This window comes from Streptomyces sp. P17, from assembly GCF_032436805.1.
In the GTDB taxonomy this organism is placed as follows: Bacteria; Actinomycetota; Actinomycetes; order Streptomycetales; family Streptomycetaceae; genus Streptomyces.
Genome location: NZ_JAVRBF010000046.1, coordinates 1 through 57436, shown reverse-complemented (window position 1 = coordinate 57436; position 57436 = coordinate 1). Strand labels below are relative to the sequence as shown.

Here is a 57436-nt window from a genome sequence, read left to right as displayed (position 1 = left end):
GCCAGCCACCCCCTACTGCCACCCAGATATACCAACGTGGGGTCCGGCGTGAATAGATCTACCCCCATCGCGTTTCGGCGCGGGGAGTGGTGGCCGCGGTCGACGGTTCCGGCGGAGCACAGTTGCCGGGTAGCGGCCATGTAGAACTGACGACCTCGGCTATTGAGGGCTCTTGGCCACCGTGAGAGGTCGCCAGGGGCGTAGTGGCGCCAGGTCCCTCCGTGAGTGAGCTGGTTCAGCCTGTCATGGGTGAGCGGGACTTCGCCGCGGGCCAGAGCCCGCAGGTCCCGTTGGGGGTGTAAGGCTGCTTTGTCCAGGTCAGCCCTCCCCAGAGTCGGGGGGCGTCAGAAGTGAGCGACGCGCAGCAGCACAGCAAGTCCGCCTGAATTTCCGGCAGGCGCGTCAGTCACCGAACAGACTGTCCTGCACGTACTCGACGACCTTCCGCTCCGGGTAGAAGACAGCCAGCAGCATGAAGGTCTTGGGATGGGCCGCGATGTTGCCGACAAAGAAGTGGACGGCCCGGTTCGGGGCGCACATCCGGTCGTACCAAGTCTCGCGCAGTGCCTCACGGACCCCACGCTCGCCGTACTTGCGCAGGAACTTGCGGTACGACTGGCCGGCCTCCCAGTCCTTCAGCCCCATGTCGTGGGTCGGACAGTCGTCGTCGGCGCAGTGGAAGCTGTAGCGGAAGTCGAGCGGCACCCACTCCAGCGGATTCAGTTCCTGCTCGAACAGGTCGAGTTGGTCGGCCAGGGCGGCCTTGGAGACGGACCAGGGCTCGGCGGACTCCAGCCGGAAGCGGGTGATCTCGGCGGGCTGGAAGACGCCGAGCGACGTTCCTCGCTTGTCCTGATCCCGCTTGATGGCGCAGAGCGACGGGGCGATCAGCGGCTCCACATACCGGTATCGCTTCTTCCAGCCGCCGTCGGACGGTACCTCACCCACGATTTCCAACGTGTCGAGGTCGGGCCGGAGACTCTCCGGGCGGGAGTCCCGCTCCGGACGATGCGGTTCGACGTCGACTTCGATGATCGAGTACTTGGAGAACTGGGCTTCCTCGCTCAGAAGCCGGAAGGGCACCGGGAAGAGCCGTACGTGCTGCGGCTCGCCCTGGTCCAGGCGTATGCCGGCCACGCAGCTGGTCTCGCGGTACTTGTTGGACAGCTCTGGATACGTCTTGACCGTGATCATGATCCGTGCGCGTTGCCGTTTCCCGAATGCCGACGACGCCATGACATGCCCCCTCCATCGGTCTCCCCGATCCGATTGGAAGAGAGGCATGCACCGCTGGCAAGGGCGCGTGCGAAAGCCGGGGACGAAGTCAGGCCAGGGGATTCACCGGCACTGAGACCCGGCTGCGAACCGTTTCCAGGACGACCTGCCGGTGGCAGCGGCTCTCGTCCTTCTCGAAGCACAGCACCGCGACTCGCGACGACCGGGCGTGTTCCGCGAGGCGATCGAGATCGGACTGCGCCTCCTCGGACCGCAGCAGGCCGCGGAAGCGCGCTCGGCCCACTTCAACGCGGCCGTCCCAGAAGGGCTCCCGGTTGTCCTTGGGATTCCCCAGGCCACGCAGGTGCGTGTACTCGATGCCGGCTTCGGCTAGAGCCTCCCCGAGGCGGGTCTTGCTAAAGCCCTTCTTGCGGCTGATCGGGGTGAGCCGTACGTCCGCCACGACACTGATGCGGCTGTCGACGAGCGAGGCGACGAACGACTCGATGTCCCGCCCTTCGTATCCGGCTGACCAGAGACCGGGCGTGACGGGCGGGACCCGGGCCGTCCGGAACAGATCATCGAGGGAGACCGCAAGAGCCTCGGCCACCGCGCCGACGGTGAAAAAACCTGGCTGGATCGCTCCCTCGCTCTCCAGACGGCCCAGCGTCCCGACGGCGACGCCTGCCTCCTTGGCCAGCCGTTCCCGCGTCCACCCGCGGTCCTCCCGCAACGCCCGTACCCGCTGGGCGAGCGCACGGGCGTGGTCGTGGGGAGACGCTGAGCGATGATCTGCCATGCGCGGTGTTCCTAACGACCGTTGGGGCGGCCCGCCGCGGCGTTCCTGGTCAGCTACGAGCCCTGGATTCGCGAACGCGCAGGTCCGAGGGCGCGTAGGCGCCGCTCTTCCTGCGGCACTGGAGACTGCTCCTGGGAGAAGCCGACCAAGATCTTCTCCCAGATTTCTCCCAAGCGATCTCCAGGAACCAATCAGGGGCCTGACCCGCACTGCGGATCAGGCCCCTGACCTGGTACTTCACTGTCGGGGTGGCGGGATTTGAACCCACGACCTCTTCGTCCCGAACGAAGCGCGCTGCCAAGCTGCGCTACACCCCGATGTCGCCGCTCGTCGCGGTGACGTCGTTTACTTTAGCCCACCGGTGGCTGGAGACGAAATCCGGTTTTGGCGCGGTGGTGGGCCCGATGGCGGACCGGGTTGGGGCGGGCGTGGTCCAGGGCGACCAGGAGGATGGCCAGGGCGTAGATGGAGAGGCCGAGGAGGAGGGCGTTGCCCAGGACGCTCTTGTAGCCGTGCAGGTCCACGTCCAGGAACGGGTACAGGTAGCGGGCCGGCGTGCCGGCCGGCAGGAGTTCGGCTCGCACCAGGGAGAAGGCCAGGTACGCCAGCGGATACAACAGCCACGTCGCCGCCTGGCGTACGTGCAGGCTTCCCGGTGCCGTCAGCAGCAGCCAGTCCACGGCCGCCGCGATCGGGGTGATCGTGTGCAGGACGAGATTCGTGACCGCGTGCCAGCCCGTCGGCGCTGCCGTCTCTCCCGTCATCGAGAACGGGCTCGACGCGTTCGCCAGGAGCAGGTGGTACACCAGGCCCGTCGTCGCCACGTAGAGCAAGGTCGCACCCGTCAGGCTCGACGCCAGAGGGCGGCGGGCCGCCCATGCTCGGCGGGCCGACAGCAGCATGACCAGCGCCAGCAGGATGTTGCTCTGGATCGTGAAGTAGCTGAGCAGCCGCATGGGGCTGCTGAGTACGAGGTCGATCGTCACCGCCCCGGCCGCCGCCAGGGCGACCAGTAGGCGGAACGCGGCGGCCAGGCGGCGGCGTACGGGCTCCACCACGGCCGTGGCGGGGACGGGCGAGGGCAGCAGCGCGGGCACGCCCGGCACGGCGGGCAGATCCGGGATGTCCCTGGGTATGGGGGCGGTCATGCCCCTCACGCTAAACAGAGGGGGCAAAACGGACCATACGGGCGGTCCGTGCGGGTTACGCCCCTACCGCGGCGGCGCCACCGGTGTCAGCGACCTGGCCTCCGGCAGCCCACCGGCGTCAGCAGCCGGGCCTCCGGCCCTCCCCGTCCGCGCCCTCGAACGCCGGTGTCAGCGACCTGGCCTCCGGGGCCCAGCGGCGTCAGCAGCCGGGCCTCCGGCCCTCCCCGTCCGCGCCCTCGAACGCCGGCGTCAGCAAACCTGGCCTCCGGCAGCCCACCAGCGTCAGCAGCGCGGCCTCCGGCGCCCGCCGTCCGCGCCCTCGAACGCCGGCACACCCCTGCCCGGCCGCCCCCACCAACGTCAGCAACCCGGTCCCGACCCATACCCCCCGCCCCACACCGCCCGCCCCGCCACCCCCGGCACACCCCCTACCCCACCGCCCCCACCAACGTCAGCAACGTCACCTCCGGCGGGCACGCGAAGCGCAGCGGGGTGTAGCGGTTCGTCCCGCAGCCCGCCGAGACGTGGAGGTACGCCGTACGGCCGTCCGCCGTGTGCGTCGACAGCCCCTTCACCCGCTCCGTTTCCAGGTCGCAGTTGGTGACCAGCGCGCCGTAGAAGGGGATGCACAGCTGGCCCCCGTGCGTGTGGCCGGCCAGGACCAGGGGGTAGCCGTCCGCCGTGAAGTCGTCCAGGACGCGGAGATACGGCGCGTGCACCACGCCCATCGAGAAGTCCGCCGTACCCGACGGGCCGCCCGCGACCTCGGCGTACCGGTCCCGTTTGATGTGCGGGTCGTCGAGGCCCGTCAGCTCCACCGCCACCCCGTCGACCTTCAGCGTGCCGCGCGTGTTGGTGAGGTTCAGCCAGCCCGCCGAGTCGAAGCCGTCCCGCAGGTTCTCCCACGGGTTGTGGATCGCGCCGACGGCCGGCGGGTTGCCGTTGAGGCCGTGCTTGCCCTGCGCCTTCTCGATCAGGTAGCGGGCGGGGTTACGGAGCTTGGGGCCGTAGTAGTCGTTGGAGCCGAAAACGTACGCCCCGGGGAACTCCATCAGCGGGCCGAGCGCGTCCAGGACCTCCGGCACGCCCTCGGGGTCCGAGAGGTTGTCGCCCGTGTTGATCACGAAGTCGGGGCGCAGACCGGCCAGCGAGCGCAGCCAGCGCTGCTTCTTGCGCTGCCCGCTCACCATGTGGATGTCGGAGACCTGAAGCACGCGCAGCGGACGCATCCCCGCCGGCAGCACCGGGACCGTCACCCGTCGCAGGCGGAAGGAACGGGCCTCGAACCCGGCCGAATACAACACACCGGCGGCGCCAGCCGCCGCGATCCCCAGAGGTACTCCGTATCGCGCGCGCATGCCTCCATCGTGTCAGACCGCGCCCAACTCCCGTGCCCGGCCGCCTCTGAAGGGGCCCACGGGGAAATCAGTGGGCGTTCTCTCCCTCGTACCTGCGACAATCGACCGCATGACCACGCTCAAGTCGAAGCTGCAGGAAGACCTCAACGCCGCGATCAAGGAGCGCGACGAGCTGCGCTCCTCGACGCTCCGGCTGACGCTCGCCGCGATCACAAAAGAGGAGGTCGCGGGCAGGGAGAAGCGCGAGCTCTCCGATGACGAGGTGCAGAAGGTGATCACCCGCGAGGCCAAGAAGCGGCGTGAGGCCGCGGACGCCTTCGCCCAGGGTGGTCGTGCCGAGTCGGCCGAGCGGGAGAAGGCGGAGGGCGAGGTGCTCGCCGCGTACCTGCCCAAGCAGCTCAGCGACGAGGAGCTGGAGCGGATCGTCGCCCAGGCCGTCGAGGAGGCCAGGGCGGCCGGCGCGGAGGGCCCGCGGGCCATGGGCGCGGTCATGAAGATCGTGAACCCGAAGGTCGCGGGTCAGGCGGAGGGCGGCCGGGTCGCCGCCGCGGTGAAGAAGCTCCTCGCGGGCTGACCAGCCACTCACGACGTACGGCCCCTCTCCCTCCGTAGAGGGAAAGGGGCCGTAGTGCGTCCCAGCGGGCCTCAGTCCCGCCCGCCGTTCCCGTTCCCGTTGTTCGTCTGCCCCTGGAAGAAGTCCTCCGGGATGGAGAACGACGGCGTCGGTACGGTCGTACCGCCATCGGTTCCGGTGCTCGTACCGCCGTCGACCAGACCGCCGATCAGCCCACCGTTGTCGTTGCCGTTGTTGCCGTTCTCGTCGCCATTGCCGTTGTCGTTGTCACCGTCGCCGCGGTCCCGGTCGCCCTTGTCGCTGCTCGGGATGTCGACGAGGTTGAACTCGGGCGCCTCACGGCCCTCCAGTGCGCCGGTCATCATGTCGCGCCAGATCGGGCCGGGCACCTGGCCACCGAAGACCTTCTCGTACCAGACGCCGCCGATGGTGATGTCCTGCATCTTCCGCTTGTGCGCGGGGTCGCCGACCCACACGGCGCCGGCCATGTTCGGGGTGTAGCCAACGAACCAGGCGGCGTACCGCTCGTCCGTCGTACCGGTCTTACCGGCGCTGGCGCGGCCGGCACCGAGGCCCGCCTGCTGGCCCGTACCGTCCTCGACCACGCCCCGCAGCAGGGTGTTTATGGTGTCGGCGGTCTTCTCGGACATCGCTCGCGAGCAGGTCGACTTCGGGACCTCAAGCGACTTGGTCTTGCCGCCGACGCGCTGGGTGATGGACTCGATGGCGATCGGCGTGCAGTACATGCCGCGCGAGGCGAAGGTGGCGTAGCCGTTCGCCATGGTCAGCGGGGACATCTCCTGGGTGCCGAGGGCGATGGAGGGGGCCTGCTGCATCTTGCCGCCGTCCGCGCGCTCGACGCCCATCTTCTCGGCCATCTCCGTCACCGGGCAGATGCCGATGTCGCTGATCATCTCGACGTAGTAGGTGTTGACCGACTTCGCGGTCGCTTCCCGCATGTCGTACGGGCCGACCTCGGACTCGTTCTCATTGGTGAGCGAGACGCCCTGCTCGTTCCAGGTCTTGCCGTCGCAGGCCGCCACCGGGCTCGGATAGTCCATCTCGTACGGCGACCCGTACACCTTGTTCGCGGGCATGCCGCCCTCGATCGCCGCCGCGGCCACGATCGGCTTGAACGTCGAACCGGGCTGGTAGCCCGCGCCGCCGCCCATGGCCGCGTCGACGGAGAGGTTGATCTGCGTCTCGTTCTTGCCGAAGCCGTACGGGCGGGACTGGCCCATGGCGAGGATCTTGCCGGTGCCGGGCTCGACGATGGTCGCCGCGGTCGCCACGTCGTCGCTCTGGTTGACGTAGTCCTTGACCGACTGCTGGACCGACTCCTGGGCCTGCGGGTCGAGGGTGGTCCGAATGGTCAGACCGCCCTGGTTCCAGATCTTGGCCCGGGTCTCCTTGGACTTGCCGAAGACCGGGTCGCCCAGGAACGCCGCGCGGACGTAGTCGCAGAAGAAGCCCGCGCCCTTCACGGCGGTGATGCAGCCGTTCTTGGGCTTGCTGACCTTCAGGCCCAGCGGCTTCTTCGCGGCCTTGGCGGCCTCCGCCTGGGAGATGTCGCCGACGTCGGCCATGCGCTGCAGCACGGTGTTGCGCCGCTTGACAGCCTCGGCCTCGTCGTTGACCGGGTCGTAGCGCGAGGGCGACTGGACGATGCCGGCGAGCAGCGCGGCCTCCTGGACCTTGAGGTCCTTCGCCGGCTTGGAGAAGTAGCGCTGGGCGGCGGCCTCGACGCCGTAGGCCTGCTGGCCGAAGAACGTGATGTTCAGGTAGTTCTCGAGGATCTTCTTCTTGCCGAGCTCCTCCTCGACCTGGATCGCGTACTTCAGTTCGCGGATCTTGCGGCCGAGGGTCTGCTGGGTGGCCTGCGCGACCTTCGTCGGGTCGTCGCCGGCCTCCTCCACGAAGACGTTCTTCACATACTGCTGGGTGAGCGTGGAGGCGCCCTCGGCGACCCCGCCGCTCTGCGCGTTGCGGTTGAGGGCGCGCAGGACGCCCTTCAGGTCGATCGCGCCGTGCCGGTAGAAGCGGTCGTCCTCGATCGCGACGATCGCCTTCTGCATGTATGGCGAGATGTCCTTGAGGTCGACCACGGTGCGGTCGCGCGAGTAGACCGTGGCGATCGTGCCGCCCTTGGCGTCGAGGATCGTGGTGCGCTGACTCAGCGGCGGCGTCTTGAGGTTGGCGGGCAGCTCGTCGAAACTCTCGACCGAGCCCTTGGCCGCCAGCCCCAGTGCACCGATCGCGGGCAGCGCGATGCCTGCCAGGACGGCTCCCGCGAGCACACTGACACCGAGGAACTTGGCGGCCTGCTGCGTTGGCGACAGACCACCGCCCGAGCGCTTCTTTGGCATGAGGGCAGCCTACGTTCTCATTCGCCGGACACGCGTATATGCCTTGGCCTAAGCTGCTCTCAACTGTCACAGCAGTAGGGCCACGTATCAATACGTCCGGCGACCCCGAATCGTTCCGGTCGCCCATCACATTTTTGATGGGCGCGTGTCCGAATCCGCCTTGTGTGTCACCTGGCGCCCGTTGTGACTCAACTGAACTGCCCCGGTTTGCCGGGATGATCACGCATGTCACCAGCTCACTCCCCCGGGTGATCTGCCGCTTACGCATAGTCCGTTCGGGCCATTCAAGATTGGGCCCGCTGGGGGTGTTGCGCTGTGTCCACCTTCCGTAACGTCCTCAACTGGCGGCGGTGAATATGCCGCTGCCGCCGTGGGGGAGCCTCGATTCGGGAGAGGACGGCGCCGGTATGGGCTGGGTAACCGACTGGAGTGCGCAGGCGGCCTGCCGCACTACCGATCCGGATGAACTGTTCGTTCAGGGAGCAGCGCAGAACAGGGCCAAGGCGGTGTGCACCGGATGTCCGGTACGCACTGAATGTCTGGCTGATGCGCTCGACAACCGCGTCGAGTTCGGCGTATGGGGAGGCATGACGGAGCGGGAGCGCCGCGCACTGCTGCGCAGGCGGCCCACCGTCACCTCATGGCGCCGGCTGCTGGAGACGGCTCGTACGGAGTACGAGCGCGGGGCGGGAATCCTGCCCCTCGACGATGACGAGGTGTACGAGAACTACGCGGCGGTGAGCTGACGGCTCAGGTCGGTCAGGCCCCGGGGTTGGGCAGCTCCGGTCGGCCGGCCGCCAGCCGGTTTCCGATGTCCCGCAGCCCCGCGAGGTCATGCACATCACCGGGCAGCGCGGCCACTTCGGCCACCGCCACCTCGGGGTGGAGCGCGGTGAATCGGTCACGCGTGCGCTGCTCGCGGGAGAGCAGCTGCATACGGTCCGCGTGCAGCCTCAGCAGACCTGCGGTGAGCTGGTCGACGGGCTGCGCCAAGGCCGTGTCCTGGGTGGCGGGGGAGCCTTCCTCGGCGGCCTCGGATGCGGGAGATTCTGAACTGCCGTACGTGTCGGGAGAGTTACGAAGTCCAGCTTTCCCGCCCCCCTGATCGACAATGCGGGGCTCTTCAAGATTTTCCGTGACGGGGTCCTCCGCGAGATCGCCCGGGGGGTCCTCCGCGGGGTCCTCCGCGAGATCGGCTGCGGGGTCCTCCGCGAGATCAAGATTCTCCGCGGCGGCGAGCGCCCGCTCGGCCGACAGCCGGTCGGCGCCGCTGCCGTGGACACGGTTGAGCACCAGACCCGCGAGGGGCATGTCCTCGGCGGCCAGCCGCTCCACGAAGTACGCGGCCTCCCGCAGCGCGTCCCGCTCCGGCGCCGCGACCACCAGGAACGCCGTCCCGGGCGCCTGGAGCAGCTTGTACGTCGCGTCCGCGCGCGTACGGAAGCCACCGAACATCGAGTCCATCGCGGCCACGAACGTCTGCACGTCCTTCAGCAGTTGCCCGCCGAGCAGCTTGCCGAGGGCGCCGGTCATCATCGACATGCCGACGTTCAGGAACTTCATCCCCGCGCGTCCGCCCACCTTCGCGGGGGCGAGCAGGACCCGGATCAGCTTGCCGTCGAGGAACGACCCGAGGCGCTTGGGCGCGTCCAGGAAGTCCAGCGCGGAACGGGACGGCGGCGTGTCCACGACGATGAGATCCCACTCGTCCTTCGCCCGGAGCTGGCCGAGCTTCTCCATCGCCATGTACTCCTGCGTGCCCGCGAAGCCCGCCGAGAGCGACTGGTAGAACGGGTTGCCCAGGATCGCGGCCGCCCGCTCGGGGTCCGCGTGCGCCTCGACGATCTCGTCGAAGGTGCGCTTCATGTCGAGCATCATCGCGTGCAGTTCGCCGTCCCCCTCGACGCCCTTCACGCGGCGAGGGGTGTTGTCGAGCGAGTCGATGCCCATGGACTGCGCCAGCCTGCGCGCGGGGTCGATGGTGAGCACCACGACCTTCCGGCCGCGCTCGGCGGCCCGCAGCCCGAGCGCCGCCGCGGTGGTGGTCTTGCCGACGCCACCGGAGCCGCAGCACACGATGATGCGGGTCTTCGGATCGTCCAGCAGGGGATCGACGTCAAGAGAGCGCGCGGGGGAGAGGTGATGGTGGGCGTGGGCGGCGTCCGGACTCATGTCATCCCCTGCTCTCGCAGCTCGGTGGCCAGTTCGTACAGCCCTGCCAGGTCCATTCCCTCGGTGAGCAGTGGCAGTTCGTGCATCGGGAGGTCCAGTTCACTGAGGACGCCCCGCTGTTCGTGCTCCAGCGTGTACCGCTCGGCGTACTCCTCGGCCTGCCGCAGCAGTGGGTCCACCAGCCGCTCCGCGTGCCCGCCGCGCCGCGCCCCGCCGAGGCCGGCCGCCGACAGGGACTGCGCGATGGCCGTACGGGGTGTGCCGCGTACGAGTTCCAGGTCGGCCGCGTCCAACACCTGGGGCCGCACCATGTTCACGATGACCCGGCCCACCGGCAGCCGCGCCGCGCGCAGTTCGGCGATCCCGTCCGCGGTCTCCTGGACCGGCATCTCCTCCAGCAGCGTCACCAGGTGCACCGCGGTCTCGGAGGACTTCAGCACCCGCATCACGGCCTGAGCCTGATTGTGTATCGGGCCGATCTTGGCGAGCCCCGCGACCTCGTCGTTGACGTTCAGGAAGCGGGTGACGCGGCCGGTGGGCGGGGCGTCCATGACGACATGGTCGTACGCGAACCGGCCGCTCTTGTCCTTGCGCCGTACGGCCTCGCAGGCCTTGCCCGTCAGCAGGACGTCCCTGAGGCCCGGGGCGACGGTGGTGGCGAAGTCGATGGCGCCGAGTTTCTTGAGCGCTCTTCCGGCGCTGCCCATCTTGTAGAACATCTGGAGGTAGTCCAGAAGGGCCAGTTCGGGGTCGATGGCGAGGGCGTACACCTCCCCGCCGCCTGGAGCGACCGCGATCTTCCGCTCCTCATAGGGCAACGCCTCCGTCTCGAAGAGCTGTGCGATGCCCTGCCTGCCCTCCACCTCGACGAGAAGCGCCCGCTTCCCCTCGGTGGCGAGGGCGAGTGCTAGCGCGGCGGCGACCGTGGTCTTTCCGGTCCCGCCCTTGCCGCTGACGACCTGGAGCCTGCTCACGTCTTCGAGCCTAACCAGTCGGCCGCCGGATCACGCCGGAGGCTGTGGACAACGTGTGCGCGAGGGCTGGTACGGCAGCGGCTAAAGTCGGCCACATGACCAAGTGGGAATACGCAACCGTGCCGCTGCTCGTCCACGCCACGAAGCAGATCCTGGACACCTGGGGCGAGGACGGCTGGGAGCTCGTCCAGGTCGTGCCCGGGCCGAACAACCCCGAGCAGCTGGTGGCCTACCTGAAGCGGGAGAAGCAGGCGTGAACGCGGTGGAGGCCCGTCTGGCCGAGCTGGGCCTGACGCTGCCGGAGGTCGTGCCGCCGCTGGCCGCGTACCAGCCGGCCGTGCAGTCGGGCGTGTACGTCTACACCTCCGGCCAGCTCCCCATGGTGCAGGGCAAGCTCCCGGTCACCGGCAAGGTGGGCGCGGAGGTCACCCCGGAGGAGGCGAAGGAACTCGCCCGCATCTGCGCCCTGAACGCCCTCGCCGCGGTCAAGTCCGTCGCCGGTGACCTGGACCGCATCGCGCGTGTTGTGAAGGTCGTGGGTTTCGTGGCCTCGGCGTCGGACTTCACGGGCCAGCCGGGTGTGATCAACGGCGCCAGCGAGCTCCTCGGCGAGGTCCTCGGCGACAAGGGCGTCCACGCCCGGAGCGCGGTGGGCGTCGCGGTGCTGCCACTGGACGCACCGGTTGAGGTCGAGGTGCAGGTGGAGCTGGTCGGGGGCTGACCTCGTACGCCGTAGCAGAGGCGCCGCTGCGGGCAGTCGTGGCCGCCTCCTGTACGTGCCGCCGCTGCGGGCAGTCGTGCCGCTGGGGCGGCACGGGTGGGCGCTGGGGGTCCCCCCTCTGGGGGAGGCACCCCCGCCGGCGCGGGCGAGCGAAACCCTCCCACGTCGACCCCGGCGGGGGCACAGCCGCACTCACGCCAGGCCGGCTCCGGCGCAGGGCACAGCGACACGCCCCGCCGCCCCCGCCTCAGGCACCTCTCGAACATCCGCGCGCCCCGAGATAGCCTCCGGACATGGCGAACGGTCAGTGGTATCCCCCGGAGTGGCCCGACCGCATCCGTGCGCTCGCGGAAGGGGCCCTCACGCCGGTGTCCCCCAAGCGCGCGGCCACGGTCATGCTGCTGAAGGACACCGACACCGGCCCCGCCGTGCACATGCTCCGCAGACGCGCCTCCATGGCCTTCGCCGGCGGCGCGTACGCGTACCCCGGCGGTGGCGTGGACCCCCGCGACGACGACCACCACGTCCGCTGGGCGGGCCCCACGCGCGCGTGGTGGGCGCAGCGCCTCGGCGTCGACGAGAACGGCGCCCAGGCGATCGTCTGTGCGGCCGTGCGCGAGACGTACGAGGAGGCAGGCGTCCTGCTCGCGGGTCCGGCCCCCGACTCCGTCGTCGGCGACACCACAGGCGCCGACTGGGAGGCCGACCGCGCCGCTCTCGTCGCCCGTGACCTGTCCTTCGCCGAGTTCCTGGACCGCCGAGGCCTGGTCCTGCGCTCGGATCTGCTCGGCGCGTGGACCCGCTGGATCACCCCGGAGTTCGAGTCCCGCCGCTACGACACCTGGTTCTTCGTCGCCGCCCTCCCCGAGGGCCAGCGCACCCGCAACGCCTCCACGGAAGCCGACCGCACGGTGTGGATCCGGCCCCGGGAGGCCGCGCGGTCGTACGACAAGGGCGAGCTGCTGATGATGCCGCCCACCATCGCCACCCTGCGCCAGCTGGCCCCCTACGCCACGGCCGCCGAGGCGCTCGCCGCAGCCCCCGCGCGGGACATGACGCCCGTCCTCGCGCGGGCTCGCCTGGAGGAGGGCGAGATCGTGCTGTCCTGGCCGGGCCACGACGAGTTCACCAAGCACATCCCGACCGAACCGACCGGTGGAGCCCCCGCATGACGGACGCAAGCACCCTTCCCGGCCAGCCGCGGGGCGGGGTTCTCTCGGGCCCCGCCACCCCGCGATCGGTGAACGTCCTCGCGCCCAACGCCTCCGCGATGACCCTGGACGGCACGAACACCTGGATCCTGTCCGAGCCCGACTCCGAGCTCGCCGTCGTGGTCGACCCCGGCCCGCTCGACGAAGGCCATCTGCGGCACGTCGTCGACACCGCCGAGCAGGCCGGCAAGCGTGTCGCCCTCACCCTGCTGACGCACGGTCACCCCGACCACGCCGAGGGCGCCGCCCGCTTCGCCGCCCTGACCGGCACCAAGGTGCGGGCCCTGGACCCGGCGCTGCGGCTCGGCGACGAGGGTCTCGGCGCCGGGCAAGTGGTGCGTGTCGGCGGCCTGGAGCTCAGGGTCGTACCGACGCCCGGCCACACCGCCGACTCCCTGTGCTTCCATCTCCCGGCCGACCGGGCGGTCCTGACCGGCGACACCGTCCTGGGGCGCGGCACGACGGTCGTGGCGCACCCCGACGGCCGCCTCGGCGACTATCTGGACTCGCTCCGACGGCTGCGCTCGCTCACGGTCGACGACGGCGTCCACACGGTGCTCCCCGGCCACGGCCCGGTCCTGGAGGACGCCCAGGGCGCCGTCGAGTTCTACCTCGCCCACCGCGCCCATCGCCTCGCCCAGGTCGAGACGGCGGTCGAGGACGGCTACCGGACGCCCGCGGAGGTCGTAGCGCACGTCTACGCGGACGTGGACCGCTCCCTGTGGCCCGCGGCGGAGCTGTCGGTGCGGGCGCAGCTGGACTACCTGCGCGAGCACGGGCTGATCTAGGGGGTGTTTTGAAAGTCCCGCACAGCACCCACGGCGCCCGGCACGCACCTCGCCGCACCGGCCAAAGACCCAATTACGTCCAGTACGAGGGCCTTCGTCCGGCACGCCGAGGGCACGCACCGAACACCGCGGGCACCGCACAGGACTTTCAAAACACCCCCTAGTCGGGGCGCGGTGCTTTGACGCCGTGCACGCGCGCGTACTCGTCGGCGAGCCAGGGGCCCAGGTCGTCGACGTACGACCGCAGGACGGCCGGATCGCTGGTCGGCTCGTAGCCGAGGACCGCCGCCGCGCGCATCTGCTCCGCGCGCCCCGGGTAGTACAGGCCGAACGCCTCCGCCATCTCCGTCAGGTCGCTCGTCCAGCCGTTCCAGCGGGGCATGACGAGCGTGAATCCGGTGCGGACGAGATGGCGGGACATGAACCGTAGGAGGGGCCTGCGGGCCTCGTCCGAATCGGCGGCGGCGATCCGCTCGCGCCAGCGGGGCAGCAGGAGGGCGAGGTCGCCGTTGGTCTCCCGGGCGAGCAGGGAGTCGGGCCGGTAGCGCGGCAGGTACTCGGCGAGGTCCTCGCCGAGCAGCGGGGTGCACATGCAGGCCACGAACCAGCCCATGTCGTACCGCTCCGGTTCGCTCAGCACGCGCGCCTTGCTGTACAGCAGCGTGCCGACCCCGTCGATCCGCCGGAACTCCTTGTCGAGCGCCTCACCGAGCAGCCGGGCGTCCTCCCGGTCCCCGTCGGTGGGCTCGGCGCGCAGCACGACCAGGAGATCGAGATCGCTGCGCCCCACGCGCGCGGTGCCGCGCGGAATGGACCCGTAGAGGTACGCGCTGTGCATCCGCCCCCCGAACACATCGAGCAGCCGGTCACGCGCGGCGGCGACGACGGGACGGAAGTCGTGGGGCACCCGCGCGAGCGAGCCCTCGCGCTCGATGCAGCCCTGGGCGTCGAGGCCCTGACGGGGAAGAGTTCCGGCCATGGCTTCACTGTGCCCGGGGACCGGCCCCACGGCAGGTCATTTACGGTCCTCGGCGGGCCCGGCTGCGCCGAACGTGGGCCTCGCACGCGTCAGGGGCCCCACCGAACGGCGGGGCCCCTGACGTGGACTGTGCGGGCTAGCGCGAGCGCTTCGCGAGGCGCTCCACGTCCAGCAGGATCACCGCGCGGGCCTCCAGGCGGAGCCAGCCGCGCTGGGCGAAGTCGGCGAGAGCCTTGTTGACCGTCTCGCGGGACGCGCCGACCAGCTGGGCCAGCTCCTCCTGCGTGAGGTCGTGGACGACGTGGATGCCCTCCTCGGACTGCACGCCGAAGCGGCGGGAGAGGTCCAGCAGGGCTCGGGCGACACGTCCGGGGACGTCCGAGAAGACCAGGTCGGACATCGCGTCGTTGGTGCGCCGCAGCCGGCGGGCGACGGCGCGAAGCAGCGCGGTGGCCACCTCGGGGCGGGCGTTCAGCCAGGGCTGGAGGTCGCCGTGGCCCAGACCCAGCAGCTTGACCTCGGTCAGCGCGGTGGCGGTCGCCGTACGCGGGCCCGGGTCGAACAGCGACAGCTCGCCGATCAGCTCGCCGGGGCCCACCACGGCCAGCATGTTCTCGCGGCCGTCGGGGGAGGTGCGGTGGAGCTTGACCTTGCCCTCGGTGACGACGTAGAGCCGGTCACCGGGGTCCCCCTCGTGGAAGAGGGAGTCGCCGCGCGCGAGGGTCACCTCACTCATGGAGGCGCGGAGCTCCGCGGACTGCTCGTCATCGAGCGCCGCGAAGAGCGGGTTGCGCCGCAGAACGTCGTCCACGAGTTCTCTCCTTGTCGACCTGCTCAGGGGATCTTTCTCCCCCTTGGTACCAGGGGACCGTGCCCCCCATTTTGCCGGACCGTCCAAACAGTGTGATCTGTCACAAGGATGCCGCACAGGTGTCCCGAGGTAAGCGGCAGGGGTCCAATTGGGCGCCGATCTTCAGGGCTCGGGGCGGATGTCAGTGTCGGGCTTTAGGCTGGCCGGGTGTCCAAATCGCCGGTGAGAGCACAGGCCAAGGGGGCTGGGCGGGTGGTTGTACGTCGTGATTCCGCTGTGGGCGAACAGAACCCTGGTGGCGGAAAGAAACCGGCAAAAGCGGCAAAGAAGGCTGCCCCGGTGAAGAAGCCCGAGTCCCGTACAGCCCTCGTCCGCCGGGCCCGCCGCATCAACCGCGAGCTCGCCGAGGTCTATCCGTACGCCCACCCGGAACTGGACTTCGAGAACCCCTTCCAGCTCGTGGTCGCCACGGTCCTGTCCGCCCAGACCACCGACCTGCGCGTCAACCAGACGACTCCGGCCCTCTTCGCGAAGTACCCGACCCCCGAGGACCTGGCCGTCGCCAACCCCGAGGAAGTCGAGGAGATCCTGCGGCCGTGCGGGTTCTTCCGCGCGAAGACCAGGGCGGTCATAGGACTGTCCAGGGCCCTGTCCGAGGACTTCGGCGGCGAGGTGCCGGGGCGGCTCGAAGACCTCGTCAAGCTGCCCGGCGTCGGCCGCAAGACCGCCTTCGTGGTGCTCGGCAACGCCTTCGGACGGCCCGGCATCACCGTGGACACGCACTTCCAGCGGCTCGTACGGCGCTGGCAGTGGACCGAGCAGACCGACCCCGACAAGATCGAGGCGGAGATCGGGGCGCTGTTCCCCAAGAGCGACTGGACCGACCTCTCGCACCACGTGATCTGGCACGGCCGCCGCATCTGCCACGCCCGCAAACCGGCCTGCGGCGCCTGCCCCATCGCCCCGCTCTGCCCCGCGTACGGCGAGGGCGAGACGGACCCCGAGAAGGCCAGGAAGCTGCTCAAGTACGAGAAGGGCGGCTTCCCGGGACAGCGACTGAAGCCCCCGCAGGCGTACTTGGACGCCGGCGGCAAGCCGGCCCCGCCGCTGGGGGCCGTATGAAGCGGGGCCCGTCCGCAAGCTGCCCCAGGTCTCGATCTCAGGGCCACGCTCAGGAACGATCTCGACCTGGCCCGGCGTTGGATTCAACAGAACGAGGGGGGTGGCGATGACACGCGCGAGCGGTACGCAGGGCGGGCCCGTGACGGTCAGCCAGGAGGGCCTGCCCACCTGGCTGGACCCGGTGGTGCATGCCGTGGAGACCGTCGAGCCGATACAGCTGAGCCGCTTCCTGCCACCGGAGAACGGCGCCGGCAGGCAATCCGCGGTGCTCATCCTGTTCGGCGAGGGCGAGCGGGGCCCCGAGCTGCTCCTGATGGAGCGGGCGAGCTCGCTGCGCTCCCATGCGGGCCAGCCCTCCTTCCCTGGCGGTGCCCTCGACCCCGAGGACGGCGACCCGAAGGCCGACGGGCCGCTGCGGGCCGCTCTGCGCGAGGCCGAGGAGGAGACCGGGCTCGATCCGGCCGGCGTGCAGCTCTTCGGCGTTCTGCCCCGGCTGTACATCCCGGTCAGCGGCTTCGTCGTCACCCCGGTCCTGGGCTGGTGGCGCGAGCCGACCCCGGTCGGCGTCGTCGATCCGAACGAGACGGCCCGGGTCTTCACGGTCCCCGTGGCGGATCTCACGGACCCCGCCAACCGCGCCACCGCCGTCCACCCCAGCGGCCACCGAGGTCCGGCATTCCTGGTCGAATCGGCCCTGGTGTGGGGGTTCACCGCGGGGATCATCGACCGGCTGCTGCACTTCGCGGGCTGGGAGCTGCCCTGGGACCGGGAGAACCAGGTCCCGCTGGACTGGCGGTCATGACAGGGTGGGCGCCGTGTTCTGTAATCCGAGGGGCCGTGAAGTGACGAGGCGAGGCTTGAAGCGGTGAACGTGCTGGACATCCTGCTGCTGGTCGCCGCGGTGTGGTTCGCGATCGTCGGCTACCGCCAGGGCTTCGTCGTCGGCATCCTGTCGGTGATCGGCTTCCTCGGTGGCGGTCTCGTCGCCGTCTATCTGCTCCCGGTGATCTGGGACGCCCTGACGGACAACTCCGAGGTGAGCACGACCGCCGCCGTCGTCGCCGTGGTCGTCGTCATCGTCTGCGCCTCCGTCGGCCAGGCCCTGACCACCCACCTCGGCAACAAGCTGCGCCGCTACATCACCTGGTCCCCGGCCCGCGCCCTGGACGCCACCGGCGGCGCCCTGGTCAATGTCGTCGCGATGCTCCTGGTCGCCTGGCTGATCGGTTCGGCACTGGCCGGCACCACCCTGCCGACGCTCGGCAAGGAGGTCCGCAACTCCAAGGTGCTGCTCGGGGTGTCCCGCGCGCTGCCCGCGCAGGCCGACACCTGGTTCGCGGACTTCTCCTCGGTCCTCGCGCAGAACGGCTTCCCGCAGGTCTTCAGCCCGTTCTCCAACGAGCCCATCACCGATGTGCAGCCCCCCGACCCGGCCCTCGCGGGCAGTGAGGTCGCCACCCGCGCGAAGCGATCCATCGTCAAGGTCGTGGGCACCGCCGAGAGTTGCGGCAAGGTCCTGGAAGGCACCGGCTTCGTCTACGCCGACCGCCGCGTGATGACCAACGCCCATGTCGTGGGCGGAGTCGACGAACCCACCGTCCAGATAGGCGGAGAGGGCCGCAAGTACGACGCGCGGGTCGTCCTGTACGACTGGAAGCGCGACATCGCCGTGCTCGACGTACCGGATCTGGACGCGCCCGCACTGCAGTTCACCTCCACCGACGCCCGCAGCGGCGACGACGCGATCATCGCGGGCTTCCCGGAGAACGGCGCCTACGACGTCCGCGCGGCCCGTGTCCGCGGCCGTATCCCGGCCAACGGTCCGGACATCTACCGCCGCGGCACCGTGCACCGCGATGTGTACTCGCTGTACGCGACCGTCCGCCAGGGCAACTCCGGCGGCCCGCTGCTCACGGCCGACGGCAAGGTGTACGGCGTGGTCTTCGCCAAGTCCCTCGACAGCGCCGACACCGGTTACGCGCTCACCGCGGACGAGATCCAGGAGGACATCGCCGCGGGCCGTACCGCGAACCAGCAGGTGGACAGCGACAGCTGCGCGCTGTAGCCCCTGGCGGGGTCAGCCGCGAGGGTGGCGCAGGCGTACCGAGACCCAGCGGGCCCGGCGGCGCAGGATGCGCGGAATCCCCACCCTCAGGTCGGTGCCCGCCATCTGCGGTGCTGCACCGCCCCGGTGGGAGCTCAGGGCATTGCTGCCCGAGCGACGGTTGCGTGCTGCGTCACTGTAGTCGTGCGTCCAGCCCATACCCCGACGTGTGCCCCTGCCCCAAGGTCGATAACCGCCCCCAGCGCCCCCAATTGGCCTATGCGCCAGGCAATTGGCTGTTCGTAGTACAGGCGTTCAGGCCCGGATACCGGGCGCGTCCGAACGGTCACCGATCGGGTTCGGGATCCTTCAGCCAATTGATCAGTTCGGCGGAGAAGGCGACCGGGTCCTCCTCGTGCGGGAAGTGCCCCAAACCGTCGAACAGACGCCAGCGGTACGGGGCTTCGACGTACTCGCCCGAGCCGGCCGCGCTGCGGGTGCGCATCACCGGGTCGAGTGAACCGTGCAGATGGAGGGTCGGCACCCGGACCGGTCGCTTCATGCGCCGGTTGAACTGGATGCCGTCGGGACGGGCCATCGAGCGGACCATCCAGCGGTACGGCTCGATCGAGCAGTGCGCGGCGGAGGGGATGCACATCGCACGGCGGTACGTGTCCACCGCGTCGTCCTCCGGCAGCCGCGGCCCGGACCAGTCCCGGACGAGCCGGCCGACCAGCGCCCCGTCGTCGTCGGTGAGCTGACGCTCCGGGATCCAGGGGCGCTGGAACCCCCAGATGTAGGAACCGGCGGTCGTCTGCTTGACGTCGGAGAGCATCGCCGAGCGCCAGCGCCGCGGATGCGGCATGGAGGCGACGGCGAGCCGCCGCACCAGCTTGGGGCGCATCACGGCCGCCGTCCACGCCAGATAGCCGCCCAGGTCGTGGCCGACGAGGGCGGCATCCGGCTCGCCGAGGGAGCGGATCACGCCGGTGATGTCGAGCGCCAGGTTGGCGGGGTCGTAACCGCGCGGGGTGCGGTCGCTGCCGCCGACACCGCGCAGGTCCATGGCGACCGCCCGGAACCCGGCGTCGGCGAGCGCCGGCAGCTGGTGCCGCCAGGTCCACCAGAACTGCGGGAAGCCGTGCAGGAGCAGGACCAGCGGTCCGTCACCCATCTCGGCGATATGGAAGCGCGCACCATTGGCCGCGACGTCCCGATGGGTCCAGGGACCATCGAGGCGTACGACCGAGGCGTGTTGCGCCGCAGGGGTGGGGGCCGGGTCCGTCATGACGTCGAGCGTGCCACAGCCTCGATGGCGGCGGGCGACCGGTCCTCCAGGGCCGGCACCGGACGCGGGTGCGGCTTGGCCTTCTGCAGGACGCCCGCGCTCTCCTTCATCGACGCGGCGACCTTCTGCGGGCCCTTGCTCTTCGTGGCCTTCTTCGCGTAGACCCAGCCGATCAGCGCGAGGACGAGCGCGATGAGGACGTTCGCCGCGAAGGACAGCAGGAAGCAGATGGCGAGGTTCCAGTCGCTCCAGGTCCGAATCCCGTACGCCAGGGCGAAGTTGAGCATCGGCAGGGAGAACACCAGCACCGCGCCCGCGACCATGAACGCGCCGCCACTGGTCGCGCCGCGCTTCACGTCCTGCTTGAGCTGCGCCTTGGCCAGCGCGATCTCGTCGTGCACCAGCGCCGACATCTCGGTCGTCGCGGAGGCGAACAGCTGGCCGATGCTGCGTTCGGCGCCGACCGGGCTGCCGTCGGGTGCGCTCATCGCGTTCTCCCTCTTCCGACCTCTTCTGACCATGTGGGTGAGGTCTCGACTTTTGTACCGTCCCGTCAGATCATGCCCGACGGTCGTTCTCCTCGCCTGCCCCGCCCGTCACTTCGGCAAGCCGCGCGAGTTCGGCGGCCTTCTCTTCGGCGAGCCGGCGGTGCTCGGCGGCCTTGCGGTCGTAGATGGCCGCCATCCGCAGGTGGTACGCCGGGTCGTCCTCCTCGTAGATGTCCGGGATGCCGGAGAGGTCGTCGTCGCGCTCCTCGGCCTCGATCATCCGGCGGTACTGGCCGTTCCGTATCTTCAGCAGCACCGACGCCAGGGCCGCCGCGATGAGGGAGGCCATCAGGACGGCCGCCTTGACCTCGTCCGTCAGGGCGGCATCGCCCTCGAAGGCGAGCTCGCCGATGAGCAGCGACACGGTGAAGCCGATACCGGCCAGCGTCGCCACGGCGAACACGTCGGCCCAGGCCAGGTCGTCGCTGAGCGAGGCCCTGGTGAAGCGGGCCGTGAGCCACGTACCGCCGAAGATGCCGAGCGCCTTGCCGACGACGAGTCCGAGGACGACGCCCAGCGTCTCGGGCTGGGTGAACACCTCGCCGAGCGCTCCGCCGGAGAGGGTGACACCGGCGCTGAACAGCGCGAACAGCGGCACGGCCAGTCCCGCCGACAGCGGCCGGACCAGGTGCTCGATGTGCTCGCCGGGGGAGTGCTGCTCCCCCTCGCGCCGGGTGCAGCGCAGCATCAGGCCCATGGCGACACCGGCGATGGTGGCGTGGACGCCGCTGTTGTACATCAGGGCCCAGTTGACGAGCGCGAGCGGGACGTAGACGTACCAGCCGCGTACGCCCTTGTGCAGCAGCAGCCAGAAGACGGTGAGGCCGAGGACGGCACCGCCGAGCGCGGCGAAGTTCAGGTCGTCGGTGAAGAAGACCGCGATGATCAGGATCGCGAAGAGGTCGTCGACGACGGCGAGGGTGAGCAGGAAGGCGCGCAGCGCGCTCGGCAGGGAGGTGCCGATGACGGCGAGCACGGCGAGCGCGAAGGCGATGTCGGTGGCGGTGGGCACGGCCCACCCGTCCATGGATCCGCCGCCGGAAATATTGGTGAGGACGTAGACGAGCGCCGGTGCTGCCATCCCGCACAGCGCGGCCACCACCGGCAGTACGGCGGCCTTGGGGTCCCGGAGATCACCGGCGACCAGCTCGCGCTTGAGCTCGATTCCGGCGACGAAGAAGAAGATCGCGAGGAGGCCTTCGGCGGCCCAGTGCTGGATCGACAGATCGAGGCCGAGGGCCTTGGGCCCGATGTGGAAGTCGCTGACGCTCTCGTAGCTGTCCTGCAGCGAGGGGACGTTCGCCCAGATCAGCGCGGCGACGGCGGCCGCGAGCAGCAGGACACCACCGACGGTCTCGGTGCGCAGGGCATCCGCGACGAAGGTCCGCTCGGGCAGGGACAGCCGGCCGAAGACCTTGCGGGGGGTGCGGGGCGCGGACACGGGAACCTCCGGAGTTCGGGCAGCACAAACTCTTGCCGACCAGACTTCCCGGCGCACCTTGAGGGGTCCTGCTTTTTGTTTAGCGTACCTAACATAGCGCGCGGGGGCCACGGGGGATCGCCCCGCGTACGCGAAAGGAGCGCCCGGCGCCGGGCGCTCCTTGCACAGGGGTCACTTCATGAGAGAGACCCTCAGTCCTCGCTCGGCGCCGCCGGGAGCTTGGCCTGGATCAGGTCCATGACCGTGGAGTCGGTCAGCGTCGTGACATCTCCCAGCTCACGGTTCTCCGCGATGTCCCGCAGCAGGCGGCGCATGATCTTGCCGGAGCGGGTCTTGGGCAGTTCGGCCACCGGAAGGATCCGCTTCGGCTTGGCGATAGGCCCGAGCGTGGCGCCGACGTGGTTGCGCAGCTCCGCCACCAGGCCCTCGGTCTCCGCCGCCGTACCGCGAAGGATCACGAAGGCGACGATGGCCTGCCCGGTCGTCTCGTCCGCCGCGCCGACCACGGCCGCCTCGGCGACCGACGGGTGCGACACGAGCGCAGACTCCACCTCGGTGGTGGAGATGTTGTGGCCGGACACCAGCATCACGTCGTCCACCCGGCCCAGCAGCCAGATGTCGCCGTCGTCGTCCTTCTTCGCGCCGTCACCGGCGAAGTACGTGCCCTCGAAACGCGACCAGTACGTGTCGAGGAACCGCTGGTCGTCACCCCAGATGGTGCGCAGCATCGACGGCCACGGCTCGGTCAGCACCAGGTAGCCGCCACCGCCGTTCGGCACCTCGTTCGCCTCGTCGTCGACGACCGTCGCGGAGATACCGGGCAGCGGCGTCTGCGCCGAGCCGGGCTTGGTCTCGGTGACGCCGGGGAGCGGCGAGATCATCATCGCGCCGGTCTCGGTCTGCCACCAGGTGTCCACGATCGGGGTCCGGTCGCCGCCGATGTGCTTGCGGTACCAGATCCACGCCTCGGGGTTGATCGGCTCGCCCACCGAGCCGAGCACCCGCAGGCTGCTGAGGTCGAACTTCGCGGGGATGTCGTCGCCCCACTTCATGAACGTACGGATCGCGGTGGGCGCCGTGTACAGGATCGTCACCCCGTACTTCTGCACGATCTCCCAGAACCGGCCCTGGTGCGGGGTGTCCGGAGTGCCCTCGTACATGACCTGGGTGGCGCCGTTGGCGAGCGGCCCGTAGACGATGTACGAGTGCCCGGTGACCCAGCCGACGTCGGCGGTGCACCAGTACACATCGGTCTCCGGCTTGAGGTCGAAGACGGCGTGGTGGGTGTAGGACGCCTGGGTGAGGTAGCCGCCGGAGGTGTGCAGGATGCCCTTCGGCTTACCCGTGGTCCCCGACGTGTAGAGGATGAACAGCGGATGCTCGGCCTCGAAGGCCTCCGGTGTGTGCTCCGCGCTCTGCCGTTCGACGATCTCGTGCCACCACACGTCCCGGCCGTCGTCCCAGGCGACCTCCTGGCCGGTGCGCTGGACCACGAGCACATGCTCGACGTTGTCGACCTTGGAGACCGCCTCGTCCACGGCCGGCTTCAGCGCGGTCGGCTTGCCCCGCCGGTAACCGCCGTCGGAGGTGATCACGACCTTGGCGTCGGCGTCCTGGATACGGGTCGCGAGCGCGTCGGCCGAGAAGCCGCCGAAGACCACCGAGTGCGCGGCGCCGATCCGGGCGCAGGCGAGCATCGCCACGGCCGTCTCGGGGATCATCGGCATGTAGACGGCGACCCGGTCGCCCTTCTGCACACCCAGCTCCAGCAGCGCGTTCGCGGCCTTGGAGACCTCGTCCTTGAGCTCGGCGTAGGTGATCGCGCGGCTGTCGCCGGGCTCCCCCTCGAAGTGGATGGCGACCCGGTCCCCGAGCCCGGCCTCCACATGCCGGTCCACGCAGTTGTACGCGACATTGAGCTCGCCGTCCTTGAACCACTTCGCGAACGGCGGGTTCGACCAGTCCAGCGTCTCCGTCGGCTCCTTGGCCCAGGTCAGCCGACGCGCCTGCTCGGCCCAGAAGCCGAGCCGGTCAGCCTTGGCCTGTTCGTACGCCTCCGCCGTGACGTTGGCGTTCGCGGCCAGGTCAGCGGGCGGCGCGAAGCGTCGCTCCTCTTTCAAGAGGTTGGCCAGGCTTTCGTTGCTCACGACATCTCCCTTTCCCAGGGTGTCCGTTGTGTCCCAGGCCACAGCTCATCAGACCCGAGGGCCCGATGACAAGGGCCGACGGGAAATTGGTTTAGACCTGTGGGCGGCTGTGTCCACGGCGATTGTGCGGCAGTCGGCTCATCCGTATCCACGGACGCTGACCAGGCAGAGTTCAGGCTCTGTAACGCCTTTCACACTCCGGGCCCGGCGTCAGGCCGACAGATCCGCCGCCCGTACGCGATCGAACACCTGGTCCCCCTCCGCCTCGGTGAGCAGGTACGCCTGCGCCTCACCCACGTGGAAGTACATGCCGTGCAGCTCCACCTCCCCCTTCCGCAGGGCCCGGGACACCGACTCATGGGCCCGCAGATGCTCCAACTGCTGGACCACGTTGGTCAGACAGAGCTGCTCGACCGCGTCGGCCGGCGCCCGCCCCGCCAGCCGTGGCGACGGCCGGCTGTCGTCGGCCATGTGCTCCAGGCTGGGCAGCCCATGCCGCAGCCACCGCTTGAGCGGGGTCCGCGCGCCGCCCGGTTCGCAGGTGAGCAGTGCCTGCATGGCCCCGCAGCCGGAGTGCCCGCACACCGTGATGGACCGCACCTTCAGTACGTCCAGCGCGTACTCGATCGCGGCCGCCACCGAGTCGTCCCCGTTCTCCTCGCCGGGCTGGGAGGACCTCTCCGCGCCGGCCAGGGGTGGAACGAGGTTGCCCACATTGCGCACCACGAACAGGTCACCGGGACCACTGGAGGTGATCATCGAGGTGACCAGACGCGAATCGGCACAGGTCAGGAAGAGCTGCGAGGGCCGCTGCCCCTCCCGTGCCAGCCGGGCCAGCTCCCCCCGCACCAGCGGTGCGGTGTTGCGCTGGAACGCGCTGATGCCACGCGCCAGTTCATGCCCACGGGGACCGTGAGCGTGCCTGGGCGCACCGGCTCCGACCTCTCCGCCGGGGCCGTCCGGTCGCGCGCCGGGGGTGGGCGGGAGGTGCGGCTGCTCGCACTGGTGGTTGCGCCAGGGCGTCCAGGGGCTGCAACGGCAACCGGTGGGAGCGGCCGGCTCGGCGGACCCGGGTTCGTTGTGCACGGTGGTGGGAACCCCGGGCTCGGCGATCCGGAGCCCCGCGCGTCTGCCGGTCAGCTCGACGGAGCCGCCTCGCGCGGTGTGCGCGTTCTGCCAGTCCTGGAGCGTCTCGTACGCCGCGTGATCCATGAAGGACCCGTCCAACTCCACGACGGCTGGGGTGCCTTGGGGTACGAGATGCAGGGCGCGGCTGAGCCGCGGGACCGCGAGGAAGGTCAACTGGCCTCGGACGTGTACGTGATGGACTCCTTCCTTCTCGTCATGGGTGATGTGGGTGCGGGCGAGGCGGTGCAGGGAGACGGCGACGGCCACGGCGATCCCCAGCGTCACGCCCTCCAGGACGCCGAGGAAGACCACGCCGGCGGTGGTGACGGCGTAGACCAGCGCTTCTCGGTGGCGGGTCACCGTGCGGATGTGGTGCAGGGACACCATCTGGATGCCGACGGCCATCACCAGGGCGGCGAGCGAGGCGAGCGGGATGAGCTCCAGGATCGGGACCATCAGCAGCGCGGCGACTACTACGAGAACGCCGTGCAGCATCGTGGAGTTCCGGCTCACGGCACCCGAGTGCACATTCGCCGACGTCCTCACCGCCACCCCTGCCACGGGCAGTCCGCCGAGGCCGCCGGAGACGATGTTGGCGGCGCCCTGTCCGAGCAGCTCCCGGTGCAGGTCGGAGCGGCCGACGTGGGCGGGCAGGCCGGGCCGCCCGGCCACCAGCTTGTCGGCGGCGACCGCGCCGAGCAGCGACTGCACGCTGCACACCAGGGTGGTGGTCAGCACGGCCGCCACGATGCCGAGCACCGGTCCCTCGGGGAGTCCGGCGAGGGCATGGCTGCTCCACGACGGCAGATCGACCTTGGGCAGACGGAGCCCGGTGAGCGAGGCGGCCGCGGTGGCCCCGGCTACAGCGATGAGGGCGGCAGGAACCTTGCGCAGCAGCCGTCCGGCCCGGCCCGGGATGCGCGGCCAGAGCAGCAGCAGGGCCAGGGTGAGCGCGCTCACCGAGAGGGCGGCCGGGTGCAGGTCGGCCAACTGGGCGGGCAGGGCACGCAGATTGTCGGGGACCGAACTCTGCGGGGTGCCGCCGAGGACGATGTGCAGCTGGGCCACGGCGATGGTGACGCCGATGCCGGCGAGCATGCCGTGCACGATGGCGGGGCTCACCGCGAGCGCGGTGCGCGCCACGCGCAGGCAGCCGAGGCCGAGTTGGGTGAGCCCGGCGAGGACGGTGATGGCGCAGGTCGTACGCCAGCCGTAGCGCTGGATGAGGTCGGCGGTGACCACGGTGAGACCGGCGGCGGGGCCGCTGACCTGCAGCGGGGAGCCGCCGAGCCGACCGGCGACAAGCCCGCCCACGGCGGCGGCGACGAGCCCGGCCTGGAGGGGCGCGCCGGTGGCGAGCGCGATGCCGAGGGACAGCGGCAGGGCGATCAGGAAGACCGCGATCGACGCGGACACATCGGCACCGGCGAGCCGGAAACGGCGGGGACGAGTGGGTGGCGGAGTGGGGGACTGGTGGCTGGGCTCGTTCCGAGTGGGGTTGGTGGCGCGGGTGGGGACGCAGGCTGACATGGGTTCCCGTCTCCTCCGGGGCAGCGCGGTCGCGGATCTGGTGGTCCCCCGTCCGGATGGCGGGGGGTCGGGTCGCGGCCGTGGGTCACGGCATACAGCGGCGGGATGAATCAACGCTCGGTAAACGGATCGTAATGCAGAGTAAAGGGCGAGCATAGTATTTCTGGGCAAATGGGTGAATAGCTCACCCAGGTGAGTGAAGTGGCGCTTTAGTCGGCTTGTCGTACTAATTCCTTCTCGGTCGCGTGCGACCTTGGCGGCGCTGTCGGCGCTTTTCCGGCAGATCACCAGAAAACGCCCCAATCAGCATTGGCCTGAGAGAAGGAAGTAGGTGGGCGGAACATGGCCGCCACCCAGAGGATCGCCGCGGGCGCCGTGGTCGCCGCGGTCTGTGCCGCATCACTCGCGGGCTGCACGATCGGCAGCGACGGTGCCAAGGCAGGGGCCCCCGGCCCCCAGAAGGCGAAGCCGGCCCAGGTGCCGCCCAAGAGCGCGGTCCGGCTGATCGGCGACGGCTCGACTTCGTACACCGGAGCCCAGCCCCATCTGCCCAGGCCCGAACGGCTGAAGCCCGGTCAGAAACCGCCACAGTTCGTGGTGTTCTCCTGGGACGGGGCGGGCGAGGACGGGCAGAAGCTGTTCTCGCACTTCCGCGAGGTCGCCAAGGCCAACAACGCGACGATGACGTACTTCCTCAGCGGCGTGTACATGCTTCCCGAGCCCAAGCGCGATCTGTACCGGCCGCCGCAGCACTCGCCGGGCCGTTCCGACATCGGCTTCAACGACGAGCAGGGCATCGCCGACACCGTGAAGCAGCTGCGCGGCGCGTGGCTGGAGGGCAATGAGATCGGCACCCATTTCAACGGCCACTTCTGCGGCAAGGGCGGCGGCGTCGGTGAGTGGTCCGTCCAGGAATGGAAGGAGGAGATCGCCCAGGCGAAGCACTTCGTGAAGTCCTGGAAGACCAACACGGGCCTGAAGAACGCCTCACCGCTGCCCTTCGACTACGACAAGGAGCTCATCGGCGCCCGCACACCTTGTCTGGAGGGCCAGACGAACTTCATGCAGGCCGCCCGTGAGCTCGGGCTCCGCTACGACACCAGCGGGGTCAACAACCAGGTCTGGCCGAAGAAGAAGGAAGGCCTGTGGGACCTGTCGATGCAGCTGGTGCCGTTCCCCGGGCACACCTTCGAGCAGCTGACCATGGACTACAACTTCATGGTCAACCAGTCCGGCACCACCAGCCAGGGTGACCCCGACAAGTACAACCTGTGGGGCGACCAGATGCGCGACGGCCTGCTCCAGGGCTTCCAGCGGGCCTACGACGGCAACCGCGCGCCCCTGATCATCGGCAACCACTTCGAGTCCTGGAACGGCGGCACCTATATGCGGGCCGTCGAGGAGGTCATCGAGAGTGTGTGCACCAGGGCCGAGGTGCGCTGTGTCTCCTTCCGGCAGCTCGCCGACTGGCTGGACGCCCAGGACCCGAAGGTGCTGGCCAAGCTCACCACGCTGAACGTCGGCGAGGCCCCGAAGCAGGGCTGGGCGTCCTTCCTGTCGGGCCGCCCCGCCCCCGCCCCCAAGGGAGTGCCGGGGGCGCCGGCGGCCAGGCAGTAGCGCCGGCTCAGGCGGGAGCGGTGACGCTCTCGCCGAGCACGAACGAGGGGTCGACCTGCGCGGCCAGGTCGGCCCCGGTCCGTTCGTTCCCCCAGGACTGCGCGTTCTTCAGATGGAAGTGCACCATCTGACGCGTGCAGCGCTCCCAGTCCCGGCCTTCGTACGTGGCGTCCACGGCCTCCCGCAGCCGGTGCAGGGCGCGGCGGGAGGCGTCCTCCAGGAGCTCGAACCGGGGCGGGCGGCCCTTCTCCATGGAGCGCACCCAGTCCGAGTGCCCGACCGTGACGAGCAGGTCGTCCCCGGCTTCCGCGCGCAGGAAGTCGAGGTCCTCCTCGCCGTGCATCTTGTTGCCGACGACCTTCAGCTCGACGCCGAAGCCGCGGGCGTACTCCTTGTACTGGCGATAGACGGAGACCCCCTTCCGGGTCGGCTCGGCGACGAGGAACGTCATGTCGAAGCGGGTGAACATGCCGGAGGCGAAGGAGTCCGAGCCGGCGGTCATGTCGACCACGACGTACTCGTCGGGCCCGTCCACCAGGTGGTTCAGGCACAGCTCCACCGCTCCCGTCTTGGAGTGGTAGCAGGCGACCCCCAGGTCGGCGTCGGTGAAGGGGCCGGTGACCATCAAACGGACGGCGCCGCCGTCGAGTTCCACCGGCCGGGCGCAGGCGTCGTAGACCGGATTGGTCTCGCGCACCCCCAGCAGCCGGGAGCCCTCGCCGGGCGGAGTCGTCTTGATCATCGTCTCGGCGGAGGTGATCCGCGGGTTCGAGCCGCGCAGATAGTCCTTGATCAGCGGGAGCCGGTCGCCCATCGCGGGCAGGGCGGCGGCCTCGGACTCGTCGAGGCCGAGAGCGGCCCCCAGATGCTGGTTGATGTCGGGTCGATCGCGACCACCGGCGCCCCGGCCGCCGCGAGATGCCGGATGAACAGGGAGGACAGGGTCGTCTTGCCGCTGCCACCCTTCCCGGCGAAAGCAATTTTCATGTTCATCAAGCGTAGAGGCGCGGTACCCGCGCGGGGTCGATGAACGTGAAGAAGGCCACTCGATCGTGGGGTCGGCGCCAGGGATGCGTAATGTCGTACTCATGAGTACGACAGGCGCGACCGCCGATCCGCTCGCGGCCCTGGGTGCCCTGCCCGGAGTGGCCGAGTCCGTGGAGTCCGTGCGCAAGGCCGTGGACCGGGTCTACGGACACCGGGTCATGCGCCGCCGCAGCAACGAGATCACCTCCGAGGCGGCGCTGCGCGGCGCCCGTGGTTCGGCGGCGCTGTCCGGAGCCGACTGGGCCCTGGAAGAGGTGCGCCGACGCACCGACTTCAGCGGCGACGACGAGGCACGCATCATGGGTGCCGCCCTGCGGCTGACCGCGGAGGCGGGCCAACTGCTGTCCATCTGGCGGCAGTCGCCGCTGCGGGTGCTGGCCCGGCTGCACCTGGTCGCGGCGGCGACGAACGGTCCGGAGGTCGGGCGTCCGCGCCAGGCCGGCGAGCCGGTCGACGAGCCGACCGTCGAGCTGCCGCTGCCGAGCGCCGACGAGGTCCACGGCCGGCTGGAAGGCCTGTCCGAGCTGATCATCGCGGGCGGGTCGGCCCCGGCGCTGGTGACCGCCGCCGTCGTGCACGGCGAGCTGCTCGCGCTGCGCCCGTTCACCTCCCACAACGGCCTGGTCGCGCGCGCGGCCGAGCGCATCGTGCTGGTGGGCAGCGGCCTCGACCCGAAGTCGGTCTGCCCGTCGGAGGTCGGCTACGGCGAACTCGGCCGCGCGGCCTATCTCGCGGCGCTGGACGGGTACGTCTCCGGCACCCCTGAAGGCATGGCCGCCTGGATCGCCCACTGCGGCAAGGCGGTCGAGCTGGGCGCGCGCGAATCCACGGCGGTATGTGAGGCGCTGCAGCGCGGAGCGGCGTAGAAACCTGCCCAAAAGGGTTGCGGCGGTACGAGATTTCGTACCGCCGCTGGCATGTTCACCGGGTTACCAAGCGTCCTCGATATGTTGCCCATCAGGTCGGGGACTTTGCCCGATCCTGGTGCGGCTGGCCCGTAATCGACGGGTCGACGTCGCGTGGGTGCCCGGTGTTCATGCTCGGTCCGTGGGGCCAGTTGCGTTTTGAAGGTGATCCTCTCGGATGTCCTTGGTCTCGCGGGCCGTTGACTCCTTTCTACTCCAGCTTCGGAGCAAGCGGAAGCCCTGGCTGCGGTTCTTTACTTTTGGGTTCAAACGGGAGCTAAACGGGCGACGAAAGACCGAACCGCCCCAGGGAGCGGTGTCGGCGCAGGTCAGGCGATCGCGGTGCGGCGCCGGCTGGCGTACCAGACGAGGCCCGCGGTGGCTGCCGCGGCCCCTATGGCGGCCGCCGCGATGAGCGCCGGACGGGCCGGGACGGAGAGCGTGGGCAGCCTCTGCTTGAGCCGCACCGGGCGGTGGAAGTCGAGAATCGGCCACCCGCGCGCGAGTGCCTCGCGGCGCAGCGCGCGGTCCGGGTTCACGGCGTGCGGATGGCCGACGGCCTGGAGCATCGGTACGTCGGTCGCCGAGTCGCTGTAGGCGTAGCAGCGGGAGAGGTCGTACCCCTCGGACGCGGCGAGCTCCTTGACGGCCTCGGCCTTCGTCGGGCCGTACGCGTAGTACTCCACCTCTCCGGTGAAGCAGCCGTCGTCTCCTACGACCATTCGGGTGGCCACCACGCGGTCGGCGCCGAGCAGTTCGCCGATGGGCTCCACCACCTCCGCGCCCGATGTGGACACGATCACGACATCGCGGCCGGCGGTGTGGTGCTCCTCGATGAGGGAGGCGGCCTCGTCGTAGATGATCGGGTCGATCAGGTCGTGCAGGGTCTCGGCGACGATCTCCTTGACCTGCTGGACGTTCCAGCCACGGCACAGCGCGGAGAGGTACTCGCGCATGCGCTCCATCTGGTCGTGGTCGGCGCCGCCCGCGAGGAAGACGAACTGGGTATACGCGGTCCGCAAGACGGCCCGGCGGTTGATCAGTCCGCCTTGGTAGAACGACTTGCTGAAGGTGAGCGTGCTCGACTTCGCAATGACCGTCTTGTCCAGGTCAAAGAAGGCCGCTGTGCGGGGCAAGGAGTGGTTTTCCACGACCCTGAGCATAGGCGCAGCCCATTCGGCGTAAGGTGGGCGCGTGGGTTTGCCTGAGAGGGCTCTCGGGTACACCATGGAAGTCACGGATCGTTCGCGACCGTGCTAACCCGGTCCGGCTCCTCCCCCCCCGAGTCGGCCGTGGAGACGACCCCCGCTCTCCCCCCCGGCGGGGGTCGTCGCATGTCCGGACGGGTTTTCCCTCCTCTCCAGCGGCCGTGAGGCCCTTTCGAAGCGGCTGAGGCCGTCTCTTCGGCATGCCCATGATTCGTCACCGTGTGTAGCTGCCGCGCTGCTCTGCGGAACTCGTACGGGGACCAGTACAGGGGTCACCGGTATGGGTGACAGCGCTATTCACAACCGTCGAGTTGTCCACAGTTATCGACCAAGATCCACACGATTTCCGGCATCGCTGCACCGTGATTCCAACGCGTCCCGCCGGCGCCGACTTCCTGGCCGGCTCCGGTAAGTCGGGCGCGTTTGGCCGGTTCGTATCGGCCGCTCATATGGAGACCGGTCGCCGGTTCTTCACACCTTTGGGAATCGCGGGGCCGCAGGGGCTGCGCGAGAGATGCAGCGATGGGGGAGACATGGCCGCAGCCGCCACACAGGAACCGCCGCCCGAAGCCTCGGGCCGGCCGGGCGCACCGCTGATCGTCACCGAGGACGCCGGCCTGCTGGACGACCTGCTGCGCCTGTGCGCGGCGGCGGGCGCCACGCCCGAGGTCCATCACGGCATCCCGGAGCCGCATGGCAACTGGGAGGCCGCACCGCTGGTCCTGGTCGGCGACGACGCCGCCCGCCGGGTGCGCGGCGCCGCCCGCAGACGCGGAGTGGTGCTGGTCGGCCGGGACCAGGACGACTCCGGGGTCTGGCGCAGGGCCGTCGAGATCGGCGCCGACCATGTCCTGATGCTCCCCGACGGCGAGCAGTGGCTGGTCGACCGCATCGCCGACGTGGCCGAGGGCGTGGGCCGCCCCGCCCTCACCGTGGGCGTCATCGGCGGCCGGGGCGGCGCGGGGGCGTCCACGCTCGCGTGCGCCCTCGCCGTCACCTCCGCGCGGGAGGGACTGCGCACCCTGCTCGTCGACGCCGATCCACTGGGGGGCGGACTCGACGTCCTCCTCGGCGGCGAAACGGCCGAGGGGCTGCGCTGGCCGGCTTTCGCCGCCTCACGCGGGCGGGTCGGCGGCGGTGCCCTGGAGGAGTCACTGCCCCGGCTGCACTCGCTGCGGGTGCTCAGCTGGGACCGCGGGGACTGCGTCGCCGTACCGCCGCAGGCCGTCCGGGCGGTGCTGGCCGCCGCCCGGCGCCGGGGTGGCACGGTCGTCGTCGACCTGCCGCGCCGGATCGACGACGGCGTCGCCGAGGTGCTCGCCCAGCTCGACCTCGGCATCCTCGTGGTCCCCGCCGAACTGCGCGCCGTCGCGGCCGCCGGGCGGGTGGCCTCCGCGGTCGGGATGGTGCTCGGGGACCTGAGGGTGGCGGTACGCGGCCCGTACGCGCCCGGCCTCGACGACCGCGAGGTGGCCCGGCTCCTCGGACTGCCGCTGGCCGGAGAGGTACCGGACGAGTCCGGACTTCGGCGACCGCACGAGAGCAAGGCGCCGCCCGCGGCGGCCGGGCGCGGACCGCTGGCGCGCTTCTGCCGGGAGTTCTGGGAGCGGATGCTGCTGGAGGCGGGGACGGCATGAGTACCTACCTGGGGCAGGAGACGTTCGCGGCGGGATCCGATATGACACCGGCCCTCCTCGACGGCGTGCGACGCAGGCTCGCGGAGAGCGGGGCCGAGCCGACGCCCGCGCGCGTGGCGCAGGCGCTGCGCGAACAGGGGCGGGTCCTCGGGGACGCCGAAGTCCTCGGCGCCGCCGAGCAGTTGCGGTCCGAGCTCATCGGCAGCGGACCGCTGGAACCGCTGCTCGCCGACCCCGCGGTGACCGATGTGCTGGTCTCGGCCCCGGACCGGGTCTGGGTGGACCGGGGCGGCGGCCTTGAGCTGACCGGAGTCCGCTTCCCCGACGCTGCGGCCGTACGACGGCTCGCGCAGCGTCTGGCGGCGGTGGCCGGACGGCGCCTCGACGATGCGCGGCCCTGGGCCGACGCCCGGCTGCCCGACGGCACCCGGCTGCACGCGGTGCTGTCGCCGGTGGCCGTCGGCTGCACCTGCCTGTCCCTTCGGGTCGTACGTCCGCGCGCGTTCACGCTCGACGAACTCGTGGCGGCGGGCACGGTTCCGCCGGGCGGGGACCGGGTGCTGCGGGCGCTGGTCGGGGCGCGGCTGTCCTTCCTCATCAGCGGCGGCACCGGCAGTGGCAAGACCACACTGCTCAGCGCGCTGCTCGGGCTGGTCGGACCGGGCGAGCGGATCGTGCTCGCCGAGGACTCCGCCGAGCTGCGGCCCGACCATCCGCACGTCGTACGGCTGGAGAGCAGACCCGCCAACCAGGAGGGCGCGGGGCTCGTGACGCTCCAGGACCTGGTGCGCCAGGCACTGCGGATGCGGCCGGACCGGCTGGTCGTGGGCGAGGTGCGCGGGCCGGAGGTGGTGCATCTGCTGGCCGCGCTCAACACCGGCCACGAGGGCGGCTGCGGCACTGTGCACGCCAACGCGGCCGCCGATGTGCCGGCCCGGCTGGAAGCCCTCGGTACGGCGGCGGGGCTCGACCGGGCGGCGTTGCACAGCCAGTTGGCGGCCGCGCTGGCGGTGGTGCTGCATCTCGTGCGGGGGCGCGACGGCCGGCGGCGGATCGCCGAGGTGCATGTGCTGGAGCGGGATCCGTCGGGGCTGGTGCGGACGGTTCCGGCGCTGCGGTGGGAAGCGGGGGCGTTCGTGGCCGAGCGGGGCTGGGGGCGGTTGCGGGGGCTGCTCCGGGATGAGGACTTCGGGCTGGGGAGCGGGGATCGCCATGAGTGAAACGGCTGTGGGAGGGCCGTCGATGGGGGCGGCCGTGGTGTGTGCCGGGGCTGCTCTGTGGCTGCTCGGCGGGCGGAACGCCGGAGCCCGGCGGGCTCGGTTGCTGCTCGCCGGCGGTGGGGTCGTCGGGGCCGGGCCGCCCGCTTGGCGGCAGGCGGTCGGTGAACTGCGGCGGATCCGGGGGCGGTTGCGGGCCGAGTGGTGGGCGGTCGTTGTCGGGATCGCTCTGGCCGTGCTCGGGGCGTCGGTGCTGCCGCTCGTCGCCGGGGCGGCCGGGGTGCCGTTGCTGCGCCGGGTGCGGCTGGCCGGGCGGGCGGGGCGGACTCGGGAACGCCGAGCGGATGCGGTGATCGCGCTGTGCGCGGCGCTCGCCGGGGAGGTGCGCGCGGGACGACAGCCGGGCGAGGCGCTGCTGCGTGCGGCGCGGGAGTCCGCCGGGCTCGGTGAGGCGCAGGCGGCGGTATTGGCGGCCGCGCGGTTCGGCGGTGATGTCCCCGGCGCCCTCGCGACAGCGGCGCGGCGACCGGGCGCCGAGGGGCTGCTGGGGCTCGCGGCGTGCTGGCGGGTGGCCGTGGACCAGGGCGCGGGCCTCGCGGCCGGCCTGGACCGGCTCGAAGCGGCCCTGCGTGCCGAACGGGACCAACGGGCCGATCTGCGAGCTCAGTTGGCGGGCGCCAAGTCGACGGCACTGATGCTGGCCGGACTGCCGGTTCTGGGACTGCTCCTCGGCGCGGTCATGGGCGCCGATCCGCTGCGGGTGCTGCTGCACAGCGGCGCGGGGCTGGGGTGTCTGTTCGCCGGCGGGCTGCTGGAGGGGCTGGGGGTGTGGTGGGCGCTGAGGATCGTGCGAGGGGCGGGGGTGGTGTGAGGAGAGGTGGTGGTGCGGCTGAGGGCGGGGGTGGTGTGAGGAGAGGTGGTGGTGCGGCTGAGGGCGGGGGTGGTGTGAGGAGACGCAGTACTTCGGCCCAGGGGCGGAGGCGGTGTGAGCAGGGACGGGAGTTTGGCCGATCGGCTTGGCGGAGGGAGGCGTCGTGAGTGCGGAAGTTGTCCACAGGCTGGGGGTTGTCGTGGGAATCGTGCTGGGCCTGGCGTGGCTGGTGCGGTGGGTGGGGGCGGTGCGGAGTGAGCGGAGGGTCCGGCGGCGGCTGGCCGAGTTGCTGGCCGCCGTGGAAGGGGCGCCGGGTGAGCCGAGGTTCGACGTGCGGGGGCCGTTGCGGCGGTGGCTGCCCGTCGTGGCGGTGGGGTGCGCCGGGTGGGTACTGGTCGGTGGCCTTGCCGGGGTCGGGGTGGGGCTGGTCTGTGCGGTCGCCATGGACCGGTGGCGCGGGCGGCGGCTCGCTTCCGTGGGTGCGGAGTACGACGCCGCTGTGGCCGCCCGGCAACTTCCGCTCGCCGCCGATCTGTTGGCGGCCTGCATCGCCGCCGGTGCCGGGCCGGTGATCGCGGCGCAGGCCGTGGGTGAGGCGTTGGGCGGCCCGGTGGGGGAAGGACTGGCGCGCGGCGCGGCCGAGGTACGGCTCGGCGGCGAACCGGGCGAGGCCTGGCTGAAGCTGGCCGCGCTGCCGGGGGCCGCGGCCCTGGCGCGGCTGCTGGAGCGGGCCGATGTATCCGGGCTCCCGGCGGCCGGACCGGTCGCCCGCCTCGCCGCGGACGCCCGCGCCACCTGGGCACGCGCCGCGACGGCCCGGGCGCGGCGGGCGGCGGTCATGGTCACCGCGCCGGTGGGGCTCTGCTTCCTGCCCGCGTTCATCGCGGTCGGCGTTCTGCCGGTGGTGATCGGGCTGGCGGACGGGGTGCTGGGAGGGGGTGGTGGATGACCGGCGTCTTCGCCCTGACCAGTCGTAGTCAACGGACCGGCCAGTCAACGGACCGGCCAGTCAACGACCGGCCAGTCAACGGACCGGCCAGTCAACGGACCGGAAACGGACCGGCCAGTCAACGGAACTGACCAGTCAACGAACTGATCCTTACGGGGGTTGCAATGAACAAGGCAGTAAAGGCAGTACGGGCGCGCATGCGGGCCTTCGTCGCTCGGCGGGACGCGGGGATGGTCACCTCCGAGTACGCGATGGGAATCATCGCGGCGGTGGCGTTCGCCGTGGTGCTGTACAAGGTGGTCACCAGCGGGCAGGTCAGCGCGGAGCTGCAGGCCATCGTGAAGAAGGCGCTCGATGCGCGGATGTGAGCGGCGGGGGGCCGACCGGGGGTTCGTGACGGCGGAGTCGGCCGTGGTGCTGCCCGTGCTGGTCATGTTCGCGATGGCGCTGGTGTGGGGGCTGCTCGTGATCGCGGCCCAGATCCAGTGCGTGGACGCGGCCCGTACGGGCGCCCGCGCCGCGGCTCGCCAGGACCCGGCCGACGCGGTCGTCGCGGTCACCCGCGAGGCCGCCCCGTCCGGCGCGAAGGTCACGGTCACCCGGACCGGGGACCAGGTCCGGGTGGTGGTCGTGGCCAAGCCGCCGGCGTTGCGGGGGCTGCCCTTCGAGGTGCGTGAGGAGGCCGTGGCGGCGGCCGAGGAGGCGGTGCCGGACGGCGTGGCGGTGCCGGACGGCGTGGCGGTGCCGGACGGCGGGGCGGGGGTGGGCCCATGAGCCCCCGTCGCCCCCGCCGCTCGGCGGACCGCCGCTCGGGTGATCGCTACTCGGACGACCGCCGCTCGGACGACCGCGGCTCCGCCACCGTATGGACCGTCGCCGCCGTGGCCGTCCTCTGCGTGGTGTTCGGCGTCGTGCTCGCCCTCGGCCAGGCCGTGGCCACCCGGCATCGCGCGGCGGGCGGCGCCGATCTCGCCGCGCTCGCGGCCGCGGACCACTGGGCGCAGGGCGCAGCGGCGGCCTGTGAACGCGCGGAGAAGGTGGCCCGGGCCCAGGGCACCCGGCTCGTGCGGTGCGCGCTCGTGGGGGACGTCTCGGACGTGACCGCGGCGTCGGGGAGCGGACCGTTCGCGGCGCAGGTCAGGGCGCGGGCGGGGCCCCCGTCTCCGCCGGGCTCGCCTTCTCCGGTGCCCCCCGCAGCAGTTCCGTGAGGAGCCGTATCGCCCCCCTCTTGTGCAGCGGGTCGTTGCCGTTGCCGCACTTGGGGGACTGGATGCAGGACGGGCAGCCGGCCTCGCACTCGCAGGAGGCGATGGCCTGGCGGGTGGCGGTGAGCCAGGCGCGGGCGGTGTGGAAGGCGCGTTCAGCGAAGCCCGCGCCGCCGGGATGGCCGTCGTAGACGAAGACCGTCGGGAGCAGGGTGTCCGGGTGCAGGGGGACCGAGACGCCGCCGATGTCCCAGCGGTCGCAGGTCGCGAAGAGGGGCAGCAGGCCGATCGACGCGTGCTCGGCGGCGTGCAGGGCGCCGCCGAGGATCTCCGGGGTGATCCGGGCCGCGTCGAGCTGGTCCTCGGTGACCGTCCACCACACCGCGCGCGTGCGCAGCGTACGCGGAGGGAGGTCGAGCTTTGTCTCGCCCAGGACCTCGCCGGTGATCAGGCGCCGGCGGAGGAAGGAGACGACCTGGTTGGTGACCTCGACGGAGCCGTAGCACAGGCGGCCGTCGCCCCAGGGGATCTCGGTGTCCGTCTCCAGGACGGCGATGGACGTCGTGTCGCGGGCGACCGTGGCGTACGAGGGGCTGGCCTCCTGGACCAGGGCGACCGAGTCCTCCAGGTCCAGGGAGCGCACCAGATAGGTGCGGCCCTGGTGCAGATGGACCGCGCCCTCGTGCACCGTGCTGTGGGCGGCGCCCGCGTCGACCGTGCCGAGCAGCCGGCCCGTACCGGACTCGACGACCTGGACGGGGCGTCCGCCCCCGCCGCGGATGTCGGTGAGGTCGGCGGCCCGCTCGCGGCGGGTCCAGTGCCAGGCCTTGGTCCGGCGGCGGAGCAGTTTCGCGGCCTCCAGCTGCGGGAGCAGCTCCTCGCAGGCGGGGCCGAAGAGCGCCAAGTCCTCGTCGACGAGTGGCAGTTCCGCCGCCGCCGCGCACAGGTGCGGGGCGAGGACGTACGGGTTGTCGGGGTCGAGGACCGTCGACTCGACGGGCTGGTCGAACAGGGCCTCGGGGTGGTGGACGAGGAAGGTGTCCAGGGGGTCGTCCCGGGCGACGAGCACTGCCAGCGCGCCCTGGCCCGCCCGGCCCGCCCGGCCCGCCTGCTGCCACAGGGACGCGCGCGTGCCGGGGTAGCCGGCGATGACGACCGCGTCCAGGCCGGAGACGTCGATGCCGAGTTCGAGGGCGGTCGTCGCGGCGAGGCCGAGGAGTTCGCCGGAGTGCAGGGCCTGTTCGAGGGCGCGGCGCTCCTCGGGGAGGTATCCGCCGCGATAGGCCGCCACGCGCCGGGCGAGCGAGCGGTCGACCTCGGCGAGCCGCTCCTGGGCGATCACCGAGATCAGCTCGGCGCCACGCCGGGAGCGGACGAAGGCGACCGAGCGCACGCCCTGGACGGCGAGGTCGGTCAGCAGGTCGGCCGTCTCGGCGGTGGCGGTACGGCGGACCGGGGCGCCCTTCTCGCCCTGCAGCTCGGTGAGCGGGGGCTCCCAGAGGGCGAACACCAGTTCTCCGCGGGGGGAGGCGTCGTCGGCCACCTCCACCACCGGCAGGCCGGTCAGGCGGCGGGCGGCCACCGACGGCTCCGCGGCCGTCGCGGAGGCCAGCAGGAAGACGGGAGAGGCGCCGTAGCGGGCGCACAGTCGGCGCAGGCGCCGCAGTACCTGGGCGACATGCGAGCCGAAGACGCCCCGGTAGGTGTGGCACTCGTCGATGACGACGTACTTCAGCGACTTCAGGAAGGAGGACCAGCGGGGGTGGGACGGCAGGATGCCGCGGTGCAGCATGTCCGGGTTGGTGAGGACGTAGTTGGCGTACTGACGGATCCACTCGCGTTCCTCGAACGGAGTATCACCGTCGTACACCGCAGGCCGGACAGAATTGCCCAGCGGTTGTGAAAGTTCCTTCACCGAACGGCACTGATCTGCCGCGAGGGCCTTGGTCGGAGCGAGGTAGAGCGCGGTGGCGCCGCGGCCGTTGGGGGCCTCGGAACCGTCCAGGAGGGCGGAGAACACGGGCACCAGATAGGCGAGCGACTTGCCCGACGCGGTGCCCGTGGCGACGACCACGGAGTCGCCGTCCAGGGCGTGCTCGGCGGCGCGTGCCTGGTGGGCCCAGGGGTGTTCGACACCGGCCGCCTGTACGGCCGCGAGGACCTCGGCGCGGATCCGGTCAGGCCAGACGGCATGCCGACCCTCGCGCGGGGGCACATGCTCCGTATGAGTGATGCGCGAAGCCCGGCTCGGCCCCGAGGTGAGCCGGCCCAGGACCGTACCCGGGTCCACCCGGGAAACGGGGCCCGTCGGGGATCGATCGGATCGGTGATTCTTGGCCATCGGCACCGAGTGTGTCACTGGCGTGACGGACAATGGGACCAAGGCGTCGTGCACGCCTGCCGGTAAGTGATTGAATGCCATCGCGGCTGGCGAACCGTCCTGGGGGCTTCAAGCCGAGGTGTCCCGTGGGACGACCGCTCGATAGCAAGGTGCTGGAGGATCCGTGGACCTGTCCCTGTCGACCCGTACCGTCGGCGATCGTACGGTCGTCGAGGTCGGTGGCGAAATCGACGTATATACCGCGCCCAAGCTGCGCGAGCAGCTGGTCGAGCTGGTGAACGACGGGAGTTTCCACCTCGTCGTCGACATGGAGGGCGTGGACTTCCTCGACTCCACCGGGCTCGGCGTGCTGGTCGGCGGCCTGAAGCGGGTGCGTGCCCATGAGGGCTCGCTGCGCCTGGTCTGCAACCAGGAGCGCATTCTGAAGATCTTCCGAATCACCGGCCTCACCAAGGTGTTCCCGATCCACACCTCGGTCGAGGAAGCGGTGGCGGCCACCGACTGATCACCGGCTCCGGGGCGGGCCAGGCCCAGGCCCCGGGACGGAAGAAGTTCAAGAAGGAGGACCGGGCGTTCGGCGGCCCGGCCCTCCGGACAGCACGCCCGTAGTTCCGAGGGGGATGCATGGCCACCGTTGAACTCCGTTTCAGCGCGCTGCCCGAGCACGTCAGGACCGCCCGACTGGTGGCGGCAGCGGTGGCGCGCAGGGCCGGAGTGGACGAGGCCGTACTGGACGAGGTGCGCCTCGCGGTCGGCGAGGCCTGCACCCGTGCCGTCGGACTGCATCAGCTCGGTGGCGTCACGGCACCGGTGAAGGTGGTGCTGATCGAGGAGGAGAAGCAGTTCTCCATCGAGGTCGGCGACGAGGCGCCGCGCTCCGCCCCGGGCGACCGGGCGTCGGGCGCCGCGGGCGGGGACGCGGAGGCCGAGGAGGACGAGATGGGCCTCGCTGTCATCAGCGGACTCGTCGACGACGTGGAGGTCACCGCCGGGGAACACGGCGGGCTGATCCGTATGACCTGGCCGACCACCCCGGCCGTCGCTGAGCTCCCCTGAACCCGGCTCTCCGCGCACAGATCACCCGAAGGGCCCTACCCAGGTAGGGTCCTTCGGTATTTCGTGAATTCCTTCACGATCAATCGCCCGATAATTCGATCAAGTTCCTGCCGGGGTCCATCCCGGCGTCAATGCTTTTGAGGCATTACCACTTTCGGGTTCCGTGATCAGGGGTCGATCATTTGCTGAAGAGCATGTGAAGACCAATTCCGTTTACCGCGCACTGTTTTGATCAGGTTCCGGTACCTACAATCCGTCCACATCTTGAGCTCAGCCCAAGCGTCAAGGAGGACGAATGGCGGGGCTTTCTACCCCTCATCAGTTGGATCACCCCACAACCTTCGCGGCCGCAGTCCTGACCGATGGCAACCGCGCCATGGTGATGGTCATCGGCGTCGTCGCACTGGCGGCGCTGGTCGTCGCCGGCATCCTGGTGCGCCAGGTGCTCGCGGCGGGCGAGGGCACCGACAGCATGAAGAAGATCGCGACGGCCATCCAGGAAGGCGCGAACGCCTACCTGGCCCGGCAGATGCGCACCCTCGGCGTATTCGCCGTAGTGGTGTTCTTCCTGCTCATGCTGCTGCCCGCGGACGACTGGAATCAGCGCATCGGCCGATCGCTGTTCTTCTTGATCGGCGCCGGGTTCTCGGCGGCCACCGGATATATCGGCATGTGGCTCGCCGTACGCAGCAATGTGCGCGTCGCGGCCGCGGCCAGGGAAGCGACCCCGGCGGAGGGTGAGCCGGAAAAGGATCTCACCGCCGTTTCGCACAAAGCCATGAAGATCGCTTTCCGCACGGGCGGTGTCGTCGGCATGTTCACGGTGGGGCTCGGTCTGCTGGGCGCCTCCTGTGTAGTGCTGGTGTACGCGGCCGACGCGCCGAAGGTGCTCGAAGGCTTCGGTCTCGGTGCCGCGCTGATCGCGATGTTCATGCGTGTCGGCGGCGGCATCTTCACCAAGGCCGCCGACGTCGGCGCCGACCTGGTCGGCAAGGTCGAGCAAGGCATTCCGGAGGACGACCCGCGCAATGCCGCGACCATCGCCGACAACGTGGGCGACAACGTCGGCGACTGCGCGGGTATGGCGGCCGACCTCTTCGAGTCCTACGCGGTGACCCTGGTCGCCGCGCTCATCCTCGGCAAGGCGGCCTTCGGCGACGCGGGCCTCGCCTTCCCGCTGCTGGTGCCCGCCATCGGCGTGGTCACGGCCATGATCGGCATCTTCGCCGTGGCCCCGCGCCGCAGCGACCGCAGTGGCATGACGGCGATCAACCGCGGGTTCTTCATCTCCGCGGTGATCTCGCTGGTCCTGGTGGCCATCGCGGTCTTCGTCTATCTGCCGTCGTCGTACGCCGACCTCGACGGTGTCACCGACGCGGCGATCCAGGGCAAGAGCGGTGACCCGCGGATCCTCGCGGTCATCGCCGTGGCGATCGGCATCCTGCTGGCCGCCGTCATTCAGCAGCTGACCGGCTACTTCACCGAGACCAACCGCCGGCCGGTCAGGGACATCGGCAAGAGCTCCCTGACCGGTCCCGCGACGGTCGTCCTCGCCGGTGTCTCCGTCGGCCTCGAATCGGCCGTCTACACCGCCCTGTTGATCGGCCTCGGCGTCTACGGGGCCTTCCTGCTCGGCGGTACGTCGATCATGCTGGCGCTGTTCGCGGTGGCGTTGGCCGGCACCGGCCTGCTCACCACGGTCGGTGTGATCGTCGCGATGGACACCTTCGGGCCGGTCTCCGACAACGCGCAGGGCATCGCCGAGATGTCCGGCGACGTCGAGGGCGCGGGCGCCCAGGTGCTCACCAACCTGGACGCGGTCGGCAACACCACCAAGGCCATCACCAAGGGCATCGCCATCGCCACCGCGGTTCTCGCGGCCTCGGCGCTGTTCGGCTCGTACCGTGACGCCATCACCACCGGCGCGCGGGACGTGGGCGAGAAGCTGTCCGGCGACGACGCGCCACTGAGCCTGATGATGGACATCTCGCAGCCCAACAACCTCGTCGGCCTCATCGCCGGCGCGGCGGTCGTCTTCCTCTTCTCCGGACTCGCCGTCAACGCCGTGTCGCGCTCGGCCGGTTCGGTGGTCTACGAGGTGCGACGGCAGTTCCGCGAGAAGCCCGGGATCATGGACTACACCGAGACTCCGGAGTACGGCAAGGTCGTCGACATCTGCACGAAGGACGCGCTCCGGGAACTCGCGACACCGGGTCTCCTGGCCGTGATGGCACCGATCTTCATCGGGTTCACGCTCGGTGTCGGCGCCCTCGGCTCGTTCCTGGCCGGTGCGATCGGCGCGGGCACGCTGATGGCGGTGTTCCTCGCCAACTCCGGCGGGGCCTGGGACAACGCCAAGAAACTCGTCGAGGACGGTCACCACGGCGGCAAGGGCAGTGAGGCCCACGCCGCCACGGTGATCGGCGACACCGTAGGTGACCCCTTCAAGGACACCGCCGGTCCCGCGATCAACCCGCTGCTGAAGGTGATGAACCTGGTGGCACTGCTGATCGCGCCCGCGGTGATCGATTTCTCGTACGGCGACGACAAGAACGTCGGCGCGCGGGTGCTGATCGCGGTGCTGTCGTTCCTGGTCATCGCTGGTGCCGTGTACATCTCCAAGCGGCGCGGAATCGCCATGGGAGACGAGGGCAACGCCGAGCGGACGGCCAACTCGGCCGATCCGGCGGTGGTTTCGGGGGCCTAGTCGCGAGACCCGGCTCATCAGGGCGGGCGAGGGGCGCTGTACGGACGCGTCCCCCGCCCGCTCTGTGTGTTCACGCCCTCTTCGTGAGCCTTCTCTCACATGGCGCAAATAGCCCAATGATGAACTTAACGGATAGTCGGCGTAGGGATCTCGCCCGTCTGCCGTGTATGTTCCGGGGCCGAGGAGCCATGGAAGGGACCAATCCGGTGAACAAGAAGCTCACGGCCGCGCTGTCCGGCGGTGCGGTACTGGTAATGGCGCTGTCGGGGTGCAGCAGCGATGAAGGCAGCGAGAAGCTGGACGCCTGGGCCAAGCAGGTCTGCGATGCCGTGCAGCCGCAGGCCAAGAAGATCGAGGCCGCCAATATCGCCATCCAGAAGGAGACCTCGGACAACAGCTCGCCGGAGGACGTCCAGAAGACCGACGCCAAGGCCTTCCAGGACATGTCCGACGCCTACAAGGCGATCGGCGCCGCTGTGGACAAGGCCGGAGCGCCGGACGCCGGCGACGCCAAGAACAGCGAGAAGAAGCAGCAGGACGCGGTCAAGGAGCTCAACAGCATCTCCGCGTCGTACGCCTCCCTGAAGAAGCAGGTCGACGAACTCGACACCAAGGACCAGGCGAAGTTCGCGGACGGCCTCAAGGACATCGCCGGCGAACTGGACAAGCTGAGCACCAGCGGCAGCAACGCCCTCAAGGAGCTTGAGGAGGGCGAGGTCGGCCAGGCGATGGCGAAGCAGTCCAGCTGCAAGTCGGCGTCCGGCGCCGCCACGGCGGCGAGCTGACGCTGAGCGGCCGCGGTGAGCGGGTAGCGCGGGTCACAATGGGGGCGTGAGTACCTCCAGGCTGCCCGCTCTGCCCGCTTCCGATCGTTCCGACGTCGCCGCCCGGCTGCGGGAGGCCCTGCTCGGGGCCTCCTTCACCGCTGACGGGCTGCTCGAACTGCTCGGTGCGCCCGCGTACGCGGCGCTCGCCCGCAGCGAGACCGTACCCGCGCTCCGGGCCACCCGCGGGGACACGCCGCTGGAGACACTCGTACGGCTCTTCCTTCTGCAGCAGCCCGTGCCGCACGCGCGCGTGGCGGGCGTTCTGCCCGTCGGCGCGTGCCTGGAGGCCGGGTGGCTGGTACCGGCCGGCGATGACGAGCTCGCCGCGACCGTGGATGTACGGCCGTACGGCGGACCCGCGGGCGAGGACTGGTTCATCGTGTCGGACCTGGGCTGCGCCGTCGGCGGCGCAGCAGGTATCGGCAGCAAGGACGAGGGAGTCGTCCTCGGCGTCGGCGGCGCCTCCACCACCCTCGCGGGCATCACCGTCCGGGCCCCCGTCTCGTCCGCCCTCGACCTCGGCACCGGCTCCGGGATCCAGGCCCTGCACGCCGCCCAGCACGCCACGCGCGTGACGGCGACCGACCTCAACCCGCGTGCGCTGCACATCACCGCGCTGACGCTCGCGCTCTCCGGCGCGCCGGCCGCGGATCTGCGCGAGGGCTCGCTGTTCGAGCCGGTCCGGGACGAGGAGACCTACGACCTGATCGTCTCCAACCCGCCCTTCGTGATTTCGCCAGGCGCGCGGCTGACCTACCGGGACGGCGGGATGGGCGGGGACGATCTGTGCCGCTCGCTCGTTCAGGGTGCGGGGGAACGGCTGAACGAGGGCGGGTTCGCGCAGTTCCTCGCCAACTGGCAGCACGTCGCGGGGGAGGACTGGCAGGACAGACTGAGGTCATGGGTGCCGCGCGGGTGCGACGCATGGATCGTCCAGCGCGAGGTGCAGGACGTCACGCAGTACGCCGAGCTGTGGCTGCGGGACGCCGGCGACCACCGCGGTGACCCCGCCGAGTACCAGGCGCGGTACGACGCCTGGCTGGACGAGTTCGAGGCGCGCAAGGTGAAGGCCGTGGGCTTCGGCTGGATCACGCTGCGCAGGACGGAGGCCGCCGTGCCGTCCGTCACCGTGGAGGAGTGGCCGCACCCCGTCGAGCAGCCGCTCGGCGACACGGTGCGGGCGCACTTCGGGCGCCTCGACTATCTGCGGGCGCACGATGACGCGGCCCTGCTGGAGGGGCACTTCCGGCTCACCGCCGAGATCGTCCAGGAGCAGGTCGGGCTGCCCGGTGCCGAGGACCCCGAGCACGTCGTGCTGCGCCAGAACCGCGGGATGCGCCGGGCCACCAAGGTGGACACCGTCGGCGCCGGGTTCGCGGGCGTGTGCGACGGCTCGCTCAGCGCGGGCCGCATCCTGGACGCCATCGCCCAACTGGTCGGCGAGGACCCGGTCCTGCTGCGCGACCGCACGCCCGCACAGATCCGGCTGCTGGTGGAACAGGGGTTCCTGGATCCGGCGTAAGTCCGGTGCGCCCGCGGGGCGCTCAAGGGCGTGAATTCGGCCGACATCCTTCGCTGGGACTCTGGCGGCCGTGGCGAGGCCACAGCCGCGTCGGCCACGCGTTCACCTCGGGTTCGCCTGACCGCTGCCCGCGCGTGTCAGCCTCGCGGGGCCGATGCACGCGCGGAGCGGAGAAAAGGGGCAGGGGCGCCATGGAGAGCGGACCGGCGATCTTCGCGGGACTGGTGTTCGCCCTGTTCGGAGCCGGGCTCCTGGCGTGGACTGCGGGACGGGTACGGCACCGGGAACCGGTCGCCCACGGTGTGAACCCCGTCGCATCGGCGACCCTCGCGAGTTTCGCCGCGGTGATCGCGCTCGCCCTCGCCGCGTGGTGCTTCACCCGCCTGTGAGAACCGCTGTTGGAACCGGGCCCAAGCTGGGACTCCGGTAAGTGGGAGGCACTCCTCCGGAAACGCTCGAAAAGGCCGGTGGGCACTCCGGGCGGCAGGAATGGCGGTAGTCGGGTTACCGTTCGAGTGGCCGTTGCGGGCTTTTCCCGTTTGACACGGGGGCGGGATGTACCGTCACACTCCGCAGCGTCACCAGTACCCGACCCCGGGAGAGCAAGGCCTGGGGAGGCCACCCAGCGTCGACCGGAGAGAAGAGCGAAGTTGTCCCCGACCAGCGAGACCGCGAAGGGCGGCCGCCGACTCGTCATCGTCGAGTCGCCTGCCAAGGCGAAGACGATCAAGGGCTATCTCGGCCCCGGATACGTTGTCGAGGCGAGCGTCGGGCACATCCGCGACCTCCCCAACGGCGCCGCGGAGGTGCCCGAGAAGTACACCGGTGAGGTCCGCCGGCTCGGTGTGGACGTAGAACACGACTTCGAGCCGATCTATGTGGTCAACGCTGATAAGAAGGCCCAGGTCAAGAAGCTCAAGGATCTGCTGAAGGATTCGGACGAGCTCTACCTCGCCACCGATGAGGACCGCGAGGGCGAGGCCATCGCCTGGCACCTCCAGGAGGTGCTCAAGCCCAAGGTCCCGGTCAAGCGGATGGTCTTCCACGAGATCACCAAGGCCGCGATCCAGGCCGCCGTGGCCAACCCGCGTCAGCTCAACCAGAAGCTGGTCGACGCCCAGGAGACCCGCCGCATCCTCGACCGTCTCTACGGCTACGAGGTCTCGCCGGTCCTGTGGAAGAAGGTCATGCCCCGGCTGTCGGCCGGTCGTGTCCAGTCCGTTGCCACCCGGCTCGTCGTGGAGCGGGAACGCGAGCGCATCGCGTTTCGTTCCGCTGAGTACTGGGACCTGACGGGCACCTTCGCGACCGGCCGCGCGGGGGACTCATCGGACCCGTCGTCGCTGGTCGCGCGCCTGCAGACCGTCGACGGCAGGCGGGTCGCGCAGGGCCGCGACTTCGACTCCCTGGGACAACTCAAGAGCGCGAACACCCTCCACCTCGACGAGGCGAACGCCCGCGCCCTGGCTGCCGCCCTGGAGCAGACGCAGTTCTCCGTCCGGTCCGTCGAGTCCAAGCCGTACCGCCGCTCGCCGTACGCCCCCTTCCGTACGACGACGCTGCAGCAGGAAGCCTCGCGCAAGCTCGGCTTCGGCGCGAAGGCGACCATGCAGGTCGCCCAGAAGCTGTACGAGAACGGCTTCATCACCTACATGCGTACGGACTCCACGACCCTGAGCGACACGGCCATCTCCGCGGCCCGCGCCCAGGTGACGCAGCTGTACGGCGCCGACTACCTGCCGTCCGCCCCGCGTACCTACGCCGGGAAGGTCAAGAACGCGCAGGAGGCGCACGAGGCGATCCGTCCCTCGGGTGATCGTTTCCGCACGCCGGCCGAGACCGGTCTGACCGGCGACCAGTTCAAGCTCTACGAGCTGATCTGGAAGCGGACCGTCGCCTCCCAGATGAAGGACGCGACCGGGAACAGCGTGACCGTGAAGATCGGCGGCACCGCCGCCGACGGCCGGGACGTCGAGTTCAGCGCCTCCGGCAAGACGATCACCTTCCACGGCTTCCTGAAGGCCTACGTCGAGGGCGCCGACGACCCGAACGCCGAGCTGGACGACCGCGAGCGCCGGCTGCCCCAGGTCAGCGAGGGCGACGCGCTGTCCGCCGAGGAGATCACGGTCGACGGGCACGCCACCAAGCCCCCGGCCCGCTACACCGAGGCCAGCCTGGTCAAGGAGCTCGAAGAGCGCGAGATCGGCCGCCCGTCGACGTACGCCTCGATCATCGGCACGATCCTCGACCGCGGCTATGTCTTCAAGAAGGGCACGGCCCTCGTGCCGTCCTTCCTGTCCTTCGCCGTGGTCAACCTCCTGGAGAAGCACTTCGGGCGGCTCGTCGACTACGACTTCACCGCCAAGATGGAGGACGACCTCGACCGCATCGCCCGCGGTGAGGCCCAGTCCGTGCCGTGGCTGAAGCGGTTCTACTTCGGTGAGGGCACCGGTCACGGCGGCGCGGCCGACGCCGGCAACGGCGACGGGGACCACCTCGGTGGCCTCAAGGAGCTGGTGACCGACCTGGGCGCGATCGACGCGCGTGAGGTGTCGTCGTTCCCGGTGGGCAACGACATCGTGCTGCGGGTCGGCCGCTACGGCCCGTACATCGAGCGCGGCGAGAAGGACTCCGAGAACCACCAGCGCGCGGACATCCCGACGGACCTGGCGCCCGACGAGCTCTCCGTGGAGCTGGCCGAGGAGCTGCTCGCCAAGCCGAGCGGCGACTTCGAGCTGGGCACGGACCCGGCGACCGGCCACCAGATCGTCGCCAAGGACGGCCGCTACGGCCCGTACGTCACCGAGATCCTGCCCGAGGGCACCCCGAAGACCGGCAAGAACGCCGTGAAGCCGCGGACGGCCTCGCTGTTCAAGTCGATGTCCCTGGACACGGTCACGCTCGACGACGCCCTGAAGCTGATGTCGCTCCCGCGCGTAGTCGGCACCGACGCCGAGGGCCAGGAGATCACCGCGCAGAACGGCCGCTACGGGCCGTATCTGAAGAAGGGCACGGACTCGCGTTCGCTCCAGACCGAGGACCAGCTCTTCACGATCACCCTGGAAGAGGCGCTGGAGATCTACTCCCAGCCCAAGCAGCGTGGCCGGGCCGCCGCCAAGCCGCCGCTGAAGGAGCTGGGCGTGGACCCGGTCAGCGAGAAGCCGGTCGTGGTGAAGGACGGCCGCTTCGGCCCGTACGTCACCGACGGGGAGACCAACGCGACCCTGCGCTCCGGCGACAGTGTCGAGGACATCACCCCGGAGCGCGGCTTCGAGCTGCTCGCCGAGAAGCGTGCCAAGGCGCCCGCCAAGAAGACGGCGAAGAAGGCCCCGGCGAAGAAGACCGCCGCCAAGAAGGCTCCGGCCAAGAAGACGGCGGCCGCCAAGAAGACGGCTGCGAAGAAGACGACGACCGCGAAGAAGACGGCGGCGAAGAAGGCGACGGCCGCCAAGCCGGCCGCGGAGGACTGAGCCCTCCGCTTCAAGCCACCCTCGGCTTCGCGTCCCTGTGCTTCGCGTTCCTTGGCTTCGCGAAACGAACGCCCCGGCATCACTCTTTGGTGTCGGGGCGGGCGTACGTTCGGACGGCCGCCACGGGCTGTCGGTGCCTGCCGATAGGCTGAATGCATGACGCGTGCCGAGCAGCCAACGGCCCCCCCGCCGACCCCCGACGACGCCCTGGCGGCGGACTCCCGCGAACGCGCCGTCCGCGCCCTGCTGCGCCGACCGCAGCTCAGGCGGCTGTGGAGCGCACAGCTCGTGGGCGGTGTGGGTGATGTCCTCGCCCTTTTGGTGCTGGTCCTCCTCGCGCTCCAGGCGGCCATCGCCGAGGGCTCGTTCGGCGGCGGGTACCGGGGTGTGGCGTTCGCAGTGGCGACCGTCTTCGGGGCGCGGCTCCTCGCGACCCTCCTCTTCGGCGCCGCACTGCTCGGCCCGCTCACCTCGCTGACCTCCCAGGAGGGCCCGCTCGACCGCCGCTGGACGATGGTCGGCGCGGACGGCGTGCGGGCCGCGCTGCTCATCGTCGCGCCGCTGTGGATCGACTGGACGCCGGACAACGCCCTGGCCGTCCTGCTGGTGACCGTCTTCGTGACCGGTGTGGCCGAGCGCTTCTGGGCCGTGTGCCGGGAGAGCGCGGCGCCCGCCCTGCTGCCCGCCCCGCCCCTGGAGGGCGCGACGGTACGTCCGTTGCCGGACCACATGGACGCGCTGCGCCGTCTGTCGCTGCGTACCGGTTTCCTGGCGGTGCCGCTCGCGGCCGCCGCGCTCGTCACCGCGGCTCTGTTCAACAACCTGCTGGGCACCGGCATCGACTGGTTCGGCGAGCACCAGGCGGCGCTGCCGTCGTATGTCGCGGCCGGCCTGTTCGCCGCGTCCCTGTCCGTGGTGACCTTCCTGGAACTGCCCGACACACGCACCCCACGCGCGCGTTCCCCGCTGGAGGGGCTGCGCCGGCCCAAGACGGGCACCGGCGTCGACAAGGGCCGTACGGGCGCGATCCCGCTGCTGGTGCCGGCCTGCGCGGCCGTCGCGGGCGCGGTGTCGGCCGCGGTCGCCGTGTCGGTGCTGCACGCCAAGGACCTGGGCGGCGGCCCGGTGCTGTACGGCTTGCTGGTGCTCGCGCTGACCGGCGGAGTCGTCGTCGGTATCCGAACGGCGCCCAAGGTGCTGGTGTCACTGTCGCGGCGCCGCCTGCTGGCGCTGGCCATCGCGCTCACCGGTATCGCGCTGCTGGTCGCCGGGCTCGTCCCGGACGTCACCACCGTCATCCTGGTGGTCGCGCTGGCCGGGGTCGCCGCGGGCGTGGCCGCCAACACCGGGCGCACCCTGCTGGATCAGGAGACCGAGGACTTCCGGCGCCCGCGCACGACCGAGCATCTGCACGCGGTCGTACGGGTGTTCGTGGCGCTCGGTGCGGTCGTCGCGCCCCTGGTGGCCGCCGCTATCGGCCCGCACCGGCTGGAGAGCGGGCGGTTCGTGTTCGCGCACGGCGGTGCCGCGTTCACGCTGATGCTGGTCGGCGCGCTGCTGCTGCCGGTGGCTGCGCTGGTGCTGGCCAAGGTCGACGACCGGTCCGGGGTGCCGCTGCGGCACGATCTGCGCGACGCGCTGCTCGGCGGCGACGACCCCGAGCAGGTGCCCGCCAGCTCCGGTTTCTTCATCGCCCTGGAGGGCGGCGACGGCGCCGGCAAGTCCACCCAGGCCGAGGCGCTCGCCGAGTGGATCAGGGACAAGGGCCATGAGGTCGTCGTCACGCGCGAGCCGGGGGCGACGCCGGTGGGCAAGCGGCTGCGGTCGATCCTGCTGGACGTCTCCAGCGCCGGGCTCTCGCACCGCGCGGAGGCGCTGCTGTACGCCGCGGACCGCGCGGAGCACGTCGACACGGTGGTCCGGCCCGCGCTGGAGCGGGGCGCGGTGGTCATCTCCGACCGGTACATCGACTCGTCGGTGGCGTACCAGGGGGCGGGCCGTGACCTGTCGCCCACCGAGATCGCCCGGATCAACCGCTGGGCCACCAATGGCCTGGTGCCGCATCTGACCGTGCTGCTGGACGTCGACCCGGAGACCGCGCGCGAGCGGTTCACCGAGGCGCCGGACCGGCTGGAGTCGGAGCCCGCCGAGTTCCACGCGCGCGTGCGGTCCGGTTTCCTGACGCTGGCCGCCTCCGACCCCGGGCGCTACCTCGTCGTGGACGCGGGCCAGGAGCCCGAGGCCGTCACGACCGTCATCCGGCACCGGCTCGACCAGACGCTGCCGCTGTCCGAGGCCGAGATCCAGGCCCAGGAGGAGGCGCGGCGCAAGGCCGAGGAGGAGGCCCGTAAGAAGGCCGAGGAGGAGGCTGCCCGCAAGGCCGAGGAGGAGCGGCTGGAGCGCGAGCGCCAGGAGCAGCTCGCCCGGCTGCGCGCCGAGGAGGAGGAGCGCAAGCGCCGCGAGCTGGAGGAGGCGCAGCGCCGCGAGGCCGAACGGCAGGCGGAGGAGGCCCGGCTGCGTGCCGAGGAGGCGGCTCGCCGTGCCGAGGAGGAGCGGCAGCGGCTGCTCGCCGAGGAGAAGGCCCGCGCGGAGGAAGAGGCCCGGCGCAGGGCGGACGAGGAGCGGCGCCGCAAGCAGGCCGAGGAGGAGGCCCGGCTGCGTGCCGAGGCCGAGGCGCGGCGCCTGGAGAAGCAGCGCAAGGCGGAAGAGGCGCTGCTGCGGGCCGAAGAGGCACGGCGACTGGCCGAGCAGGCGGCCGCGGCGGCGGAGGCCGGCCCGAAGCCGGCGGCTCCGGCGGCACCTGCGGCGACCCCGGACGCGGCCACTGTGCCGACGCCGGTGGTGACGCCGACGAATGCCTCCGGGGGGCCGGTGGACGAGACGGCGGTGCTGCCGCGCGCGGGTGGGCCGACTCCGGACCCCGAGGTGACGGCGGAACTGCCGCAGCCGGGGGAGCCGGCGGGGGCTTCGGACGAAACGGCCGTACTGCCTCCCGTAAGGGCTTCGGACGATACGGCCGTACTGCGTCCCGTCAGGGCTTCGGATGAGACGGCGGTGACGCCGTCCGGCGCTTCGGACGAGACGACGGTGCTGCCCCAGGTGGACCCGGGGGCCGGGGACGAGACCGCGGTGCTGCCTCCCGTGCAGGGCGGGGATCCCGCGGACCGTGTTCCGCCGGGGTTCTTCCGGGACGAGGCGCGCGGCGACGAGGCGGAGGACCGTACGCGGGAGCTCCCGCAGGTCGACCCGCAGGGCGGTCCCCGGAGTGATCGGCAAGGCGGCGAGGCGGAGACCCGTCGGCGCAGGCGGCCGCGGTCGGACTGGGCGGAGGAGACGCCGCTGGACGACCTGCCGTCGCTGGCGGACGAGCTGCTGGGGCCGCGGGACGACGAGTACGACGACGATCGGGGGCGGGGGCGGCGCTGAGCCGTCGGCCGGTGTCGGCGCGGCTGCGGCGACCGGATCCCGTTGTCAGTGCCGCCCCTCACAATGGATGCCGTACCGCGACATGTGGACGGAAAGGCGGCGTGTGGCATGACCGTGTGGGATGACCTGGTCGGGCAGGAGAAGGTGAGCGAGCAGCTCACCGCCGCTGCCCGGGACGCGGACGCCCTGGTCACCGCGGCCGCCACCGACACCCCGCCCCCCGAGGCGTCGAAGATGACGCACGCCTGGCTGTTCACGGGACCCCCCGGCGCGGGCCGGACCCGGACAGCCCGGGCCTTCGCCGCCGCGCTCCAGTGCGTCAGCCCCGACCGCGCCCTCGGCGGGGCCCCCGGCTGCGGCTTCTGCGACGGCTGTCATACGGCGCTGGTGGGCACCCACGCCGACGTCAGTACCGTCGCCGCCGTGGGTTCTCAGATCCTCGTCGACGACATGCGGGACACCGTCCGCAAGTCGTTCACCTCACCGGCCAACGGCCGTTGGCAGGTCATCCTCGTCGAGGACGCCGAGCGGCTGAACGAGAAGTCGGCCAACGCCGTCCTGAAGGCGGTGGAGGAGCCGGCCCCCCGCACGGTCTGGCTGCTGTGCGCCCCCTCCATCGAGGACGTCCTGCCCACGATCCGCTCCCGCTGCCGTCACCTGAACCTGCGCACGCCGTCGGTCGACGCCGTCGCCGACATGCTCGTACGGCGGGAAGGCATCGAGCCCGAGGTCGCGGCCGCCGTGGCCCGCGCCACCCAGGGCCATGTCGACCGTGCCCGTCGGCTGGCCACCGACCCCGCGGCTCGCGAGCGCCGGGCGGCCGTCCTCAAGCTGCCGCTGCGGGTCGAGGACATCGGCGGCTGCCTCAAAGCCGCCCAGGAACTCGTCGACGCCGCGGCCGAGGACGCCAAGCAGCTCGCCGAGGAGATGGACGGCAAGGAGACCGAGGAGCTGAAGGCGGCCCTCGGCGCGGCCCAGGGCGGGCGTCTTCCGCGCGGTACGGCGGGCGTGATGAAGGACCTGGAGGACAAGCAGAAGCGCCGCCGCACCCGTACGCAGCGCGACAGCCTCGACCTCGCCCTGACCGACCTCACAGCCTTCTACCGTGACGTCCTCGCCCTCCAGCTCGGCTCCCGCGTGGCCATCGCCAACGCCGACGCCGAGGACGCCCTGGACCGGCTGGCCCGGGGCAGCTCCCCGGAGTCCACACTGCGCCGCATCGAGGCCATCTCCGCCTGCCGGGACGCGCTGGACCGCAATGTGGCCCCGCTGCTGGCGGTGGAGGCGATGACGATGGCGCTGAGAGCGGGCTGACCGTGCTGAGTGGCTGACCGCGCTCAGTGGGCGGTTCTCAGAGCGGGCTGACCTGCCCGTCCCGCCCGCGATCAACGAAAGGTTGACCATGTAACCCGTACGAGCCGTGCCCTGCGCGGAGGGCATCCGGTCGGCTGCGCAGAGTTACGCTCGGCTGATGCACCTCAGGCGCCCCCACCCGACCCGCACCCGGTCCCCCCGCACGCACGCCCGACCCCACCCCCACGGAGCCCGCACAGCGGGAGTCCTCCTCGCCGTCGCCGCGCTGGTGGTCTCCGCGTGTTCGACGGGCGGGTCGACGAGTTCCGCGAGCCCGGCGGCCGAGGCCGCGCTGGCCGCGTTGCCGCAGGCGACACCGGACGCGCTCGCGCCGTACTACGGCCAGAAGCTGAGGTGGCGCGGCTGCGGGGTCCCCGGCTTCGAGTGCGCCAGGCTGCGGGTGCCGCTCGACTACGCGAAGCCGCAGGAGGACGAGGTCCGGCTGGCCGTCGCCCGCAAGAAGGCCACGGGGCCGGGCAAGCGGATCGGATCGCTGCTGGTCAACCCGGGCGGCCCGGGAGGTTCGGCGGTCGGCTACCTCCAGGCGTACGCCGGGATCGGCTACCCGGCCGAGGTCCGGGCCCGCTACGACATGGTCGCCGTCGACCCACGCGGTGTCGCACGCAGCGAGCCCGTCGAATGCCTCGACGGGCCGGACATGGACACGTACACCCAGACCGACCTCACGCCCGACGACGGGCCGGAGCAGACGGCGCTGGTCGACGCGTACAAGAAGTTCGCGGAGGGCTGCGGGGCGGACTCGCCGGAGCTGCTGCGCCATGTGTCCACCGTCGAGGCGGCCCGGGACATGGACATCCTGCGGTCGGTGCTGGGGGACGAGCGGCTGACCTACGTGGGGGCGTCGTACGGCACCTTCCTCGGGGCGACGTACGCGGGACTCTTCCCCAAGCGCGCCGGGCGGCTGGTTCTGGACGGCGCCATGGACCCGTCGCTGCCCGCCCGCCGGATGACCCTCGACCAGACCGCGGGCTTCGAGACGGCGTTCCGGGCGTTCGCCAGGGACTGTGTCCAGCAGCCGGACTGCCCGCTGGGCAAGAAGGCCGACGAGGTGGGGGCAAACCTCAAGGCGTTCTTCGAAAAGCTCGACGCCCGGCCCATCCCGACCGGCGACGCGGACGGCCGTCGTCTCGGCGAGTCCCTCGCCACGATCGGCGTGATCGCGGCGATGTACGACGAGGCGGCCTGGGCGCAGCTGCGCGAGGCGCTGACCTCGGCGATGAAGGAGAACGACGGCGCCGCCCTGCTGGTCCTCGCCGACAGCTACTACGAGCGGGACGCGGAGGGCCGCTACGCGAACCTGATGTTCGCCAACGCCGCCGTGAACTGCCTGGACCTCCCGCCCGCCTTCGACACCCCGGAGCAGGTGCGGGACGCCCTGCCGGCCTTCGAGAAGGCGTCCCCGGTCTTCGGTGAGGGCCTCGCGTGGGCCTCTCTGAACTGTGCGTACTGGCCGGTGGCCCCCACGGGTGAGCCGCACCGCATCGAGGCGAAGGGCGCCGCCCCGATCGTCGTGGTCGGCACCACCCGCGACCCGGCGACCCCGTACCGCTGGGCTCGCGCCCTGGCCGCCCAGCTCTCCTCGGCCCGCCTCCTGACCTACGAGGGCGACGGCCACACGGCGTACGGCCGGGGCAGCGACTGCATCGACCGCACGATCAACGCGTACCTCTTGCGAGGGACCCCGCCGACGGACAGGAAGCGCTGCTCATAGCGTCCGTACCGGCCCCGGAACCACACCCTCGGGCCGGTACGGAGCACTCCCGGAAACTGTGTAGACTTACCGTCGTTGCTGATCGCACCATAGTGCGGACAGCGCGCCGCCTTAGCTCAGATGGCCAGAGCAACGCACTCGTAATGCGTAGGTCTCGGGTTCGAATCCCGAAGGCGGCTCCATGGTGAACCCCAGGTCTTGCCTCTGACCTGGGGTTTCTGGTTTTCGTTGACCTTGGAATTCGGGCAGGTCGGACACTTGTGACCTGTGCATCGCAATGCGTAGGTCACGGGTTCGCTCCTTGTTGTCGGCGGGCTGTAACCAGGCTCTGGCCAGCGGTTTTGGTGCAATTGGCCCGTCGGTTGACTACGCAGGCAAACGCTCCGGTGGACAGTCGGTGGACGAGCGTGCGTGACGGCTCGTCAGAAGCGCCTCGCCGCCCCTGGGGGAGCCGAGGGTTTCGGGTGCCTTGGGAATGGTGGCCGACGGCGTAGGGCTTGTGCTGTTCCGACAGGCTGGGGGAAACCCTGGCTGCCGCGGGACGACGTCACCGGTGAGATTCCCGCCGCAGCGTCGCCCACGGACGGAACCTCTATCCGTGGGAGGATCGGCAGGTTGGCTGGCGTGCGGCGGAGGTGACAGCGTTGGTGGCGGACGAGGCGATGGCACAGCGCCTGCTGGGTTTGCTGGTGTCCGACGGTGACCCGCTCGTCGCGCTCTCGGCGGCCGAGGTCGAACGCTTCTGCTGGTAGGAACTGCCCCGCAAGTGGCAAGCAGACACCCCTGAGCAGCGGCGGGCTGTCGCCGTCCTGGCCGACCTGCTGACCGGAGTCGGCCGCTTTCGGGCCGCCGCGGTGTGCACGAGCGGGACCACCGCCCAGGTGCTGGCGGCCTGGCAGTGCTCCGAGCAGGCGGGCTTCGCGGCCTACCGCAAGGCCGTGGCTGCCTCGCCCACGACCCCGCCGGACGTACCCGAGCTGAGCTGGGGGCAGGTCATGGGCACCCAGGAAGCGCTGGCCCGTGCCAACCTCGAAGGTCGGCTGGAGCAGGCTCTGGACGGGGGGCGAGCTCGCCCCGGACACGCGTGCCTTCCCGGCCGCGCGCCGACGGCTCGTCCAGCACTGGATCACAACTGTGCAGCCAGTGTTCGAGGGCCGCGCCCCGCTGGAGGCCGTCCGCCGCGAACGGCGCGAGTTGTGGGCCGAGGCGCCCCCGACTGAGCGCCGCGCCCTGCTCGCCGCCTTCCTGCCCGCCCTGGAGGAGTCTTCTGCGGCACCCGTGGACACGGCTGAGCCGCTGCGGTGGCTGCTGGAGCAGGTCGGTGGCGGTGTCACCCTGACCCAGGCCGGCTACCTGCCGCGGGAACTGGTGGCAGCCGCGTTCGCCCGCTACCCGCACTGGTACCCGATCGGCAAGGGGCCGCGCTCCGAGGCGGACCTGTTCCAGCTGGCCGACCTGCACGAACTCGCCCGCACCCACCGACTGGTGACCAAGCGCCTTCGCACGCTCAAGCCCTCGGCTGCCGGCCGCGCTCAGCTGACGGACCACCAGCTGTGCCAGCACACGGCCGCGCTGGCCTGGCTCGGCACCACCGCAGCGGATCGGCAGGTGGCCGAGTGCGCCCTGGGCGCGCTGTGGGCGGAGCCCCGGCTCCGCGAGGACTTGCGCGATGTCGTCCATCCGGTGCTTGCTGCGGGCTTCACCCACGGCGACGGCACCGCGATGCAGGCAAAGGACACCGAGCGGCTGCTGTGGAGGTTCTGGCACACCGGTCGCGAACTCGGCTACCTCGAACCGGAACGGTCCATCGACGCCCTGATCTCCCTGTCCACGACCGGCCGCTCGGCTGCCCTCGCCGCGCTCCGCCTCCTGGCCGAGGGGCCGCGCGACCACATCTGAGCGTGTCTCAGAGCCCGTGAACAAACTGATCGTTGCGGGCGGGTGGGAATCCGTGAATTGACCTGAACAACCAGGACCTCTTG

The 57436-nt window shown here is 70.9% G+C and carries 46 protein-coding genes, 2 tRNA genes and 1 pseudogene; 30 read left to right on the top strand and 19 right to left on the bottom strand.

Annotated elements, in window-relative coordinates; all coding sequences use genetic code 11:
* Positions 1-402 precede the first annotated feature (402 nt).
* From RMT89_RS27425 to RMT89_RS27405, 5 genes are all read right to left on the bottom strand, one after another.
* Entirely contained in the window at positions 403-1236 is an 834-nt protein-coding gene (locus tag RMT89_RS27425; RefSeq protein WP_315886459.1) for a hypothetical protein, read from the bottom strand.
* Between the two features lie 88 nt (positions 1237-1324).
* Entirely contained in the window at positions 1325-2014 is a 690-nt protein-coding gene (locus RMT89_RS27420; protein ID WP_315886458.1) for a DUF488 family protein, read from the bottom strand.
* A gap of 243 nt (positions 2015-2257) precedes the next feature.
* A tRNA-Pro gene (locus RMT89_RS27415) sits at positions 2258-2331 on the bottom strand.
* 33 nt (positions 2332-2364) lie between these two features.
* Complete coding sequence (locus RMT89_RS27410) at positions 2365-3162, bottom strand: Pr6Pr family membrane protein (protein ID WP_315886457.1); 798 nt, start codon at positions 3160-3162, stop codon at positions 2365-2367.
* 428 nt (positions 3163-3590) lie between these two features.
* Positions 3591-4520: a metallophosphoesterase gene (locus RMT89_RS27405; protein ID WP_315886456.1), complete on the bottom strand. Its 930-nt coding sequence runs from the start codon at positions 4518-4520 to the stop codon at positions 3591-3593.
* A gap of 109 nt (positions 4521-4629) precedes the next feature.
* On the opposite strand from RMT89_RS27405, the gene RMT89_RS27400 reads away from it, so the two are divergent.
* The gene (locus RMT89_RS27400) at positions 4630-5094 is read left to right on the top strand and encodes a GatB/YqeY domain-containing protein (protein ID WP_315886455.1); all 465 of its coding nucleotides are present in this window, start codon (positions 4630-4632) and stop codon (positions 5092-5094) included.
* A 71-nt stretch (positions 5095-5165) separates the two neighbouring features.
* Here the strand turns inward: RMT89_RS27400 and RMT89_RS27395 are convergent, their stop codons facing one another.
* Positions 5166-7460, bottom strand: coding sequence for a transglycosylase domain-containing protein (locus tag RMT89_RS27395; protein WP_315886454.1), 2295 nt, complete (start codon positions 7458-7460; stop codon positions 5166-5168).
* Positions 7461-7867: 407 nt separating this feature from the next.
* Here RMT89_RS27395 and wblA point away from each other — a divergent pair, with 407 nt between their 5' ends.
* Positions 7868-8206 carry a transcriptional regulator WblA gene (gene wblA / locus RMT89_RS27390; RefSeq protein ID WP_067033339.1) on the top strand — a complete coding sequence of 113 codons (339 nt, stop codon included), beginning with the start codon at positions 7868-7870 and terminating at the stop codon, positions 8204-8206.
* 13 nt (positions 8207-8219) lie between these two features.
* Here wblA and RMT89_RS27385 read toward each other — a convergent pair whose 3' ends face one another.
* Together RMT89_RS27385 and RMT89_RS27380 are read right to left on the bottom strand one after the other, a co-directional pair.
* Complete coding sequence (locus tag RMT89_RS27385; protein WP_315886453.1) at positions 8220-9632, bottom strand: ArsA family ATPase; 1413 nt, start codon at positions 9630-9632, stop codon at positions 8220-8222.
* Entirely contained in the window at positions 9629-10606 is a 978-nt protein-coding gene (locus RMT89_RS27380) for an ArsA-related P-loop ATPase (protein WP_315886452.1), read from the bottom strand. The genes RMT89_RS27385 and RMT89_RS27380 overlap by 4 nt, the downstream gene beginning before the upstream one ends.
* Positions 10607-10701: 95 nt before the next feature.
* Between RMT89_RS27380 and RMT89_RS27375 the strand changes: the two genes are divergently transcribed.
* The 4 genes from RMT89_RS27375 (at position 10702) to RMT89_RS27360 (ending at position 13326) form a co-directional block, all read left to right on the top strand.
* Complete coding sequence (locus RMT89_RS27375) at positions 10702-10863, top strand: DUF4177 domain-containing protein (protein ID WP_003975360.1); 162 nt, start codon at positions 10702-10704, stop codon at positions 10861-10863.
* Entirely contained in the window at positions 10860-11327 is a 468-nt protein-coding gene (locus RMT89_RS27370) for a RidA family protein (protein WP_315886451.1), read from the top strand. The genes RMT89_RS27375 and RMT89_RS27370 overlap by 4 nt, the downstream gene beginning before the upstream one ends.
* Positions 11328-11620: 293 nt before the next feature.
* The gene (locus tag RMT89_RS27365) at positions 11621-12499 is read left to right on the top strand and encodes an NUDIX hydrolase (protein WP_315886450.1); all 879 of its coding nucleotides are present in this window, start codon (positions 11621-11623) and stop codon (positions 12497-12499) included.
* A complete protein-coding gene (locus tag RMT89_RS27360; RefSeq protein WP_315886449.1) occupies positions 12496-13326 on the top strand; it encodes an MBL fold metallo-hydrolase in 831 nt (276 codons plus the stop codon). The genes RMT89_RS27365 and RMT89_RS27360 overlap by 4 nt, the downstream gene beginning before the upstream one ends.
* A gap of 160 nt (positions 13327-13486) precedes the next feature.
* Here RMT89_RS27360 and RMT89_RS27355 read toward each other — a convergent pair whose 3' ends face one another.
* Positions 13487-14305 carry a nucleotidyltransferase domain-containing protein gene (locus RMT89_RS27355; RefSeq protein WP_315886448.1) on the bottom strand — a complete coding sequence of 273 codons (819 nt, stop codon included), beginning with the start codon at positions 14303-14305 and terminating at the stop codon, positions 13487-13489.
* Positions 14306-14441: 136 nt separating this feature from the next.
* Positions 14442-15116, bottom strand: a complete 675-nt coding sequence (locus RMT89_RS27350; protein ID WP_015658871.1) for a Crp/Fnr family transcriptional regulator — start codon at positions 15114-15116, stop codon at positions 14442-14444.
* Positions 15117-15392: 276 nt separating this feature from the next.
* On the opposite strand from RMT89_RS27350, the gene nth reads away from it, so the two are divergent.
* From nth to RMT89_RS27335, 3 genes are all read left to right on the top strand, one after another.
* Positions 15393-16238: an endonuclease III gene (gene nth, locus RMT89_RS27345; protein ID WP_315886447.1), complete on the top strand. Its 846-nt coding sequence runs from the start codon at positions 15393-15395 to the stop codon at positions 16236-16238.
* 106 nt (positions 16239-16344) lie between these two features.
* Positions 16345-17040, top strand: coding sequence for a CoA pyrophosphatase (locus RMT89_RS27340; protein ID WP_315886446.1), 696 nt, complete (start codon positions 16345-16347; stop codon positions 17038-17040).
* 63 nt (positions 17041-17103) lie between these two features.
* On the top strand, positions 17104-18303 hold the full coding sequence (locus RMT89_RS27335) for a MarP family serine protease (protein ID WP_315886445.1): 1200 nt from the start codon (positions 17104-17106) through the stop codon (positions 18301-18303).
* A 12-nt stretch (positions 18304-18315) separates the two neighbouring features.
* On the opposite strand, the gene RMT89_RS27330 is transcribed toward RMT89_RS27335, so the two are convergent.
* The 6 genes from RMT89_RS27330 to RMT89_RS27305 form a co-directional block, all read right to left on the bottom strand.
* Positions 18316-18501 (bottom strand): hypothetical protein, encoded by a 186-nt coding sequence (locus tag RMT89_RS27330; protein WP_315886444.1) that lies wholly within the window; start codon positions 18499-18501, stop codon positions 18316-18318.
* Between the two features lie 127 nt (positions 18502-18628).
* Positions 18629-19570, bottom strand: coding sequence for an alpha/beta hydrolase (locus RMT89_RS27325; protein WP_315886443.1), 942 nt, complete (start codon positions 19568-19570; stop codon positions 18629-18631).
* On the bottom strand, positions 19567-20058 hold the full coding sequence (locus tag RMT89_RS27320) for a phage holin family protein (protein WP_315886442.1): 492 nt from the start codon (positions 20056-20058) through the stop codon (positions 19567-19569). The genes RMT89_RS27325 and RMT89_RS27320 overlap by 4 nt, the downstream gene beginning before the upstream one ends.
* A gap of 70 nt (positions 20059-20128) precedes the next feature.
* Positions 20129-21559: a Na+/H+ antiporter NhaA gene (gene nhaA / locus RMT89_RS27315; RefSeq protein ID WP_315886441.1), complete on the bottom strand. Its 1431-nt coding sequence runs from the start codon at positions 21557-21559 to the stop codon at positions 20129-20131.
* A gap of 191 nt (positions 21560-21750) precedes the next feature.
* A complete protein-coding gene (acs, locus tag RMT89_RS27310) occupies positions 21751-23706 on the bottom strand; it encodes an acetate--CoA ligase (RefSeq protein WP_315886440.1) in 1956 nt (651 codons plus the stop codon).
* A 210-nt stretch (positions 23707-23916) separates the two neighbouring features.
* The gene (locus RMT89_RS27305; protein WP_315886439.1) at positions 23917-26364 is read right to left on the bottom strand and encodes a SulP family inorganic anion transporter; all 2448 of its coding nucleotides are present in this window, start codon (positions 26362-26364) and stop codon (positions 23917-23919) included.
* Between the two features lie 342 nt (positions 26365-26706).
* On the opposite strand from RMT89_RS27305, the gene RMT89_RS27300 reads away from it, so the two are divergent.
* A complete protein-coding gene (locus RMT89_RS27300; protein WP_315886438.1) occupies positions 26707-27981 on the top strand; it encodes a hypothetical protein in 1275 nt (424 codons plus the stop codon).
* A 7-nt stretch (positions 27982-27988) separates the two neighbouring features.
* Here RMT89_RS27300 and RMT89_RS27295 read toward each other — a convergent pair.
* A pseudogene (locus RMT89_RS27295) lies at positions 27989-28974 on the bottom strand (ATP-binding protein).
* A 95-nt stretch (positions 28975-29069) separates the two neighbouring features.
* On the opposite strand from RMT89_RS27295, the gene RMT89_RS27290 reads away from it, so the two are divergent.
* Positions 29070-29894: an oxidoreductase gene (locus tag RMT89_RS27290; RefSeq protein WP_315886437.1), complete on the top strand. Its 825-nt coding sequence runs from the start codon at positions 29070-29072 to the stop codon at positions 29892-29894.
* Between the two features lie 368 nt (positions 29895-30262).
* On the opposite strand, the gene RMT89_RS27285 is transcribed toward RMT89_RS27290, so the two are convergent.
* Complete coding sequence (locus RMT89_RS27285; protein WP_315886436.1) at positions 30263-31096, bottom strand: HAD-IB family hydrolase; 834 nt, start codon at positions 31094-31096, stop codon at positions 30263-30265.
* A gap of 578 nt (positions 31097-31674) precedes the next feature.
* On the opposite strand from RMT89_RS27285, the gene ssd reads away from it, so the two are divergent.
* The 7 genes from ssd (at position 31675) to RMT89_RS27250 (ending at position 37023) form a co-directional block, all read left to right on the top strand.
* A complete protein-coding gene (gene ssd, locus RMT89_RS27280) occupies positions 31675-32778 on the top strand; it encodes a septum site-determining protein Ssd (RefSeq protein ID WP_315886435.1) in 1104 nt (367 codons plus the stop codon).
* Positions 32775-33998, top strand: coding sequence for a TadA family conjugal transfer-associated ATPase (locus RMT89_RS27275; protein ID WP_315886434.1), 1224 nt, complete (start codon positions 32775-32777; stop codon positions 33996-33998). Before ssd ends, RMT89_RS27275 begins: the two co-directional genes overlap by 4 nt.
* Positions 33991-34866 (top strand): type II secretion system F family protein, encoded by an 876-nt coding sequence (locus tag RMT89_RS27270; protein WP_315886433.1) that lies wholly within the window; start codon positions 33991-33993, stop codon positions 34864-34866. Before RMT89_RS27275 ends, RMT89_RS27270 begins: the two co-directional genes overlap by 8 nt.
* Before the next feature lie 163 nt (positions 34867-35029).
* On the top strand, positions 35030-35815 hold the full coding sequence (locus RMT89_RS27265) for a type II secretion system F family protein (protein ID WP_315886432.1): 786 nt from the start codon (positions 35030-35032) through the stop codon (positions 35813-35815).
* 164 nt (positions 35816-35979) lie between these two features.
* Positions 35980-36183, top strand: a complete 204-nt coding sequence (locus tag RMT89_RS27260) for a DUF4244 domain-containing protein (RefSeq protein ID WP_315886431.1) — start codon at positions 35980-35982, stop codon at positions 36181-36183.
* Positions 36170-36589 carry a TadE family type IV pilus minor pilin gene (locus RMT89_RS27255; RefSeq protein ID WP_315886430.1) on the top strand — a complete coding sequence of 140 codons (420 nt, stop codon included), beginning with the start codon at positions 36170-36172 and terminating at the stop codon, positions 36587-36589. The genes RMT89_RS27260 and RMT89_RS27255 overlap by 14 nt, the downstream gene beginning before the upstream one ends.
* Positions 36586-37023 (top strand): Rv3654c family TadE-like protein, encoded by a 438-nt coding sequence (locus RMT89_RS27250; protein ID WP_315886429.1) that lies wholly within the window; start codon positions 36586-36588, stop codon positions 37021-37023. The genes RMT89_RS27255 and RMT89_RS27250 overlap by 4 nt, the downstream gene beginning before the upstream one ends.
* Here RMT89_RS27250 and RMT89_RS27245 read toward each other — a convergent pair.
* Positions 36953-39442 (bottom strand): DEAD/DEAH box helicase, encoded by a 2490-nt coding sequence (locus tag RMT89_RS27245; RefSeq protein WP_315886428.1) that lies wholly within the window; start codon positions 39440-39442, stop codon positions 36953-36955. The genes RMT89_RS27250 and RMT89_RS27245 overlap by 71 nt on opposite strands.
* 82 nt (positions 39443-39524) lie before the next feature.
* Here RMT89_RS27245 and bldG point away from each other — a divergent pair, with 82 nt between their 5' ends.
* From bldG to RMT89_RS27185, 12 genes are all read left to right on the top strand, one after another.
* Positions 39525-39866 carry an anti-sigma factor antagonist BldG gene (gene bldG, locus RMT89_RS27240; RefSeq protein WP_003975386.1) on the top strand — a complete coding sequence of 114 codons (342 nt, stop codon included), beginning with the start codon at positions 39525-39527 and terminating at the stop codon, positions 39864-39866.
* A 119-nt stretch (positions 39867-39985) separates the two neighbouring features.
* Positions 39986-40417, top strand: a complete 432-nt coding sequence (locus tag RMT89_RS27235; protein ID WP_315886427.1) for an ATP-binding protein — start codon at positions 39986-39988, stop codon at positions 40415-40417.
* A gap of 295 nt (positions 40418-40712) precedes the next feature.
* Positions 40713-43124 (top strand): sodium-translocating pyrophosphatase, encoded by a 2412-nt coding sequence (locus RMT89_RS27230; protein WP_315886426.1) that lies wholly within the window; start codon positions 40713-40715, stop codon positions 43122-43124.
* 188 nt (positions 43125-43312) lie between these two features.
* Entirely contained in the window at positions 43313-43909 is a 597-nt protein-coding gene (locus RMT89_RS27225) for a small secreted protein (protein ID WP_315886425.1), read from the top strand.
* Positions 43910-43955: 46 nt separating this feature from the next.
* The gene (locus tag RMT89_RS27220) at positions 43956-45473 is read left to right on the top strand and encodes a class I SAM-dependent methyltransferase (protein WP_315886424.1); all 1518 of its coding nucleotides are present in this window, start codon (positions 43956-43958) and stop codon (positions 45471-45473) included.
* 191 nt (positions 45474-45664) lie between these two features.
* A complete protein-coding gene (locus RMT89_RS27215; protein WP_315886423.1) occupies positions 45665-45862 on the top strand; it encodes a hypothetical protein in 198 nt (65 codons plus the stop codon).
* Positions 45863-46123: 261 nt separating this feature from the next.
* A complete protein-coding gene (gene topA, locus RMT89_RS27210) occupies positions 46124-48943 on the top strand; it encodes a type I DNA topoisomerase (RefSeq protein ID WP_315886422.1) in 2820 nt (939 codons plus the stop codon).
* 156 nt (positions 48944-49099) lie between these two features.
* The gene (gene tmk, locus RMT89_RS27205; protein ID WP_315886421.1) at positions 49100-52369 is read left to right on the top strand and encodes a dTMP kinase; all 3270 of its coding nucleotides are present in this window, start codon (positions 49100-49102) and stop codon (positions 52367-52369) included.
* A 108-nt stretch (positions 52370-52477) separates the two neighbouring features.
* Positions 52478-53683 carry a DNA polymerase III subunit delta' gene (locus tag RMT89_RS27200; RefSeq protein WP_315886420.1) on the top strand — a complete coding sequence of 402 codons (1206 nt, stop codon included), beginning with the start codon at positions 52478-52480 and terminating at the stop codon, positions 53681-53683.
* Between the two features lie 157 nt (positions 53684-53840).
* On the top strand, positions 53841-55454 hold the full coding sequence (locus RMT89_RS27195) for an alpha/beta hydrolase (protein WP_315886419.1): 1614 nt from the start codon (positions 53841-53843) through the stop codon (positions 55452-55454).
* A 105-nt stretch (positions 55455-55559) separates the two neighbouring features.
* Positions 55560-55636 (top strand) — tRNA-Thr (locus RMT89_RS27190).
* A gap of 838 nt (positions 55637-56474) precedes the next feature.
* Positions 56475-57353 carry a hypothetical protein gene (locus RMT89_RS27185; RefSeq protein ID WP_315886418.1) on the top strand — a complete coding sequence of 293 codons (879 nt, stop codon included), beginning with the start codon at positions 56475-56477 and terminating at the stop codon, positions 57351-57353.
* Positions 57354-57436: the final 83 nt, after the last annotated feature.

What these genes read in the sequence shown, in the direction of transcription:
- RMT89_RS27425 (WP_315886459.1), bottom strand. Translation starts at nt 1,236, where the DNA reads ATGGCGTCGTCGGCATTCGGGAAACGGCAACGCGCACGGATCATGATC.
- RMT89_RS27420 (WP_315886458.1), bottom strand. Translation starts at nt 2,014, where the DNA reads ATGGCAGATCATCGCTCAGCGTCTCCCCACGACCACGCCCGTGCGCTC.
- RMT89_RS27410 (WP_315886457.1), bottom strand. Translation starts at nt 3,162, where the DNA reads ATGACCGCCCCCATACCCAGGGACATCCCGGATCTGCCCGCCGTGCCG.
- RMT89_RS27405 (WP_315886456.1), bottom strand. Translation starts at nt 4,520, where the DNA reads ATGCGCGCGCGATACGGAGTACCTCTGGGGATCGCGGCGGCTGGCGCC.
- RMT89_RS27400 (WP_315886455.1), top strand. Translation starts at nt 4,630, where the DNA reads ATGACCACGCTCAAGTCGAAGCTGCAGGAAGACCTCAACGCCGCGATC.
- RMT89_RS27395 (WP_315886454.1), bottom strand. Translation starts at nt 7,460, where the DNA reads ATGCCAAAGAAGCGCTCGGGCGGTGGTCTGTCGCCAACGCAGCAGGCC.
- wblA (WP_067033339.1), top strand. Translation starts at nt 7,868, where the DNA reads ATGGGCTGGGTAACCGACTGGAGTGCGCAGGCGGCCTGCCGCACTACC.
- RMT89_RS27385 (WP_315886453.1), bottom strand. Translation starts at nt 9,632, where the DNA reads ATGAGTCCGGACGCCGCCCACGCCCACCATCACCTCTCCCCCGCGCGC.
- RMT89_RS27375 (WP_003975360.1), top strand. Translation starts at nt 10,702, where the DNA reads ATGACCAAGTGGGAATACGCAACCGTGCCGCTGCTCGTCCACGCCACG.
- RMT89_RS27365 (WP_315886450.1), top strand. Translation starts at nt 11,621, where the DNA reads ATGGCGAACGGTCAGTGGTATCCCCCGGAGTGGCCCGACCGCATCCGT.
- RMT89_RS27360 (WP_315886449.1), top strand. Translation starts at nt 12,496, where the DNA reads ATGACGGACGCAAGCACCCTTCCCGGCCAGCCGCGGGGCGGGGTTCTC.
- RMT89_RS27355 (WP_315886448.1), bottom strand. Translation starts at nt 14,305, where the DNA reads ATGGCCGGAACTCTTCCCCGTCAGGGCCTCGACGCCCAGGGCTGCATC.
- RMT89_RS27340 (WP_315886446.1), top strand. Translation starts at nt 16,345, where the DNA reads ATGACACGCGCGAGCGGTACGCAGGGCGGGCCCGTGACGGTCAGCCAG.
- RMT89_RS27330 (WP_315886444.1), bottom strand. Translation starts at nt 18,501, where the DNA reads ATGGGCTGGACGCACGACTACAGTGACGCAGCACGCAACCGTCGCTCG.
- RMT89_RS27325 (WP_315886443.1), bottom strand. Translation starts at nt 19,570, where the DNA reads ATGACGGACCCGGCCCCCACCCCTGCGGCGCAACACGCCTCGGTCGTA.
- RMT89_RS27320 (WP_315886442.1), bottom strand. Translation starts at nt 20,058, where the DNA reads ATGAGCGCACCCGACGGCAGCCCGGTCGGCGCCGAACGCAGCATCGGC.
- RMT89_RS27305 (WP_315886439.1), bottom strand. Translation starts at nt 26,364, where the DNA reads ATGTCAGCCTGCGTCCCCACCCGCGCCACCAACCCCACTCGGAACGAG.
- RMT89_RS27300 (WP_315886438.1), top strand. Translation starts at nt 26,707, where the DNA reads ATGGCCGCCACCCAGAGGATCGCCGCGGGCGCCGTGGTCGCCGCGGTC.
- RMT89_RS27290 (WP_315886437.1), top strand. Translation starts at nt 29,070, where the DNA reads ATGAGTACGACAGGCGCGACCGCCGATCCGCTCGCGGCCCTGGGTGCC.
- RMT89_RS27285 (WP_315886436.1), bottom strand. Translation starts at nt 31,096, where the DNA reads ATGCTCAGGGTCGTGGAAAACCACTCCTTGCCCCGCACAGCGGCCTTC.
- ssd (WP_315886435.1), top strand. Translation starts at nt 31,675, where the DNA reads ATGGCCGCAGCCGCCACACAGGAACCGCCGCCCGAAGCCTCGGGCCGG.
- RMT89_RS27275 (WP_315886434.1), top strand. Translation starts at nt 32,775, where the DNA reads ATGAGTACCTACCTGGGGCAGGAGACGTTCGCGGCGGGATCCGATATG.
- RMT89_RS27270 (WP_315886433.1), top strand. Translation starts at nt 33,991, where the DNA reads ATGAGTGAAACGGCTGTGGGAGGGCCGTCGATGGGGGCGGCCGTGGTG.
- RMT89_RS27260 (WP_315886431.1), top strand. Translation starts at nt 35,980, where the DNA reads ATGAACAAGGCAGTAAAGGCAGTACGGGCGCGCATGCGGGCCTTCGTC.
- RMT89_RS27255 (WP_315886430.1), top strand. Translation starts at nt 36,170, where the DNA reads ATGCGCGGATGTGAGCGGCGGGGGGCCGACCGGGGGTTCGTGACGGCG.
- RMT89_RS27250 (WP_315886429.1), top strand. Translation starts at nt 36,586, where the DNA reads ATGAGCCCCCGTCGCCCCCGCCGCTCGGCGGACCGCCGCTCGGGTGAT.
- RMT89_RS27245 (WP_315886428.1), bottom strand. Translation starts at nt 39,442, where the DNA reads ATGGCATTCAATCACTTACCGGCAGGCGTGCACGACGCCTTGGTCCCA.
- RMT89_RS27235 (WP_315886427.1), top strand. Translation starts at nt 39,986, where the DNA reads ATGGCCACCGTTGAACTCCGTTTCAGCGCGCTGCCCGAGCACGTCAGG.
- RMT89_RS27230 (WP_315886426.1), top strand. Translation starts at nt 40,713, where the DNA reads ATGGCGGGGCTTTCTACCCCTCATCAGTTGGATCACCCCACAACCTTC.
- RMT89_RS27225 (WP_315886425.1), top strand. Translation starts at nt 43,313, where the DNA reads ATGGAAGGGACCAATCCGGTGAACAAGAAGCTCACGGCCGCGCTGTCC.
- RMT89_RS27215 (WP_315886423.1), top strand. Translation starts at nt 45,665, where the DNA reads ATGGAGAGCGGACCGGCGATCTTCGCGGGACTGGTGTTCGCCCTGTTC.
- tmk (WP_315886421.1), top strand. Translation starts at nt 49,100, where the DNA reads ATGACGCGTGCCGAGCAGCCAACGGCCCCCCCGCCGACCCCCGACGAC.
- RMT89_RS27200 (WP_315886420.1), top strand. Translation starts at nt 52,478, where the DNA reads ATGACCGTGTGGGATGACCTGGTCGGGCAGGAGAAGGTGAGCGAGCAG.
- RMT89_RS27195 (WP_315886419.1), top strand. Translation starts at nt 53,841, where the DNA reads ATGCACCTCAGGCGCCCCCACCCGACCCGCACCCGGTCCCCCCGCACG.